The sequence below is a fragment of the Marinobacter sp. L-46 genome (assembly GCF_056859535.1).
The window spans coordinates 1-45,858 of record NZ_JBSXOP010000020.1 but is presented as its reverse complement, the minus strand read 5'-3'; the positions used below and the strand labels follow the sequence as shown (position 1 = coordinate 45,858).

Here is a 45,858-nt window from a genome sequence, read left to right as displayed (position 1 = left end):
GGTAACGTTCATCTGAACACCTCTTGTTGTTGACCTATTGATTTTGCACATCTAATAGTGGCGCTTTGACGCCGATCTCAACAAGAGGTGTTCATCCCATCATCCATGTGGCGCTTCTGCTCCGCCATCCATGGCTCCGCAAATTTTTGGAAAGGCGAACCCAACCCCGCCCACCAGCTTCTGAGTTAGTCCTTTAGCGCCTGAAACCTTGCTATGGCTTCTTTTCGGGATTCTTTCAGGTCCACTATGGGTCTGGGGTAGCCTTTCGGGATAACGCCCCCCTTGGATGGATCATGAATCCGCTTGTTATCCAGTTTGGCCAACTCCGGCACCCACTGCCGAATAAATTCCCCTTTCGGGTCAAAGCGCTCGCTCTGTGTTACCGGGTTAAACACCCGGAAATAGGGCGCTGCATCTGTACCGGTTGAGGCACTCCACTGCCAGCCGCCGTTATTGGATGCCAGAAAACCATCCACCAGATTCTGCATAAACCAGGCCTCACCCAACCGCCAGTCTATGAACAGGTTCTTGGTGAGGAACATGGCGGTGATCATCCGTAAACGGTTATGCATCCAGCCGGTGGCTTTTAGCTGGCGCATAGCGGCATCCACAATCGGGATGCCCGTCCGGCCTTCTTTCCAGGCCTCAAAATTCTCACCGGGTTTATTCCACACCAGCGCCTCGGTTTCCTCCTTGAACGCCCTGCCCATGCTCACCCTCGGGTAGTGGTAAAGGATGTTTATGTAAAAATCCCGCCAGGCGATTTCGTTTATCCAGGTTTCGATGTCATCACCAGAAACACCGGCCTGCCGGGCAGCAATCAGGCACTGTTTGCCGGACAGTACGCCGTTGGCCAGGTATGGCGATAGCTGGCTGGTGCCGTCCAGGGCCGGGAAGTCGCGATTGTCTTTGTAGTCTTTTGCTCTCTCGGCCAGGAATTCTTCCAGCTGGTCGTGAGCGGCGTCTTCTCCGGTGGGAACCAGGGGTTCCGGTGCATCGCTGAACGGTGCGGGTAGAGTGTCGGTCTGCTCAGCCTGTACTTCAGGGCCCTGGGCTGAGGGCGCCGGGTAAAGCGTGGGCTGGGTTTCTTCAATCCAGCTGCGCCAGCGCCGTGAAAACGGGGTAAACACCGAATAGGGTTCGTTCTGCTGGGTAAGGATCTGGCCCACCGGTGCCACGGTCTGGTCACGGTATTTGTTTACCTTTATAGACAGTTCGTCCAGGCGGTCGTGAACCTGCTTGTCGCGGCGGCGTTCGTTGAGGCCGTACTCTTCGTTGAAGTGCAGGGCGGTAATGCCATGCTCTTTGCAGAAAGATTCAAGCGTGCCGAGGCTGTCGGCAAAGGTGTCGGCGTTCAGGAATGACAAGCCTATGCCCAGCCTGGCGAGCTGCCGGGCCAGGCTGTTGGCGTGTTCCAGCACAAATTGTACCCGGGCCGCAGACCAGTCGTGTTCCTGCCACTGTTTCGGGGTAACAATAAAGCAGGCACGAACGGGGTTGCCGCTGCGGCAGGCCGCGGTCAGGGCGGGGTTGTCGGCAAGGCGCAGATCGTTGCGGAACCAGACCAGCTGTGTCATTGGAACATCCATTTTGGCCAGAGGGTGAATAAGGGTAATTACACTCTTAAATCATTGGCTTGTATATTCGCTGCCGGGGCGATACTGGATTATAGTTAAACATCACGGCCTGCAATGAAAAGGAGCATTTTCCGCAGCATGAGTGTTTACCCCGAAGGCCAGCGCGATGGTGTCTGGGCACACCCGTATCAACTGGCTTCCGGCCAGACCCAGCAACACCGGTTGGGGCATACGCATTTGTGGGTCACCCTGCTGGACCAGGAGTGGCAGGTGCGTTTTGTGGTGCAGCAGCCGGAAGATTCGGCAGACCCGCTTACCTGGTTCGAGACCATCGGCCACAGCCTGCCGTCGTCGGAAATCCCTGTTCAGCGCTTCGTGCGTTCCGGTGATAACGGCGAGGTGTGTTTTATTCCCGCAATGGCCAGCCTGCCCACAGTCATCCGCCCGTCCCAGCCTTTAACGGTGCCGGCCGGTGGCCGCTGCGTGCTCTATGTGGGGACCAATCTCTGGATGAAGGTATGCGTGGGCGAAGGCCGTAGTGAGCTCACAGAAGTGCCGCTGGCGGTGCCTTCACGTACCTGGCTTGGCCGGAACTCGATGGAAGGGGAAATCTGCTACGCATCTTCCACCTATGGCCGGCTGGCCCTGGAGGCAGTACCCAAGCGGCCGTGGCGGGCGGTTACGCCAGTTACCATCATCAACCGCCGGGAAAGGCCTTTGTTGCTTGAGCGGTTCAGCCTGCCCACACCGCTGCTGTCGGTGTACCGTAACGGCCAGGGACTGCTCTGGACGCCGGGGATAACCGTCGAATGCGAAACGGATATGAACTCCGCCAGCCTGCGAATTGATCAATCGGCACCGCAGGCTGCCGGTGAATGCGAGTTGCTGGCACCGGCCAGGGAAAAACTCGCCAAGGGCCGGAGACTGGTGCGTGCGTTTGATCATATATTCGGTTAATCACGGCACAGGGAGCCGAGAAGGTGCTTGAAACGTTACAGACAACCATCGCACAGGTGATCGGAAGTATTGCCTGGGGCAAGTGGCTTTCGGCGGGCTTTTTGCTGGTGCTGGGTATTGTGCTGGCCACCTTTGTTGCCCGCAGTGTCGGCCGCCTGGTAGAAACCAGGACAACCCGCCATCACCAGGTGATGATCCGGCGGGTGTTCTTTTACCTGGTGTTTCTACTGTTTGCCGTTGCCGCGCTCAGGGAAGCCGGCTTCTCCCTGGAAGTGGTGCTGGGCGCCGCCGGTATTCTCACGGTCGCTATCGGCTTTGCCTCCCAGACCTCCGCCTCCAACATCATCAGTGGCCTGTTCCTGGTGATGGAAAAGCCGTTCGAGATTGGTGACACCATCGAGGTGGATGCCACCATCGGGGAAGTGGTAGCAATCGACCTGCTCAGCGTAAAGCTCAGGACGGCCGACAACCTGTACGTGCGCATACCCAACGAAACCCTCATCAAAACCCGGGTGATCAACCGCTCCCGCTTTCCAATCCGCCGGATCGACCTGGTTCTGGGCATCGCCTACGCGGAGGACGTGGAAAAAGTGCGGGATTTGCTGCTGGAACTGGCGCAGCAGAACACTGTGTGCCTGGAAGAGCCGAAACCTTTTGTTCTGGTTACCGGGTTTGGGGCGTCTTCCGTCGATTTACAGTTCTCCTTCTGGGTGCCCAGAGGAGAATTCCTTGATGGCCGGGGCAGCATGATGATTGCCGTCAAAAAAGCCCTGGACGAGCACGGCATCGAAATACCTTTCCCCCATACCAGCGTGTATGCCGGTAGTCATTCCGAGCCCTTCCGGGTGCAATTGATGGCCCCGGAACAACAAAAAGATAAGGATTCCCCGGATGTCGACAGAAACGACTGAAGTGATCAAAACCACTCCGCCCACCGAAGCTGAAAACAAGGTGCCACTTGGCTGGCGCGAATGGGTGGGCCTGCCGGACCTCGGCATTGGCCGGATCAAGGCCAAGGTAGATACCGGCGCGCGCACCTCGTGCCTGCACACTTTCCGGACCGAACCCTACACTGAAAACGGCGAGCGCCGGGTGAAGTTCTGGGTGCACCCGATACAGAACGACCTGCACCATGTGGTGGAATGCGACGCCCGGGTGCTGGATGAACGCACCGTGTCGGATTCCGGTGGCCACAAAGAACAACGGCTGGTGATCGAAACCACCCTGGTACTGGGTGACGAGAGCTGGCCCATTGAAATGACCTTAACCAACCGGGACTCCATGCGGTTCCGGATGTTGCTGGGGCGCACTGCCATGGCGGGGCGAACCACCATTTATCCCGAAGCTTCTTACCTTGCCGGCAAGCCGGCACCAAGGAACTGATTATGAAAATTGCGGTACTGTCGCGAAACCGTCACCTGTATTCCACCCGTCGCCTGGTGGAGGAAGGCATCAATCGTGGCCACGAAGTGAAGGTGATAGACGCGCTGCATTGCTCCATGAACATCACGTCTGCCAACCCGCTGATCCATTACCACGAAGAAGTGCTGGAAGACTTCGATGTGGTGATTCCGCGAATCGGCGCCTCGGTCACCTTTTACGGCACCGCGGTACTGCGCCAGTTCGAGATGATGGGTGTATTTCCACTCAACGAATCGGTGGCCATTACCCGCTCCCGTGACAAGCTGCGTTCCCTGCAGCTGCTGGCCCGTAAGGGCGTGGGCATGCCGGTAACCGGGTTTGCCAACAAACCGGACAACGTGCCGGAGCTGCTGAAGATGGTGGGTGGCGCGCCGGTGGTCATCAAACTGCTGCAGGGTACCCAGGGCATTGGTGTGGTGCTGGCGGAAACCCGCAAAGCGGCGGAGTCTGTGATTGAAGCCTTTATGGGCCTGAAAGCCGACATCCTGGTGCAGGAATTTATCAAGGAAGCCGGCGGTGCCGACATCCGCTGCTTTGTCATCGGCGACAAGGTTATCGCCGCCATGAAGCGCCAGGGCGCGGAAGGCGAATTCCGCTCGAACCTGCACCGGGGCGGCACCGCATCTCTGGTACGGATTACCCCGGAAGAGCGCCGCACCGCCATTACCGCTGCCAAGGCCATGGGTCTGAACGTGGCCGGTGTGGATTTGCTGCGCTCCAGCCGGGGCCCGCTGGTGATGGAAGTGAACTCCTCGCCGGGCCTGGAAGGCATCGAGAATGCTACGGGCAAGAACGTGGCCGGCATGATCATCAACTGGACTGAAAAGAACTACAAACCCTGGAAAACCAAGACCCGGGGCAGAGGATAAGCGCGCATGGCAAGAGCACCGTTCGAGATTGCCGGAGTACAGGTAAAGCCGGGTACCCGTGTGACTGTGGAAGTTCCGGTAGCCAAACTCTACACCCACACCCCGCTGCATATTCCGGTGGAAGTGGTGCACGGCCGCCGTGACGGGCCTGTTCTGATGGTGTGTGGAGCCATTCATGGCGACGAGATCAACGGTGTGGAAATCATCCGCCGGGTACTGAAGAACGGCGCCTTGCGGCACCTTCGGGGCACCCTGGTGGCGGTGCCGATCGTCAATATTTTCGGCTTTGTGCAGCGCACCCGCTACCTGCCGGACCGGCGTGACCTGAACCGGTGTTTCCCCGGCAGCGAGAGCGGTTCGCTGGGTGGCCGTATTGCCTACCTGCTGCGTACCCAGATCATGGAAAACGTGACCCATATTATCGACCTGCACACCGGGGCCATTCACCGGTTCAACCTGCCGCAGATCCGCGCCGAGCTGAAAAACCCGGAAACTTCCCGCATGGCAGACGCCTTTGGTGCGCCGATCATTATCAATGCCGGTTTGCGGGAAGGCAGCCTGCGGGCCTACGCCGATTCGCTGGATATTCCGGTGATCACCTTTGAAGGTGGCGAAGCCCTGCGCTTTGATGATGTAGTGATTGCCAGCGGCGTAAAAGGCATCATCCGGGTGATGCGCGAGCTGGAAATGGTGCCCGCCAAGAAAGGCCCGAAAGCGCCGAAAAAACGCTCGGAAACCGCTGCGAACTCACAGTGGGTGCGGGCAGATATGGACGGCATCATGCGTCCGGTGGCCAGCCTTGGCCAGAAAGTGCGTAAAGGCCAGAAGCTGGCCATGGTGGCGGACCCCTTCGGCGAAACCGAAGTGGCCATTACCTCGCCCTGTTCCGGCATTGTTATCTGCGTGAATAACCTGCCGCTGGTGAACGAGGGCGAAGCCATCTACCACATCGCCCGTTTTGACGAGCTGGGTGAGGCAGAAAAAGCCATGGACTATTTCCGAAGCTCGTTCGAGAGTGAAGTATCGGAAGACGCAGTGGTGCCCGTACACCCGTGGGATGAACTGCAGAAATAGTTGTGATGGCCGCCAAAAGGAGTGCCAGATATGACATTACCGGTTCTTATCAATAACCAGTGGCAAAAAGGCAACGGGCCTTCGCTATCTTCCCTGAACCCGGCCACGGGAGAAGTGCTCTGGCAGGGTAATGCGGCCGATGAGGCCCAGGTGGCGAGTGCCGTAGAGGCCGCCCGGGCGGCCAGCACCGGATGGTCCCGGGCCGGGTTTGAGCATCGGGTGGCCATAGCCCGCCGTTTTGGCGAGCTGCTGGGCGACAATAAAGAAGCCATGGCCCGCTGTATCGCCTCGGAAACCGGAAAGCCCTTCTGGGAAGCCCTGACCGAAGTGGCGGCCATGATGGGCAAAATCGAAATCTCGGTGAAAGCCTACAATGAGCGTACCGGCCAGCGCAGCACCGATATGCCGGGCGCAAAGGCCGTACTTCGGCATAAGCCCCACGGCGTGGTTGCGGTATTTGGCCCCTATAACTTCCCCGGCCACCTGCCCAACGGGCATATTGTTCCGGCCCTGATTGCCGGCAACACGGTGGTGTTCAAGCCCAGCGAGCAGACGCCGGCCGTCGCCGGCAAAACAGCCGAGCTGTGGCTTGAAGCCGGGTTGCCTGCCGGAGTGCTGAACCTGGTGCAGGGCGCCAGGGAAACCGGCATCGCCCTGGCCAATCATCCGGATATTGATGGCCTGTTCTTTACCGGCAGCTCCCCGACCGGAGAAATTCTGCATCGGCAATTTGCCGGCAACCCGGGCAAAATCCTGGCCCTGGAAATGGGCGGCAACAACCCGCTGATTGTGGATGACACCGTAGACGTTACCGCCGCCGTGCACGAAACCATCCAGTCTGCCTACATTACCTCCGGCCAACGCTGCACCTGTGCCCGACGGCTGATGGTGCCGGCAGGAGAGTGGGGCGACAACTTTCTGAATGCCCTGGCCCGGGCCGTGGAAGCGGTCCAGGTGGGTGGCGCCTTTGACGAGCCGGCGCCGTTTATGGGCAGTGTCATTTCCGAAGCAGCCGCGCAGGGTGTGCTTGAGGCCCAGAGCCGGCTGCTGGAACTCGGTGGCCGTGCACTGGTAGCGAGCTGGCACCTGAAACCCGGCACAGGCCTGCTGTCACCGGGGCTGATTGATGTCACCGCTGCCGTGAATATGCCCGACGAAGAGATCTTCGGGCCGGTACTTCAGGTTTACCGCTACCGGGACTTTGACGAAGCGATTCGACAGGCCAACAACACTCGTTTCGGGCTGTCCGCCGGTTTATTCAGTGAAAGCCGGGAGCGCTTTGAAGATTTCTACGACCGGATTCGGGCCGGTATCGTTAACTGGAACAAACAGCTGACCGGTGCTTCCAGTGCCGCGCCCTTCGGTGGCATCGGCGCCAGCGGAAACCACCGTGCCAGTGCTTACTATGCGGCAGACTACTGCTCGTATCCGGTGGCGGGTATTGAGGCAGACAAACTGGCGTTGCCGGCCAGCCTGTCGCCCGGCCTTAAAATCATTTAAACAGGCTTTAGCGCCGGCTTCCGGTTGCGGTGAAGAAGGAGAGAAACTGTTTCTCCTCGATCTGCGCCTCGTGCAGCGTAACTGGCCGGAACCTGAGCGTTGTGCCCGGTGTTCGCTGGGCCAGGGCATCCAGGCTTCTGGGCGTAACGGCTCCGAGCTTTGGATATCCACCGATGGTCTGGCGGTCATTGAGCAGCACGATGGGCTGCCCGTCGGCCGGAATCTGGATGGCGCCCAGGCTGGTGCCTTCCGATATCAGGCGTTCTCCCAGCGGTTCCAGTGCCGGGCCTTTCAGGCGCGCGCCCATGCGGTCGGTTTGCCGGGTCAGGGTGTAGGGATTGTTGAAAAAGGTGTCGAGAACGGACGCAGGAAAATGGTCGACCTGGGCGCAAGGAATCACCGAAAGCACCAGCTCTTCCTTATAGTCCGGCCGCCAGCGCTCCGAGACTTTTCGGTTCAGAACCCTGGCGCTACCTGCGTGGCAGGGCAGGTGGTCGCCTTCCTGCAGTGGGCGACCATCCTGATTCAGGCCTCCGAGCCCCTCTCGCGTAAACGTGGCACAGCTGTTACCCAGCCCCGGTGCTACCTGAAACCCGCCAAGCACTGCCAGATAGCTTCTTATCCCAACCTTCGGTGCACTGAGGGCAATTCTGTCGCCGGCCTGAATATTGATAACGCTCCAGAGCGGCCGGGACTCGCCGTTAACCCGGCATTGTACTTCTGCTCCGGTAATCGCGATCTGGGTAGCAAGGTGACTGGTGAACTCAACCCCGCCGAAGGTGATTTCCAGCGCGGGCGTGCCGAAGGGATTATCCAGCAACCGGTTGGCCCAGGCCCAGGCGTTCCGGTCCATGGCGCCGCCAGTCGCCAGCCCCAGGTGCATCACACCCCGGCGCCCGCCATCCTGCAGCAAACTGAGAAAGCCGGGTTTAGTAAAAGTCAGGCCTGGCTGGGTGCTCATAGCTGGCCTCCGAGTGCCAGGTATTCCTCCCGGCCGATGGGCCGAAAGCGAACCCGCTGGCCGGCTTGCAGCAGGGAAGGCTGGCCCCGGCCAGGATCAAACAGCGTCAGAGGCGTTCGGCCGATCAGGTTCCAGCCACCGGGGGACTGCAGCGGATAGATGGCGGTTTGGGTATCGGCAATGCCCAGGGTTCCGGCTGGTACCCTGGCGCGCGGCGTTGCCAGGCGAGGTGTGGCCAACTCCGCCGGAACTTCACCCAGATAGGCAAACCCGGGCGCAAAGCCGATGGCAAACACGTAGTACTCTTCAGCAGAATGCTTCTGGATGACCTGTTCCCTTGATAACCCGGCCCTGGCGGCAACCGCGTCGAGGTCCGGCCCTGTGGAGGGATCATAGTAAACCGGAATCTCTACAACATCGCCTTTGGCCGCGTTTGTTTCAACCTCAGGAAGCCTTGCTAACGCGTTGGTGATGTCCGCCACCAGCGAGGCCAGGTCATCTTCCAGCACGTTGTAGCGCAGCAGCAGCGTGGTATAGGAAGGCACCACATCGATCAACCGGGGGCCCAGCCTGTGCGAAAGTGCCCGGGCGGCCCGCTGGATCCGCTCAGTCAGCGCAATATCAATAGCGTCACCGAAGTGAAGCGTAATGGTATCAACGCCGGTTACTTCATATCGCCAGAACATTGCGGCTGTTCTCCGGAAAAAAATCCCTAGACCTTCCCGCCCACGCCTTTGAACTTCTCTACAAATGCTGAAACTTTTTCGAAAACGCTTTGTTTCTTGGTGAGGTACTGCGGATTCAACGGACTCATTTTCGGCAGAATGTTATTGAGCTCCGTGCCATTGTCGCTGACATGCTCTCGTTTCAAAGACGTGGCGATGTAGCGCCTGGCCGCTTCCGCGTTGAGCTTCTCGGCCGTAATCAGTGCCTGTGCTTCACGCTGTTGTTCGGATCGTGCGTAAGTGAAGAATGCGTCAATGACACTCGCTTTGTCTGGAATCTCATCCAGATCTGCTTGGTTGATAAAATCGACCACCAAACTTTCCTTGGCTCTGTTGCCAAGGCTGGCCCGAATCAGGCGGCGCACTTCGTCAATCAGGTCTGACTTACTTTTGGTTTTCTTGGTGTGCTCAAAAATCAGCTCCAGAATGTAATCCAGATTGATTTCCTGTGACTTGAGCAAATCCACCTCGAAGACCACATCATCCCAGTCGATGCTGGACTGGTTGTTATCATTGCTTGCCTTCTCACGGCGCAGCCAGTCGCGTATGTCGTTGTAGGTGGAGCGGTAATCCTGAATCTTGCGCTCAGAGGGTAATCGGATGCTCTGTAAGGCGGCGATGTCGTCATCGCTCAGGTAGTGTTTTGCCTTGAATGCCTCTACTTCGGCAGGGTCATTGATATCAATCGTTTGCAGGGCTTTAAGACTGGCAAATTCATCGAAATTCTGCAGAATGTTTTCAACGCGCAGGTACTCGCCGAACAGCTTGGCAAACGCCTTCTTATCTTTTTCTTTGATAATCTCATCCGGGGCAGGGAAGCGCTGTTCCAGCTCCGCTACCACAGTCATGAAGCCCCGCCGTGCTTCGCCGGTGACGAGATCGGTGAAGCCTTCCATGTATTCCTTATAACTCTTCTCCAGCACCACGTTCTTGGTGTTTTTGTCGCCAAACAGTGTGATGGCGTCAATGGTCGCTTGCTCCAGATCACGGAAGGTCACGATATTGCCAAAGGTTTTGGTGGCGTCATAAATCCGGTTGGTGCGTGAAAAGGCCTGGATCAGGCCGTGGTAGCGCAGGTTCTTATCCACGAACAATGTGTTGAGCACTGGCGCATCAAAGCCGGTGAGGAACATGCCCACCACAATTAACAGGTCGATATCTCTGGATTTAACGCGCTTGGCCAGATCGCGGTAGTAGTTCTGGAAGCCGTTGCTGTCGACACTGAAGCTGGTTTTGAATAAAGCGTTGTAGTCGGCAATCGCGGCGTTTAAAAACTCCTTGGCGCTGCTGTTCATGGCTGAGACTTCAAAGCTCTCGTCGGCAATATCGCCAATGGCATCCTGCTCCTCGTTAGCGGCAAAGGAAAAAATGGTGGCAATTCTAAGTGGTTTATCACTCTCGGCTTGAAGTTTGTTCAGCGATTCATAATAGAGCTTTGCGGCTTCCACGCTGCTGACTGCAAACATGGCATTAAAGCCCGTGGCACCCGCTTGCAGGCGATGAGTCTTCTGTCGATAGTGATTCAGAATGTACTGCGATACTTCCCGGATACGTTCAGGGTGCAACAAGGCCTGCCGGTTTTCCGCTGCCGTCAGTTTTGTCTCGTCCTGCTCGGTTTCAATCGCTTTGAACTGCGGGCGCACATCGTTGTAGTCCACCTTGAACTTGAGCACCTTCTCATCGCGAATGGCGTCGGTGATCACATAGGAATGCAATTCACGGCCAAACACGCTGGCGGTGGTTTCTGCACCCAGAGCGTTCTGGGGGAAAATGGGGGTACCGGTAAAGCCGAACTGATAGAACCGCTTGAACTTCTTCTTAAGGTTTTTCTGGGCTTCACCAAACTGGCTGCGGTGGCACTCATCAAAAATAAACACGACTTGCCTGGTGTAAATTGGCAGGTCGTTTTCGCTCTTCATCAGGTTATTGAGCTTTTGAATGGTGGTGACGACGATCTTGTTATCTTCTTTGTCCAGATTGCGCTTCAGCCCTGCGGTGCTGTCCGAGCCGTTGACGCTATCGGGGGAGAACCGTTGGTACTCCTTCATGGTCTGGTAGTCCAGATCTTTCCGGTCCACCACAAAGAATACCTTGTCGATAACGTCCAGCTCGGTGGCCAGTCTTGCTGCTTTGAAGCTGGTCAACGTCTTGCCGGAGCCTGTGGTATGCCAGACATAGCCCCCGCTTTCTGGCTTGCTCCAGTTCTTGCTCGCATGGGAGCTTTTTATTTTCCACAGGATACGTTCGGTCGCGGCAATCTGGTACGGGCGCATTACCAGCAGGGTGTTGCTGACATCGAAAACCGAGTATTTCAACAGCACTTCCAGCAGAGTGTTCCTCTGAAAGAAAGTGGTGGTGAAGTCTTTCAAATCTTTGATCAGGCTGTTGTCGGCCTTTGCCCAATGCATGGTGAAGTCAAAGTTGTTCTTGTCCCGCTGGGTGGTGTTAGCAAAGTAGCGGGTATCAGTACCATTGGAAATCACAAACAGCTGCAGATACTTGAACAGGGAATGCTCGCTGTTGAAGCTCTCTTTGCTGTAGCGATGTACCTGGTTAAAGGCCTCGCGAATGGCTACACCGCGTCGTTTCAGTTCCACCTGCACCATGGGCAATCCATTGACCAGAATGGTGACATCGTAGCGATTGGCATGGCTCCCAGTTTGCTCAAATTGCTTGATGACCTGTAGCTTGTTGCGGGTAACGTTCTTTTTATCCAGTAGGTAAATGTTCTGGATTCGGCCATCATCGAATACAAAGTCGTGAATATAGTCGTTGTGAATTTTGCGGGTTTTATCGATGACGGTTTCACTGGGCCGATCCAGAAAAGTTTCTACAAAGCGCTGCCATTCGCTCTCGGAAAACTGCAGTTTGTTCAGGGTTTGCAGTTGCTGACGCACATTAGCCAGCAGTGCATCCGGGGTGTTGACGTCCGGCAGGTATTCATACCCCTGGTTTTCAAGGTCGGCTATAAATTCCCGTTCCAGGTCGTATTCACTTTGATAGGTTTCACTAAGCTGAACGCACTTGGTATATCTATCCAGAACGATAAATTGATTGGTTTCGGCAATGGCCTTGTAGTCAATCACGTATCCGCGTCCTTTTTTTGAAGCAGCTTTTTCACTTCGCGATCGAAGTCCGATTCGATGTGTTGCTGCTTGTTGAACTTGTCATACTCCGCAAAGGCCTTTTGCTCAGCCTGCTTTCTGCTAACGGTGCCGTAGCCTTCCAGTATGCGGTACTCATTGAAGGCAAGAAATTTGTTGACGCTCTCAGCAAAGCTTTCCATCGTGAAACTGTTTCGCCGCTCGATGATGCCTTCGATATAGTCGAAAAAAGCCGAGACTGCCCGCTCGAGTTTTTTGATCTCGGCTTCGCTCAAATAATTCTTCGCGACCACGGTATCTGACTTTAACACCCGGCCAGCCGGTGCATTTTTGTACGTGTTCATGCCCATCAAAGGCTTACCGGCATCAGCTTTGAGTGAAATGATTTCTGCGGCGGTGTGGCCAGTAATGGCGTAATGAAACTTGTCCTGAACGTGGGCATAGAACAACTGGGTGGTTTTCGATCTGGGGTCGTAATCAATGCTGCATTCAGCAAAAATATCGGTAATCTGCTGGTAGATGCGCCGCTCACTGCTCCGAATGGAGCGCACCCGCTCCAGCAATTCGCGGAAGTAATCTTTGCCGAAATAGCGGCCATTTTTCAGGCGCTCATCATCCATGGCAAAGCCCTTGATGATGTACTCCTTGATTAGCTGCGTTGCCCAGATGCGGAACTGGGTGGCCTGTGCCGAGTTGACCCGGTAGCCAACCGAAATCACGGCATCCAGGTTGTAGTATTTGACCCTGTTAGTCTGAGTTTTCCCGGCCACAGCACCGTGTTCAGTGGTATGTTCCAAAATGGAACATACCACTGATTCCTCTAACTCTCCGCTTTCAAAAATGTTCTTCAGGTGCTTGGTAATCGCCGGGCGCTGTACACCAAACAGCTCCGCCATGCGCTCTTGGGTCAGCCAGATGGTTTCATTGCTGAGCACCACCTCTACCTTTATCTTGCCGTTGGGCGCGGTGTAGAGCAGAAATTCTGTGGTTTGATCTTCCAGACTTAGATTGGGCACAGGGTTCCTTCCTTATGCTTTAATGTCAGTGAGTTCAGTCATTGGCTTCGACCTGTTTCCAAAAGCCATATTCATTCTTCAAGTGATTAAGCAGTAACTTAACAGTCTGCTTCTCGGGCTCTGTTGGCTCGGTGACCGTGTCATTTGATAAGGTTGAATGACTGGTGAACTGGATGATGCGGTTCAAATACGCCTGCTGGTCACCCGGTAAGAGCTCAGACCATCTCGGATAACCGAGGAAGCTTGCTGTTTTCTCATACAGGTTACGCAAGAGCGTAAAATGGTACCTTTGCACCTGGTTTTCCGCGACTGCCTGCTCAAGAACATGTTTTAAATACAGGTGATAGGAAAAGCTCTTGTTGGAGTCCCCATACTTGGTGTTCAGGCGGTAGTCGCCATTTTCAAGGCGCTCCAGCAAGTAGCAGCCTTCTTTTTTACCATTTTTGTTCAGACCAAGTTCATTGTGGAGAACGTTATAAAAAAGAGGGCTGTGAGTCGTGATAATAAACTTCAGCCCAGACTGACTGGATTTGATCAAGCCCGCCAAGTTGACGGCCAACTCAATCAGATGGTTTTCATCCAGTGAGCTGACTGGGTCATCAATAAAGACATATTCCAGCTGGTCAAACTGGTTTGTCTCACGCTCAGTGGGCTCAGCAACGTTGAGGATGGTAATAACCTGATCCAACAGGGTGTAAAAAATGCTCCATATAAAGTTGCTTTCTTCACCTTTGGAGATTTTCAGATTGCCGGAATGTTCGTTATCGCCACGCTCAAGTGAAAAAGTCACCTCTGTAAAATCTGCGCTGAAGTGCGGCGTGAGTTTCTGATTAGCATAGCGTTGGAAGTTTGTGACGATATTGAGATCCTGCCCCTGATCCTTCAAAACCCAGTCGGTAAAGGAGTTGGGTTGAATTTTTAGCTTAGGTTCAGCATCTGAGTCGAGATCGTTATCCCAATAGAACAAGTCCTCGGTGAACGCGTTGTAGTAGAGGATTTTGTTTCTTGAGAATGCAACTTCGCCTTCATTATTGGTGACATCTTCATCATCATTCTTTGGCGCAATCAGTTGTTTGAATGCCCGGGATAGGCGGGTTTTGCCCGAGCCATTAAAGGCATAAATCAACTGAACCCTTTTATTGGAGCCTCTGAGCTGTTGGGCTATTTCCGTTAGGGTCTTGCTCATATCAAGCCACGACCTCTTCCGGTTTTGGGAAGCTCAGCAGAAGATCCCGATAGTATTCATATTGCTTTTGCCGCAGCTCGATCTCTCGGGGTAAGCCTTCGGTGATCGAGTCGGTAAGGGCGTTGAATTTGTCCAGAATTGATACAATACGAGCCTGTTCGTCAAGTGACTTCTCGAGATCATCCGGATAGGGGATAGGGATCGAGACCTTTGAAAAGCCAGTCATTAATAGTGTATTGACCTTGGTTCTCGCCACATGCTTTGCCTTCTCGGCAATAAACGATGCGGTTTGCATGCAGTAAGAAACGTACTTCGGGTTCATTGTATGCCGGAAAGCATAGCAGTGGTCGTGAATAGCGACTTTCCCGTCGCCGAGCCATGCCATGGCTTTACCAACATCCTCTACAGTCTCTCCCACGTCCGTTATTACCACGTCACCAGGCTGCGCATAACGAAGTGACTTCGCCATATCACTCCGGACCTGAGAGTGTGCCTGAGTCGTGAATGCTCCGTACCGGGTGTAAATCTCACCGTAATGGATAGCGCTGATACCGTCATCTACATAATCAGCTTTGGTAAAGCGTTTGCCCCGAATAAATTCTCCAATCTCTCCGAGCGGCTTCCACGCTACTTCTCCATCTTCGAAACTCAACAACTTGTCGCGGTAATAGTTGTATTGCTTTTTTCTTGCGGTAAGCTCGGCGGTAAGCTCGGCGGTAAGGGAGGTAAATGCGTCCAAAATTCGGGCGATCTTGGCCTGGATTTCAAGGGATTTTTTCGTGTTTTCTGGGCATGGGATGGGGGCTTTTATTTTAGCCAATGCACCGCTAGAAACTCGGCGAACCTTTGCCCCCGTTATATATTTTCTCTTTTGTTCCTGAAAGGCTTCCGTTTGGATAAAGTAAGCCAGATACTTAACATTTTGCTGATGCCGAAATAGCATCATATCTCCAGATATCGCTACCTTCTCACCAAGCCACGCTAATGGTTTAACCACATCTTCATCATTTTCTGACGTTGTTGCCAATAGCAGGTCATTTTTATTCGCTGTTCTAAGCTTCTTAGCCAGTTGCTCCGGCACGAAAGTAAAGGTTGTGTCAGCAGCTAATCCATACCTGGTATAGATTTGGCCGTAATGTATTGCAGGAAAACCATTTTCAACAAAATCTTTCTTCTGCATTCCATTGCCACGAATAAACTCACCAACATCGCCAAGCGGCTTCCATTCGACATGAATCCCATCCAGCAGTTTCTCCATAAAACTCACGTCGCTCATACCTCGGGCTCCACACCTTCAATCTCCGCCACAATGGCATCAATCTCGGTGCGCAGTTGATCGATTCTTGCCACGGTGGTTTTCAGCTGAGCATTGAGCTGAGTAATGTCGATCTGCTCCCGTGTGTCTTTGGCTTCTACGTAGCTGGTGACCGACAAGTTGTAGTCATTGGCGGCGATCTCTTCAAACGGTACGGACCGGGCAAAGTGCTCAATGTTTTCCTTGCGGTCGAACGCCCGCATGATGTCTTCAACATGCTGATCGGTCAGGAGGTTGGTATTGGTTTCTTTTTTGAAATACGCCTCACCGCTGGCATCGATAAACTGGGTGGTCGTGTCAGTTTTGTGTTTGGACAACACCAGGATGGTGACCGCGATGGTGGTGCCATAAAACAGGTTGGGGGCGAGTGAGATGACCGATTCTACGTAGTTGTTGTCTACCAGATACTGGCGGATTTTCTTTTCGGCACCGCCCCGGTAGAAAATGCCAGGGAAGCAGACAATCGCTGCACGGCCTTTGGCCGATAGATAGCTGAGCGCGTGCAGAACAAAGGCAAAGTCGGCTTTGGATTTAGGGGCCAGCACCCCGGCCGGGGCAAAGCGGTCATCGTTAATTAGGGTAGGGTCGTCGCTGCCGATCCATTTCACCGAATAGGGCGGATTGGAGACGATGGCGTCAAAGGGTTTTTCATCGCCAAAATGCGGATCGGTCAGGGTGTTACCCAGCTGCACGTTGAACTTGTCATAGTTGATGTTATGCAAAAACATGTTCATGCGGGCCAGGTTATAGGTGGTGTGGTTAATCTCCTGGCCGAAGAAGCCCTCTTCAATAATATGGGCATCGAAATGCTTCTTTGCTTGCAGCAGCAGCGAGCCGGACCCGCACGCGGGGTCGTAAATCTTGTTCACGCTGGTTTGCTTATGCATGGCGAGCTGGGCAATCAGTTTTGACACATGCTGCGGGGTAAAAAACTCGCCACCGGACTTGCCTGCATTGGCTGCGTAGTTGGAAATCAGGAATTCGTAGGCATCGCCAAACAGATCGATATGGGCACTGTCAAAATTCCCAAAATCCAGGCCGGCTACACCTTTAAGCACAGCCGCCAAGCGGTAGTTCTTTTCCTTAACGGTGTTGCCGAGTCGGTTGCTGGTGGTGTCGAAATCGGCAAACAGACCCTTTATGTCGCCCTCCGATGGGTAGCCGTTAGCGGAGGCTTCGATGGCAGCAAAGATGGCTGCGAGGTCGGTATTCAGGCTTTCGTTGTTGTTGGCACCCTTGGCAATATTGACGAACAGCTGGCTGGGGTAAATGAAGTAGCCCTTGGTTTTGATGGCATCGTCTTTGATGTCCGGCGTGATGACGCTGTCGGGCAGCTCTGCGTAGTTGATGCTGTCGTCATCGGCCTCGATATAACTGGCAAAATTCTCGCTGATAAAGCGGTAAAACAGGGTGCCCAGCACATACTGCTTGAAGTCCCAGCCGTCGACAGAGCCACGTACGTCGTTAGCGATCGCCCATATCTGGCGTTGCAGGGCTGCGCGTTGTTGGGTGCTTGTCATTCGGTTTTCCTGTTTCAATCCGGTTTAAATCGCCGTCGGCTCAAATCTGAGGTGGGTAGTATACGAGATAAGGCGCACCAAACTCATCGTTCGTTGCTCGCTACAACACGGGAGGGCATTGATGTCGGGAGTTGAAAAGCAACTCTACAGACTAACTGTCTAGTGAAACAGTAGTTGGTAGCTCGCGCAATGGGTGGATATTCACCCATTGCCAGGTTCCTTGTGGGTGGTTAACCACCCAAGAATAGTTGGTTGTTTTTCTGTCGATATTTCAATTCTTTGTTTTATAAGTATTTTCCCTGACTGGCCCGCTACTTGCTCCCGTATTTTGCCAGCGAGGCCACCACGGCCTCACCAGCACCCAACCAACAAAATGAATCGGGAGCATTCTTTATGAAACTTCAAACCGTTCTGGCGGCTGCGCTCGCCACCTCCGTTGTTGCAGGCCCTGTGGTTGCCCAGGACCGTGACGGCTGGCCGGATAACTTCACTGTCGGTACTGCCAGTCAGGGCGGCACCTACTTTGCCTACGGCTCTGGCTGGGCGAACTTCGTGGCTGAGAACCTGGGCGTATCCGGCGGTGCCGAAATTACCGGCGGCCCGGTTCAGAACATGGCGCTGGTGCACACCGGTGACCTTAAGTTTGGCCTGACCACCATGGGCCCGGCCCGGGAATCCCGTGACGGCGAAAGCCCGCTGGCTCCGGGTATGAAGATGGATAACGTGTGCGCGATGTTCCCGATGTATGAAACGCCGTTCTCGATTACTGCTCTGTCCAGCTCCGGCATTGCGTCTATCTCTGATATTCCTGATGGCGCCACCATCGGCTTTGGCCCGGCCGGTTCCACTTCCGACACCTACTTCCCGCGGATGATGGAAACCCTGGGTGTGAAGTTCGAGCGTCGTAATGGTAGCTGGTCTGATCTGGGCGGCCAGCTGCAGGACGGCCTGATTGATGTGGTGGCCTTTGCCGCCGGTATTCCGATTCCGGCCGTCAGCCAGCTGGAAGTACAGACCGACGTCAACATCATCGGCATGAACGATGAAGAAGCGAAGAAAGTGATCGAGAACTTCCCGGTCTCCGAGTTCGTCATTCCAGCCAGCACTTACCAGTCCCTGGAAGAGCCGTCCCGCGTGGTGTCCATGTGGAACTTCGCCATGGTGAACTGCGACATGCCGGAAAGCTTCGTGTATGAAATCACCAAGCTGACCATGGAAAACAATGACAAGATGGTGTCTATCCACAAAGCCGCCCGTCATTCCATTCCGGAGAACTACACCAAGAACAACGTGCTGCCCTGGCATCCGGGTGCTGCCCGCTGGTTTAACGAAAACGGTTACACCATCGAAGCAAGCGCCATCAAGCAGTAAGGCCTGAGCCCGGGGTGCCTGCATGGCGCCCCGGGACTGGTTGTTCGAATTACCGCCTTACCTCCAGGCAGGACTTAACATGACCAAAGAACACACGCATTCCGAGGGTGAACAGCAACTGGCTGAGAACCTGACGATCAACGAAGACCACCTGCTTGCCCACAACGTGGATGAAGAGCCGGTTGAAGCCAACCGCCGGATGTTCACCGGGTTGCTGCTCAAGTTTGTGGTAATGCTGGCCATCGCTTACTCGGTGTTCCACCTGTACACCCTGAACATAGCGCCCATGGAAACCTGGTCGTTCCGGATTGTGCACGTTGCCGGCGCCCTGGTACTGGGCTTTATCCTGTTTGCCGGCGCCCGTTTTGTATCGGCCGAGGAAGGCCCGGCCCGGCACAAGTGGACCACCTGGATTGGCGGCGCAGCCATGATTCCTGCGTTGTACGCCCTGTACCAGACCTGGTCTTTCAACCAGATGGTCCAGAACGGCACCATGCGTATTCCTGCCGAGCTGGAAACCTGGCATTTTGGCTGGCCGTTGCTGGCGGCGTCTGCCATTGGCATTGTGATGAGCTGGTTCCACCAGCGTGACCGCGCCCGCTTCAGCGTGCCGGACCTGGTGCTGATAGTGTGCTCCGTGGCGGTTGCCGCGTACCTGCTGATTGTCTTTAACACCTCCATGCGGATGACCACCGGCACGGCGTTTGCCCCGGTTGGCATTTCCTTTGCCGCAGTGGCCGGCACCGCGCTGATTATGGAACTGACCCGCCGGGTGGCTGGCCTGGCCCTGGTGGTTATCGGGCTGGTGTTCCTGGTTTATGTGTTCGCCGGGCCGTACCTGCCGGGCTTCCTGGGTTATCCGGGGCTGTCTGCCCAGCGTTTCTTCAGCCAGGTGTACACCGATGCGGGCATTCTTGGGCCCACCACCGCGGTGTCATCTACCTACATCATTCTGTTCATCATCTTTGCGGCCTTTTTGCAGGCCTCCAAGGTGGGTGACTACTTTGTGAACTTTGCCTTTGCGGCAGCCGGTCGCTCCCGTGGGGGCCCTGCCAAGGTGGCGATTTTTGCCTCCGGCCTGATGGGTATGATCAACGGCACCAGTGCCGGTAACGTGGTGTCTACCGGTTCCCTGACCATTCCGCTGATGAAGCGGGTAGGTTACAGCAAGGAATCGGCTGGTGCGGTGGAAGCTGCAGCCTCTACCGGTGGCCAGATCATGCCGCCGATCATGGGTGCCGGCGCCTTCATCATGGCGGAGATTACCGGTATTCCCTATACCGAGATTGCCATTGCCGCGATTATTCCGGCCATCCTGTACTTCGCGTCTGTGTTCTTCATGGTGGACTTTGAAGCCAAGAAGCTGGGCATGCGTGGTATGCGCAGTGACGAACTGCCGAACCTGCGGCTGATGATGCGCCAGGTGTACCTGTTTGCGCCGATCATTATCCTGATTGTCGCGCTGTTCCAGGGCTACTCCGTGATCCGGGCCGGCACCCTGGCGACGGTATCTGCGGCGGTGGTGAGCTGGATTTCGCCCAACAAGATGGGTTTGAAGTCTATTCTTCGGGCCTTTGAAATTGCCGCCTACATGTCTATCCAGATCATCGTGGTTTGTGCCGCGGCGGGTATCATTGTGGGAGTTATCTCCCTGACCGGTGTGGGTGCGCGTTTCTCGGTGCTGCTGCTGGATGTGGCTGCCCACAGTCACCTGCTGGCACTGGTGTTTGCCATGTTCATCTCGATCTTGCTGGGTATGGGCATGCCAACCACGGCCGCCTATGCGGTGGCTGCCTCTGTGGTAGCGCCGGGCCTGGTGCAGCTGGGTATCGAGCCGCTGACCGCGCACTTCTTCGTGTTCTACTTTGCCGTGGTGTCTGCCATCACGCCGCCGGTTGCCCTGGCGTCTTACGCTGCGGCCGGTATTTCCGGTGCCAATGCCATGTCTACCTCGGTAGCGTCGTTCCGCATCGGTATTGCCGCGTTCATCGTGCCGTTCATGTTCTTCTATAACGGTGCGCTGTTGATGGAAGCCGGCTGGGTCGAGATCGCCCGGGCACTGGTTACCGCTACCTTCGGCGTGTACCTGTTGTCTGCCGGTGTGCTGGGCTGGTTTGCCCGCTCTGCCGCCCCGGTTCTGGTGCGCCTGTTGCTTGTCGCCGCTGCGCTGATGACCATCGAAGGCGGAGTGTGGACAGACCTGGCCGGTATCGGGCTTGCGGTGGTGGCGTTCCTGATCCAGCGCAAGCGGGCACCCGGGTTGGCTGCGGCCTGATATGGCAAGGCAAGGGCAGGGCAGCGGTCATGACGGCCTGTTGTCCTGCCCGGATTCCGGCGCTAGTCTAGAGGCTTTGCCGGAATCCGAACCCATGCTTAACCGGATCAGCATTACGGTTGTTCTGATTATTACCCTGCTGCTGTCCTGGCTGCTCGGGGGCTGGTCTGGTTACCGGCAACTGGAGCAGGACAGCCTGCAGGAAGCCTTTCGTTATCGCCAGCTGGTTGCCAACGAGCTTAACCGCTACCTGCCGGTGCCTGCCCTGATTGCCGAACACCCCCTGCTGGCGGACGCCCTGAAAGAACCGGATAACGCCGTTACCCTGCTCCGCGCCAACGAGCAGATGCAGCGGATGGCCACCATTGTGGGCGGCTCCGATATCTACCTGATGGACCTGACCGGGATGACCATTGCGGCCAACAATTTTGGCCAGCCAGATACCTTTGTGGGCAACAATTACGCCTTCCGTCCGTATTTTTCAGAAGCGGTTGCCACCGGCGGGTCGGTGGCCTACTTCGCACTGGGTAAGATCTCCTCGGAGCGGGGGTTGTACTTTACCAACCCGGTTCGTGACCAGCGCGGCAATATGCTGGGTGTTGTTGCTATCAAGGTTCTGGTGCACGAGCTGGAATCCCAGTGGCACCGGCCCGAAACCCGCCAGCAGGCGGAGATGGTGGTGCTGGATGGCGACGGCATCAGCTTTTTGTCCAGCCGGACGGACTGGCTCTACCGGGATTTCAGGCCGACGGATAATGCCGAAGAGAATGCCAGGGTTCGCCAGCGCTATCCCGAGCGGGAACTGAAGCCCGTTGATTTTGTGGAGCAGGGCAAGCCCTGGGGGCTGGCGGACAAGTCAGCCCGCATCCGGTTAAGGGAAAGTGACAAGCCCGGAACCTACCTGACGGTTGAAACCGGTTTGCCCCGGCTGGACTGGAGCCTGCTGGTGCTGACCGACACCCGGCCAATACTGTGGACCCGCATCGGGTTTATGGCCGGTGGCCTGGCCCTGTTCCTGGCCTGTTTCCTGACCTGGCTGTACCTGCGAGAGCGTTACCGCCGGGAGCGGGAGCTGGCGCTCAGGGGTGAACAGCTGGAGCGCCGGGTTGCCCAGCGCACCGCAGACCTCCGTGAAACCCAGCAGGAGCTGATCCAGGCCGCTAAGCTGGCGGTGCTGGGGCAGATGTCGGCTGGCCTGAACCATGAAATCAACCAGCCCCTGACGGCGATCCAGGCCTATGCCCGTAACAGCCGGAAATTCCTGGAGCGGGGTGCCACCGATATGGTGGATGCCAACCTGGGCGAGATTGTTGGCCTGTGCGACAAGATGGCGGAGCTGATCCGGCAGTTCAAGGTGTTCGCCCGCAAGTCTGAGGGGCCGCCGTCGGTGGTGGACCTGCGCCTGCCGATTGATGCAGCGCTGAAAATTATCCGCGCCCAGAACGCCAGCGAGGGCATCAACATTCGCTGGCAGCGACCGGACAACCCGGTGATGTGCCACGGTGACCTGATCCGGGTGGAGCAGGTGATGGTTAACCTGCTGGCCAATGCGGTCCAGGCGGTGGAAGGCTGCGAGCAACCGCAGATTGATATCCTGGTTGCCGATGAAGACGACGACTGGCGCTGCGTGGTGAAGGATAACGGCCATGGCTTGCCCGGTAATTCCGAGCAGGTGTTCGAGCCGTTCTTTACCACCCGATCGGTCAAGCAGGGGCTGGGGCTCGGCCTGTCGATTTCCCGGCAGATTGTCGAAGCACTTGGCGGCAGCCTGACCGGCCAGAACCGGGGCGACGGCCCCGGGGCGGAGTTTGTTTTGACACTGAAACAGCGTAAGGCAGAGGGATGACGATACCATCAGTGATTTTTGTGGATGATGACCCGGATATCCGGCCGGTGATGGAGCAAACCCTCACCCTGGAAGATATCCCGGTAGCCTGTTTTGCCGACGGAGCATCGGCGCTGAAGCTGGTGCAGCCAGAGTTCGAAGGCATCGTCTTGTGCGACTACAACATGCCGGGCATGGATGGCATGCAGCTGTTGCACGAGGTACGGAAGATTGATGAAGACATCCCGGTGATTCTGCTCACCGGCCAGGGCGACATCAGCACGGCGGTGTCGGCCATGCAGCAGGGGGCCTATGACTTCATTGAAAAGCCCTTTGACCACGATGAGCTGATCGAACTGCTGCGGCACGCCCTGGAAAAACGGCACCTGGCACTGGAAAACCGGCGCCTGAAGGCCCAGTTGCGGCAGCTGGCCAAGCCCGGGCCGCGGGTTTTGGGTGATTCGCCGGCGATGCAGGCGGTAATGTCGACAATCGGGCCGATCCTGGATATTTCCGCAAACGTGCTGCTGCATGGTGAAACCGGTTCCGGTAAGGATGCCCTGGCCCGGTACATTCACGAAAGCAGCCCCCGCAGTGCCCACAACTTTGTTGCCATCAACTGCGGCGCGGTGCCCGAAAACCTGATCGAGAGTGAACTGTTCGGCCACGAAGCCGGGGCCTTCACCGGTGCCGAGAAGCGGCGTATCGGCAAGATTGAGCATGCCCACCGGGGCACTTTGTTCCTGGATGAAGTGGAAAGCATGCCCATGGCGCTGCAGGTGAAACTGCTTCGGGTACTTGAGGAGCTGCGGGTGGAGCGGCTGGGCAGCAACCAGTCAATAGATGTGGATGTGCGCATTATTGCCGCGACCAAGGCCGACCTGAAACAGCTCAGCGATGAGGGAGCGTTCCGGTCTGATCTCTACTACCGGCTGAATGTGGTGAAGGTGGATATTCCGCCCCTGCGGGAGCGCAAGGAAGACATTCCCACGCTGTTTCACCACTTTGCCCTGATTGCCGCCGCCCGTTACGACCGGGAGAGCGTTCCGCTGGATGCCCGCCAGGCGGCCCGCCTGATGCAGCACTCCTGGCCGGGCAACGTGCGGGAACTGCGGAACCTGGCGGAGCGTTACGTGCTGCTGGGGCCGGCAGCCCTGGATGGTGGTGACAGTTCCGAACAGGGCAACCTGTCCGGGCGTCAGACACTGTCCGAGATGATGGACGGGTTTGAACGCACGGCCATCGTCAGCGCGCTCAACGCCAGCCATGGCAGTATCAAAGACACCATGCTTCAGCTCGGAATTGCCCGCAAAACCCTGTACGACAAGATGAAGAAGCACGGCCTGGACAAGGCCCAGTTCAAGGACTAGCGCCCCTCAATCAGGGCGCAATCTTCTTCTTTAGTGCCTTGGTCAGCGGCCGTGGCAAACTCGGCAGCGACTTCAGCAGCCAGGGCAGTACCTTCCGTTTAACGCCATTCAGCGATTCCGGCACCACCGCTTCAATCAGGTGCGGCCCGGGGTGCGCCTGGGCGTACTCCATGGCTTTGATCAACTCTTCCGCCGTGCGCACTCGCACACCGTGCACACCCATGCTTTGGGCCAACTGGGCGTAGTGGGTGACCGGCCCGCTGATGTCCAGCTGGGACTTTGCCTTGGCGCCGGCTTCTTCTGCACCGACCCGTTCCAGCTCCACGTTCAGGATGGAGTAGGAGGCGTTGTTGAAGATGATGCTGGTGACGTTCAGGTTTTCCCTCGCCATGGTCCACAGGGCCTGGATGGTGTACATGGCGGTGCCGTCGCCGATCAGGGCGAACACCGGGCGGTCCGGGCAGGCGATGGCGGCGCCCACGGCATTAGGCAGACCCTGGCCGATGGCGCCCCCGGTGAGGGTGATCATGTCGTGGCGCGGAGCGCCTGCGGTCATGGCGTTGAGCATCAACCCGGAGGTGATGGATTCATCCACGATGATGCTGTTCTCCGGCATCAGCTCGCCCATGGCCCGACACACTTTTTCAGCGGTCAGCTTGCCCTTGGGCAGTCCCGGCCGGCCTTCGGCCTGCAGCCTGGGCTCGGCACCGGCCGCGCCCAGGGCTTCAGCCAGCTTATTCAGGCTGGCGGCGGCGTCTTGCTCCGGAGTACTGAGCGTGTGGGCGGTGCAGTTGTCGGGCACCAGGTAACTCGGCTTGCCCGGGTAGCCAAAGAACGACACCGGCGCCTTGGCGTCTACCAGTACCAAGTGGTCGAATTCAGACAGCTGCAGGGTGGCCAGTTCAGCCAGGTAGGCAATCCGCTCTATCGGCGGCAAGCCGGCTCCCCGTTCAATTCGGGTCGGGAAGGTTTCGGCAAACAGGGTAACGCCACTGTGGGCGGCAATGCGGGCTGCGGCCATCAATGCCGGCTCGCGCAGGGCGCGGCCACCGAGTAACAGGGCGGTTTTCTGGCCACTGGCGATGGCGTCTTTTACCGCCTGAACGGCGGCATCGTCCGCCGCCCGGGCTTCCGGCTGTGGCAATGGCGCACAGGGTTGGCCGCCTTCGCCCCAGGATACATCGGCGGGCAGGATCAGGGTGGCTACCTGCCCGGGCAGGCCCCTGGCCACTGCGATGGCTTCGGCGGCGTCCTTGCACAGGACTTCAGTGCTTTGAGATGTGCGCACAAAGCCCGGAGATACGTTGCGGGCCACGGTTTCGATGTCGGATTGCAGCTGGGCGTCGTACTTCACGTGGTAGGTGGCGTGGTCGCCGACAATGTTCACCACCGGCACCTTGCCTTTGCGGGCATTGTGCAGGTTGGCCAGGCCATTGCCCAGGCCGCAGCCCAGGTGCAGCAGCGTAGCTGCCGGCTTGTCGGCCATGCGGGCGTAGCCGTCGGCGGCACCGGTGGCTACGCCTTCAAACAGGGCCAGCACGGCGCGCATTTTGGGTTCGCTGTCCAGCGCGGCCACAAAGTGCATCTCGCTGGTGCCGGGGTTGGTAAAGCAGACTTCAATGCCGGCATCGACCAGAGTTTTCATCAAGGCTTGGGCGCCGTTTGGCATGTTCTCTCTCCTGATCCTGTCGGATTCTTGTTTTCGTTTGATAGTCGGTTACTTAACGGCCGCTGACGATGGACCTTGCCGCCGCCCGGGCGGTCATGATGCAGCCGGGCAGGAAGGTGCCTTCCAGTGATCGTTTACCATTGGCGCCACCACCACCAAAGCCTGCGGCTTCGCCTACACAGTAAAGCCCGCTGACCGGCTGGCCGCTGGCGTCCAGCACCCGGCTTTGCAGGTCGGTACGAAGGCCGCCCAGGCTTTTTCGGGTGGTCAGCTGCATGTGGATGGCAATAAACGGCCCCGCGCCGGGTTTCTGCAACGGCGCCGGTTTGCAGGTGCGCAGCTTGTCGGGCCCCCACTGGCGGGCATGCAGGATTTTGCGGATTTGCGGGTCGTTATTCAGCTGGCTGCCCTTGCTGAAATTGGCGTCGAAGGCATCAGCAGTGGCTTTCAGTGTGGCCGGGTTGATGTCCAGCGAGCAGGTGAGTGCGTTCATTTTCTCTGCCAGTCCTTCCAGGGTATCGTCCACCAGGAAGTGCGGGCTTTCGTGGGCCATCTGGTTGGCCAGCGGTTTGTTGCCCAACAGCAGTTCTTTCAGGAACAGCGGGAACTGCTTGTCGCGTATGCGGGCGTTGTGCTCGGCGCCGGAGATGGCAAATTCCTTCAGGGCAATGCGCCGGTTCAGCAGGTGCCAGGTCCAGGGCTTTTCCTGCTCGGCTACGCGCTGGCACAGCCAGTGGGTGTCGAAACCGGTTACCAGGGGCTCCGGCCCGATGCGCTCACCACGGTGGTTCAGCCACAGGGCGGATTTGCACGGAATGGTCGACAGGCCATGGCCGGGAAAGTGCGGGTAGGGGTGTGGAAAGCCTGCCGCGTAGTTCCACATTTCGCCGGCGTGGGTAATTTTTGCGCCCAGGTGATCTTCGGCCCAGTGGTGCAGCTTGCCGTCGGCAAAGGGATGGGCACCATTGAGCAGGGTGGCCGGTTGTGGTCGGTTTTCGGGCCAGTTGGCCCGGCATTCGGCATGGCTGCCGTTGATGCCACCCATGGCCAGTACCACGGTGGGTGCGCTCAGCCGGACTTCCTCGCCAGTGGATTCCTTGATGGCGACGGCGCCGCTGATGTTGCCCGCCTGTTGCTCCAGGGCCGTTACCTTGTGGCCGTGCAGGATGGTCAGGCCATGTTGGGTGTCGGCGTTGTGCAGGGCATTGATCATGCGGCGGGTCAGTTCCCGGGACGTGCCCCAGACTATGTGGTAGCGGGGTACGGAGTTGCCGTCACCAAACCGGCCGCGTTCTACCCAGTTGACCGCCGGCATGAATTTCAGGCCTTCGTCGATCAGCCAGTCGTGCACGTCGGTGAGGGAGTTTTCCACGTAATAGCGGGCCCACTGCATGGGCCACTCGTCGGCCGGGTCCAGCTCGCCGAAGCTTATCCAGTCTTGCAGGGCCCGTTCCGGGGAATCGGCAATTTTCATGCGCCGCTGCAGGGGGGTGTCGATCAGCGCCATGCCGCCAAAGGCCCAGAGTGCCAGCCCGCCAAGGCGTTCCGGAGTGTCCCGGTCGACAATGGTCACGGTTTTGCCGGCCCGCAGGGCTTCCAGGGCGGTGACGATGCCAGCCAGGCCGCCTCCGGCAACCACGATGTCTGAGGCTATGTGTCTGGCCATTAACGCTATCCCCTTTGTTTTTTGGTGTTTTTATAGCAGAGACAATATACCGCAAGACAGGATTCTGAATTGACCTTCGAGGCCAACATGGTTGGCCTCAAATGCCATGATCAGAGGTTGGCTTCGGCGAACTCGGCCAGTACCGAGCGCGGTACGCCCTGAAGGTGGATGTGGCCGCCATGGCGGAAGCCCTTGAAGCGTTCGGTCATGTAGGTCAGGCCGGAGCTCAGGGGGCTCAGGTACGGGGTGTCGATCTGCGCCAGGTTACCCAGGCAGATCACCTTGGAGCCGTTACCGGCCCGGGTGATGATGGTCTTGATCTGGTGCGGGGTCAGGTTCTGGGATTCATCAATGATGATCAGGCTGTGCTGGAAGCTGCGGCCCCGGATGTAGTTCATGGATTTGAAGTGCAGGGGCACCTTGCTGAGGATGTAATCCACGCTGGCGGTCATGTTCTCGTCGTCTTCATGCAGGGCTTCAAGGTTGTCCACGATGGCGCCCAGCCAGGGCTCCATTTTTTCCGCCTCGGTGCCCGGCAAAAAGCCGATATCTTCGTCCAGTCCCTGGGTAGATCGGGTGGCGATGATGCGCTTGTAGAGCTTGCTGGCCACAGTCATTTCAATGCAGGCTGCCAGGGCCAGGATGGTTTTACCGGAGCCGGCAGAACCGGTCAGGTTCACCAGGTGGATATCCGGGTCCAGCAGCAGGTGCAGGGCCATGGCCTGGTAGATGTCCCTGGGTACCAGGCCCCAGACTTCTTCGTTCATCAGGTCGTGCTGGTGCAGGTCTTTAATCACCAGCTGATCATCGGAGATGTCTACCACCTGGCCGATAAAGCCCCGCTCATCGATCACGAATTCGTTGATGTTCAGCCTGGCCAGTTCGCCTTCCCGTTTAAGCAGGTGTTCGGTTACCCCTTCCCGCTGTACGGTTTCCACCTTGGCGATGTTGTCCCAGAAGGAATTCGGAAATTCCTTGTAGCCCCTGGGCAGCAGGTCGATGTCGTCCAGCAGCTGGTCATTGTGGTAGTCCTGGGCTTCTACGCCAAAGCCCCGGGCTTTCAGCCGCATGTTGATGTCTTTGCTGACCAGGATAATGTCGCGGGATTTGTGCCGGGCCTGCAGGGCCGCCAGGGTGTTGATGATCTTGTTGTCGTTCAGGTGTTCGGGCAGGGAATGGGTGCCGGCACCCTCGGTACTCATGATGATCGACAGGCTACCCAGTGGATCCGCCTTTTTGCCGCGCAGAATGGGTACGCCTTTTTCAATGTCCTTCGGGCTGGCATCGCCCAGCAGTTTGTCGATGTTGCGAATTGCCTGGCGGCAGTCGGCGGCAACGGTCTGTTTGCCGGACTTCAGGCTGTCGAGTTCTTCGAGGACGGTCATCGGAATGATGACATCGTGTTCTTCAAAGTTCAGGAGGGCATTCGGATCGTGGATCAGGACATTGGTGTCGAGGACGTACATCTTCTTGCGAGCTTGCGGTGCTCTGGGCATAGGGTGAGTTACCTCTCTGGTGGCTCAGTCGTTCTCGGCGCAGCGCCGGCTCAGTTCCTGGTCGGAAACCAGCTTCAGCATGTCGTAGGTAGTAATGATGCCGGTGATTTTTGAATCCCGGGTGACAAAGATCCGGTGCAGGTGCTCGCGCATCATGATGTTGGCAATGTCTCGCACCGGGGTGTCCTCGTCAACCGAGAGCACGATGGGGGTCATGATATCCCGCACTTCTACCGGTACTTTGCCCATTTCTTCGAAAATTACCATGCGCAGCCGCCGGGCTTCTTCCTGCTCTTCCTCGGTGAGCTTGGGCTGATCTCCGGAGCGGGCAGCATTCCAGCGGAATTCGGTGATGTCTTTGAGGGTGGCAATGCCGATGATATCGCCGTTGTCATCGGTTACCGGGCTGCCGGTAATTTCGTTATCGGTGAGGAATCGGGCCAGCCTGTCCATGGTCCAGTGGTGGGGGACGGCTTTGATGGTGGGGGTCATGATCTCATGGGCGAGAACAGTCATTGGCAGGCGTCTTCCATTTGCGGTGCTTTTGCTGAAAGCTTAGCCGTTCCGTGGCCTGCCGTCACCCTTGTTTGTGCGCCGGTCAGCGGTTGTCAGGCACAACGCCTTGCAGGTTGCCGTCTTCGGCCCACTCCAGCCGGTAGCCCTGATACTTGTCAGACTGAGCCACTGCTTCCAGCGCCTGCATGGACTCGACCGGGATATCCACCAGGAGGTTGTTCACCAGCCAGCCGGGCAGGGAGCCGTTGGGCTCGGTGTGCTGTACCCACACCATGTGGGTGCGGTCGCCCCGGGGCGTGAACTGGTAGAGGGTATTGGATACGTCAACCCGCACCCGGCTGCTGTACTCGGCCCGCATGCCCGGAGTGGCGTTCAGGTCCATGATGACCTGGCCGGTGTCGGCATCGCCCCGGGTGCGGATGCGCAGAACATAGTCCCGGTCGGTTACCGGCCAGGGCATGTCGTTTACCGAGTAGGCGTAGCGGTCGTGGAAATCTCCCTGGCCGAAGGCATAGGATTCCGAGCAGTTGAGCACCCATTCCTCGCAGGATTCCGGGTTGATCATGACCGCCATCAGGTTTTCGACGGGGGCGTCCAGTTCGGCTACGGCTTTGAAGGCCTGGAAGCCGGAACCGGGCTGGTCCATTGTGTAGATGCGGATGTTGTCGACTTCTTTCTGCAGGGCCCATTGTTCGGCGTCGATGGCCGGCAGGCTGCCTGGTTCGGCGCCAGTGGCGGAGGCAGACAGGACAATACCGGTAACAAGGCCGGCCAGACTGATCAAGGAGGCCCTGAAGCCAAGGGCTCTGGTAAACAGCATAAGCTACACTTTGATGAGGAAGTTGGCGGCAGTCTAGCACGGAGCCCTGGTGGCCTTTGGTGCCGGAACAAGGGTTTGTGAACCAGGTAACTTACTGAATCGCCCGAGGGCGCAATTGGCCTGATCTGACGGAAAATATGACAAAACAAACACTGATCGATGCAAAGGGGCGGTTTACCCCCGGGGTCCTGGACCAGCCGGTGGAAACCATCAATTACCTGGATTACGACCTGCGTACGGTGATGGACAAGCCGCGGTCCCGGCTGGCGAAGCGCTGGCGGTTCAACCAGTTCCAGTTTGTCAGTGCCATGGCGCCGGGCTGGGTGTTCGGCATGGCGATTGTGGACCTGAAGCTGCTGGGCAGCGGTTTTTTCTACCTGTTCGATTTCGAGAGCGGGCAGATGTTCGAACAATCATTCGTGCAGCCGTTGGCCCGGCACACGGTGATCGAGCCATTCCCGGAACACGGCGCGTCCCGCTTTCGCAAGGGCGAGGTGAGCCTGTCCATCGAGCCGACGGAGGGTGGTCGCAAGGTACAGGTGACAGCACCGGGAACAATCCGGGTAGACCTGACGTTGCAGGATACCGACCAGCCCCTGCGGCTGGTGTGCCCGGCGGGTTACAACGGCTGGGTGTTTACCCGGAAATCCGCCGGGCTGGCAGTGGAAGGGGAGGTGCGCTGGGGCGGGCAGGCGTGGCGCTGTGACGAGCAAACCCGGGCGTCCATCGACTGGAGTTGTGGCTTTATGCGCCGGGAAACTTCCTGGAACTGGGCCTGCCTGGCCGGTGTGGCCGAAGATGGCACATCCATCGGCCTGAACCTGGCTGCCGGGGTAAACGAAACTGGTATGACAGAAAACGCCCTGTGGCTGGATGGCCAGTGTATCAAGCTGGGGGCGGCCCGCTTTGTGTTCGACCGGTATCGGGCCGGTAGTGAATGGCGGGTAACCACCGGGGACGGCCGGGTAGACCTGGCCTTTGAGCCGGCTGGCGTGCGCAAGGAGCGGCTGAATGCCTGGGTGCTGGCGTCCAACTTCCGGCAGTTTGCCGGCACCTTTAGCGGTACGGTGACAGATGAAGCGGGCAAAAAAATCCCCGTAGCCGGGCTACGGGGATTGGTGGAAGATCACTTCGCCCGCTGGTAACGCGGGCGCTGCCGTTATTTTTCCGGCAGGGTGACGTTCAGTTCCAGTACCGAGCAGCTTTCGTTACGGTCTACATCTACCTGGACCATGTCGTCGCTGATCTGCACGTATTTGCGAATCACATCCAGCAGTTCCTGCTGCAGCTGTGGCAGGTAATCCGGCATGTCGCGCTGGCCCCGTTCGTGGGCCACGATGATCTGCAGGCGTTCCTTGGCCACGCTCGCGGTGTTGTTCTTCTTGCTTCTGAAGTAATCCAGAAAACTCATCCCTTAGCCCCCCTTGAACATCCGTGAGAAGAAACCCTTTTTCTGGGCCGTCATGAAGCGGTGCTCCCGGTCTTCACCCAGCAGCCGCGCTACCGCGTCGTCATAGGCCTGGCCGGCATCGCTATTCTCTTCCAGGATCACCGGAAGGCCCTGGTTGGAGGCGTTCAGTACCACCTGGCTTTCCGGGATAACGCCCAGCAGGGGGATGGCCAGGATTTCTTCAACGTCTTTTACCGACAGCATTTCGCCACGGTCTACCCGGTCCGGGTTGTAGCGGGTCAGCAGCAGGTGTTCTTTCACTGGGTCCTGGCCCATTTCGGCGCGGCGGGACTTGCTCTGCAGAATGCCCAGAATGCGGTCAGAATCTCGTACCGAGGACACTTCCGGGTTGGTAACCACAATGGCTTCGTCGGCATAGTACAGGGCCATCTGGGCGCCGTGCTCGATGCCGGCCGGGGAGTCGCACACGATGTAATCGAAGGTCTGCGACAGCTCGTTGATGACTTTCTCTACGCCTTCCCGGGTGAGGGCTTCTTTTTCACGGGTCTGGGAAGCCGGCAGGATGTACAGGGTTTCCACCCGCTTATCCTTGATCAGCGCCTGGTTCAGGGAGGCTTCGCCCTGGATCACGTTTACGAAGTCGTAAACCACCCGGCGTTCGCAATTCATGATCAGGTCGAGGTTACGCAGGCCCACATCGAAGTCGATTACGACGGTCTTGTGGCCGCGCTTGGCAAGGCCGGTGCTGATTGAAGCGCTGGTGGTGGTTTTACCAACGCCGCCTTTTCCTGAGGTAACGACAATGATTCTAGCCAAGGTTCAATTCCTGTTTCGCAGTGGATTCGTCATGTCTTCATATGTTGTTTTTGGCTGTCACAACATCAGGCCTTGTCCAGTGGCGTTACCACCAGCAGGTCGTCCCTGAGCTGGATCTGCACAGCGCTTTTCCAGCCATTGTCCTGAAGATCTTCGGAGATTTTATAGTGTCCGGCGATGGACACAAGCTCCGCTTCAAGTGACTGGCAGAATACCCGGGCGCTCTCGGCACCGTGGATACCGGCCAGTGCCCGCCCGCGCAGGGGGCCATACACGTGAATATTGCCTGCGGCCAGTACTTCGGCACCTGCCTGCACCGGCGCCAGGATAATCAGGTCTCCCTCCGGGGCATACACCTGCTGGCCGGAACGCACCGGCTGGCTGATGATGCGGGCCGGGGCCGGTTCTGCGGTTGACGCCGCAGCGGCCGGCACTTCAGCCACCGGGGCCTCTTCGGCCGCGGCTTCCGGTTCCGGGGCTGCCGTTTGTGGCTTTTCGCGTACCGTACCGCCTGGCAGCAGGGCCAGGGAAGCGCCCCGGGCCAGTCGGCGCTGGTCTTCATTGCCGGCACGAACGCCAATCACGTGGATGTTGTGGCGGCGACAGGTGCCGATGATCTTGAAGAAATCCAGTTCGCTGTCCAGGCCTTCGTATTTCTCCAGGCTGATGATCAGCGGGATGTCTTTGAAGAAACCCGGTGCCTGGCTGATCTTGTCCCGCAGGTTGGCTTCGAACTCATCGTTGTCGAAGTAGTAAAGCTCCAGGGCCGTCAGTGAGACGTTTGCGCTTTTCAGCTGGAAACTCTGTTTTACCCCGGAGGTGGCGGTATCGCTCATGAATAGCAGTCTTCCCTGGTGTTTTACGAGTTGGTTTCGTTTCTCGGGCGCAATGGCTGGCCGTCGAAGCGGATTCCGGACCAGCCGGTACTGATGAACTGGCGGATGTTACCGTGGCTGTCGCCGGCCGGGTCGCCCAGTACCTGCTGGTAGTGCTGGGCAAACAGCTGGAGGGTATCGGCTTCGTTCAGGTTGCAGTACTGGCCCAGGGCAAACACCCGGCAGGAACCGGCGTTCTCGCCGGCCTCGTTACGCAGCGGACCGTTGTTGAAACCGGTGGGCTGGAACTCGAAGTGCTGGTCGATCAGCGCCAGGGTGTCGTCAAAACTGGCGTGGCGGCCCTGCAGAGACGCCAGGTGAATGCGAACGGCTTCAGCTGCGTTCATTATTTGTGGTCCTGTTTCGGGCCGGTCTGGTACTTCGCTTTCCAGTCTTCGTAAGGCATGCCGTAGATTTCTTCACGGGCGGCCGGGTCTGTGATCTCGAACCCGCGTTCGGCGGCTTCGGCGCGGTACCACTTGGACAGACAGTTGCGGCAGAAGCCGGACAGGTTCATCAGGTCGATGTTCTGTACGTCGGTGCGCTCGCGCAGGTGCGCAACCAGGCGGCGGAAGGCGGCCGCTTCGATTTCAGTGCGATCGTTCTCGGGGATGGGATTAGTCATGGAGCCTCACAGTGATGTACCGGGTTATGTTCTGGGTTTCCTGACATTCTCGGCATGTTACCGTAAGATACAAGGCTGTATAAACGTACAGATTGTTAACGTGAGCCTGCCTGTATGGCCCAGCGCAAGATCATCCATGTAGATTGCGACTGTTTTTACGCCGCAGTCGAGATGCGTGACGACCCGTCTTTGCGGGACGTTCCGCTGGCCGTGGGTGGTGCTGGCGGCCGTGGTGTGGTGACTACCTGCAATTATAAGGCGCGGGCTTTTGGCGTGCGCTCGGCCATGCCGGGCAGCGAAGCCCGGCGCCTGTGCCCCGGGCTGGTGATGGTGCCACCGGACCTGGGCAAGTACCGGGCAGTTTCCCAGCAGGTGATGGCCATTCTTCGTGATATGACCGACCTGGTGGAGCCGCTGTCGCTGGATGAAGCCTTCCTGGATGTCTCCGACATTAGCGACCATAAAGGCAGTGCCACCCTGATGGCCCGGCACCTGCGGGAGCGGGTGAAGCGGGAGGTGGGCATCACCATTTCCGCCGGTGTGGCACCAAACAAGTTCCTGGCCAAAGTTGCCAGCGACTGGCGCAAGCCCGACGGCCTGTTTGTGATCACACCGGAGGAGGTGCAGGCGTTTGTAGAGGCGCTGCCGGTGGAAAAACTGTTTGGTGTGGGCCAGGTGACGGCGGGCAAGTTGCACGCGCTGGGGGTCGAAACCTGTGGTGATATGCAGGCTTTAGGCGCCGATGTGCTGATCGAGAAATTCGGCAAACAGGGCTACCGGCTGTTCGAAATGGCCCATGGCCGGGATGAGCGCCCGGTGGTGGTGTCGCGGGTGGCGAAATCGGTCAGCGTAGAGCGAACCTTCTCCCAGGATTTGCCGGGCAAGGAGGCGTGTGAATCGGTGATGCCGGCGCTGGTGGCCGATCTCAACCTGCGCCTGGCCCGCAAGGGCCGGGACAAGCCCATTCACAAACTGTTCGTGAAAATCCGTTACAGCGATTTTTCGACTCACACCCTGGAGCGGGTGCGGGACACGGTGGCGGAACCCGCTCCGGAGGATTACCAGCCGTTACTGGATGAGCTGGTCAGCAACCGGGATCGGCCGGTGCGGTTAATGGGGGTAGGGGTGCGTTTTCGGAACGATGAAGCGCCGGTTACCCAGCTGCGACTGTTTGACTGAGCTGCAGCAGATCGCCGAACAGCTGTACTGAAGCCCGGCCCATCAGGCCGCCAATCAGGGCGCCGGCCGCCACGTCACTCGGATAGTGCAGCCCCAGTACCACCCGGGAGGCGGCTACAGACAGGGTAAATGGCAGGATGGCCCAGGCCAGCGCCGGCAGGGTGGCAAACAGCATGGCCTGGAAACACACCGCGTGCAGGGTGTGGCCCGACGGGAAGCTGTAGCGATCCAGTGGCGGTGTAGCGCAGTTGATGGCCGGGAAAGAAATAAATGGCCGCTCGCGGATCAGCCAGTGCTTGAGGCCTTTATAGCTAATGGTGCAGGTCAGCCCGGTAAACGCCATCAGTACAGCGATGTTCTGGCCGTGGGCCGGTGCCATAAAGGGAATAGAGAGAATCAGTGCGTACCAGAACCAGCCATCACCCAGCCGGCTGACCAGCTGGAAGTAGCCTTTTACCGGCCGGAAACGAATGGTGCGGTTGATAGACTGGCACAGGGCGTATTCACGCTGGTCTGCCAGTTCAAAGAGTCTGGATGCTTTGCTTGTTGACGCCATGGTATCGGGCCTGTGCAGGTTGGTTGAGTACCAGTTGTTCGAATTGTTCTATCTGGCTGTGCCAGCTCAGCTCCAGTGCGTCCAGCCGGGCCTGGGCCCGGATCCGTTGCAGCAGGCTGGGTTGGTCTGCCAGTCGCAGGGCGTTGTTGATAAAGCTTTCGTCTTCGGTGAGCGGCGCTTTCAGGCCGTTCTCCTCGTGCCGGATGTGTTCCGCCGCAGCGGCATCGTCAAACGCCACTACCGCCAGGCCGCTGGCCATGGCTTCCAGCACCACGTTGCCGAAGGTGTCGGTTTTGCTGGGGAACAGGAACAGGTCGCCGGAGGCATAGTGCCGGGCCAGGTCGTCGCCTTGCCGGGTACCACAGAAAATGTAGTCCGGGTGTCGCTCTTCCAGCTGACGCCGCAGTGGCCCATCGCCCACCAGGATAAACCGGGCGCTGGCATGCAGGCCTTTGATGCGCTCGAAGCAGGCCACGGCTTTGCGGATGTTTTTTTCCAGTGCCAGGCGCCCCACATAGAGCACGGCCTTGTCGTTTTCGCCCAAGCCCCAGCCCTTGCGCAGGCCTGCATCACGCTTGTGGGGAGTAAAGCGCTGACAATCCACACCCCGGGCCCACAGGCCGGCGTTGGTGATGCCCATGCTGCGGGTAACCGCCTGCATTTTCCGGGTTGGCACCAGGGTCAGGGCCGTGCGGTTATGGAACCAGCGGCCGTAGGCGCACAGCAGGCGCTCCAGTGCGCCCACGCCGTAGTAGCGGGAGTAGCTGTGAAAGTTGGTGTGGAAGCCGGAGATGACCGGGATCTGCAGTTTTCGTGCAGCAGACACAGCGGCAATCCCGAGGGGCCCCTGGGTTGCTACGTAAACGGCATCCGGCCGGTGGTTCTGCCACAAATTCTTCAGGGTGGCGGGGCGGGACAGGCCGAACTGCAGGTCTTTGTAGCCGGGCAGGGGCAGGCCGGAAACAATCAGCTCCCGGGAACACAGGCCGTCGCCGTTACAGTCGAACAGGCCTTTGCCTTCCCGGCGCTGGCCAGGGCGAACCACCGTAACCACATGCCCACGCTGCACCAGCCCCTGGCACAGGTGCTTCATGGTGTTGGCCACGCCATTGATTTCCGGCGGAAACGTCTCGGAAACAATGGTAATGTGGTGCGCGCGCCGGTCAGTTGGCGGGAGTTCTGTCACGGCTTGTCCTGAAGGTTTTTCTGTCATGCCTCCACTATGGAAACCGGCCATGACAGTAATGCGACAGCCCTGTGACAATCCCTTTACGTATTGTGGTTACTGATCTCTCATTAAAACGAGGAGAATTCATGCAAACGCGAAAACTTGGAAACACCGACATTGATGTCAGTCTGATTTGCCTGGGCACCATGACCTGGGGCGAACAGAATACCGAGCAGGAAGCGTTTGAACAGCTGGACTACGCCACCGGCGCCGGCATCAACTTTATCGACGCCGCCGAGATGTACCCGGTGCCGCCCCGGGCTGAAACCCAGGGCCTGACCGAAACCTACCTGGGCAACTGGCTGGCCAGCCGGGGCAAGCGGGATGACCTGGTGATTGCCAGCAAGGTGGCAGGCCCCGGCAATGGCCTGGGTTACCTGCGTGGCGGCCCCAGGCTGACCCGGGATCACATCCGTGAAGCCTGTGAAAGCAGCCTGAAGCGCCTGCAAACGGATTATATCGACCTGTACCAGGTGCACTGGCCGGACCGCAGCGCCAATTTCTTCGGCAAGCTGGGTTATGTGCGCAACCCCAGTGAAACCATGACGCCGATCGAGGAAACCCTGGGTGCCCTGGACGAGCTGGTCAAAGAGGGCAAAATACGCCACGTGGGCCTGTCGAACGAGACGCCCTGGGGCACCATGGAATACCTGCGGCTGTCACGCGAGAATGGCTGGCCCCGGGTGGTGTCTATCCAGAACCCGTACAGCCTGCTGAACCGTTCGTTCGAATCCGGACTGGCGGAGTTTGCCCACCGTGAAGGCACCGGGCTGCTGGCGTATTCGCCGCTGGCCTTCGGCATGCTTACCGGCAAGTACCTGGGTGGCAAGTGGCCGGAAAAGGCGCGGCTGACCCTGTATGAGCGTTTCAGCCGGTACACCGGAGAGCATGCTGCCGACGCCACCCGGGCCTATTGCGAACTGGCGCACCAGAATGGCCTGTCGCCGGCCCAGATGGCGCTGGCCTGGGTAAACAGCCGGGAGTTTGTTACCAGTAATATCATCGGCGCCACCAGCATGGAGCAGCTGAAGGAGAACATTGGTTCTGCCGAGATTAACCTGAGCCAGGACCTGGTCGCTGCGATTGAGGCGATCCACGCCGAGTTCACCTACCCCTGCCCGTGATGGGTGGTGCCCGGGTAACCGGGAAAATGTTACAGAATGCAAAATAACTGATCATTTCTTGACAAAAAAGTGCCGTAAATGCGCCAGATTGCTGGCGCATTTGTGTGCAAATTCACATCAATTTCATGGATAATCACTAGACTTTCGTACAGTAGCCTTTCGGCCAATTTAACGAACCCAGGTCTGTTGTGTTGTCATGATTATCCGTCTGTTTCTGATTCTTCTGGTGCTCAACCTGGTTGCCTTCGCGGTACGCGCAGAGGCGGCAGAACCGGTTTTATCCGAGCCCATGCTGTCGGAACGCATGATGGCCGAGCGTGATGGTGCCATGTCGCCCGAAGATATCTACGAATTCCAGGAATGGATGTCTGGGGATGTTGAAGAAGACCGCAGTGATGCCTTTGCAGCCATTGGCTCCAGGCTTCTGAGCCTCGGCCTTGTGCGCTCCCGCAATTCCGGTAAATCCTACGCATCTGACGGTGCCCAGGCTGACCACGGTATCGCCCTGCTCAATGAAGGTGCCTGCCTGAACCTGCGCTGGAATTTCTGATCCCCTTTTTTACCTCCGCTTTCTGCCGTTTCTCCTGACCTGACGCATTGTCAGCCTCGTTTGCTCGTGTGATCATCACGACTGTTGAGATTCTCATCGAACGAGGAGCCGGAAATGGCCGAGCAGAACGGAATCTATTCCGATAACGCAAATAACTGTGTAGACCGCGTGATCGAGCGGGTAGGCAAGCGGATTACCCTCGGGTTGCCGCTCGGGCTGGGCAAGCCGGTGCGCTTTGTGAACGCCCTCTACCAGCGCGCCAAGGACGACCCGGAAATCCAGCTGCACATTGTCACCGCTTTGTCCCTGCTTGCCCCGGAAGGCAGCTCCTCCCTTGAAAAACGCTTTATGGGCCCGTTTGCACGGCGGCTTTACGGCAACATTCCCGAGCTGGCCTACGCCCGGGATGTGACCAACAACCGGTTGCCGGCAAACGTGACCGTGTCTGAATTCTTCTTCAAGGCCGGCAGTTACCTGAATAACCGGGACCAGCAGCGCAATTACGTATGCACCAACTACACCCATGCGGTGCGTGACCTGATGGCCCAGGGCATCAATGTGATCGGCCAGTTGATGTCGCCGGGCGCCGAACACGACCGGCCCGGCGAGTTGAGCTTCAGCTGCAACCCGGACCTGACGCTGGATATCCTGCCTTTGATGCGGGAGCGGGAAGCCCGGGGCACCTCGGTGGCCATCGTGGGCGAAGTAAACAGCAACCTGCCCTGGTTCGGCCACCACGCGGCGGTGGCCGAGAATCAGTTCGATGTGGTGCTGGCAGACTCCAGAACCGATTATCCCCTGTTTTCAGCACCCCAGATGGCGGTCAGCCCCGCCGACCATATGATCGGCTTTTACGCCAGCACATTGCTTAAAGATGGTGGCACGCTTCAGGTGGGCATCGGTTCCCTGGGGGCCGCGCTGGTGCACAATGCCATTCTGCGCCACCACAGCAATGACGCCTGGCAGGCGGTGTACAAACACCTGAACGTGGCGGAAGAGTTCCCGGTGACCATCGAGTTTGGCGGTACCGGCCGCTTCGAGGAGGGACTGTACGGCTGCAGCGAAATGATGGTGGACGGCTTTCTGTACCTGATGCAGGAAGGCATCCTGGAGCGGGAGGTGTTCGACGACGCCCGCCTGCAGGAGCTGATCAATCAGGGTGATATCAGCGGTCAGCCTTCGCTGGATACGCTGGATGTGCTGCTCAAGGAAGGGCTGATCGAGTCACCCCTTCGGGCCCGGGACCTGCAGTGGCTGATCCGCTACGGGGTGATCCGAGCCGGTGTTGAGTTACGCGGCGGGCGACTGGTTCTGGATGAACAGCTATCGGTTCAGGCCGACCTGGCCGATGCGGAAACCCGTCAGGCACTGGCAGAGCATGCCCTTGGGGACAAACTGGCGGGCGGCATTGTCATGCACGGCGGTTTCTATGTGGGCCCCGAGAAGTTCTACCAGGCCCTGAGGGAATTGCCCCCGGAGCAGCGGGACCGCGTATGCATGACCAGCGTGAACTATATCAACCACCTGTATGACCACCGCTTCGGTAACCAGCGGCTGAAGGCCGCCCAGCGGGTTCACAGCCGGTTTATCAATTCCGCGATGATGTACACACTGAACGGCGCGGCGGTGTCTGACGGCCTGGCCGATGGCCGCGTGGTCAGCGGTGTGGGTGGCCAGTACAACTTTGTCTCCATGGCCCATGAGCTGCCGGGTGCCCGGTCTATCCTGGCCCTGCGGGCAACCCGTGTATCCCGCGGCGAAACCGTTTCCAACATCGTCTATAACTACGCCCACTGCACCATTCCCCGGCACCTCCGGGACATTGTGATCACCGAATACGGCATTGCTGACCTGAGGGGCCAGAGCGACGAGCAGGTGATGCTGCGGCTGATCCGCATTGCAGATGCCCGTTTCCAGGAAGGGCTGCTGAAACAGGCCAAGCAGGCCGGCAAGGTGCGGGCTGACTTCAAGATACCGGCACACTGGAAAGACAACACGCCGGCGGCCGTGCGTAACGCCATGAATGCGGCGGGTGAGGGCGACTGGTTCCCGGCCTTCCCGTTCGGCCGGGATTTCACCGACGAAGAACTGACACTGGGGAAAGCCCTTAAGGGGCTGAAGGCCGCAACCGGCTCCCGTCGTGGTAAACTCGCCACCCTCTGGCAGGCCCTGCGGGCCGAGGATGAGGAAGGTCGCTACCAGGCGCTGCTTGAGCGCATGGGGCTGCAGCGGCCCTCCGGGTTGCGGGAAAAGCTGGACCGCAAGCTGGTCATCCACGGCCTTGAACGCCTGGAAACTCCGACACCGACAGGAAAGCCGAAAAACTGATGCAAGCACAAACCCCGCAAGAAAAGCCGGAAGTCTTTACCGTCCACTACGTGCTGAAAAACCGCATTGGCGAACTGGTGGATACCTCGGAAGGCAGCGAGCCGCTGCACTTTCTTTATGGTTCGCCAGAGATTATCGAAGGTATCCAGGAAGCGGTGAAAGACCGCAAGGTGGGAGACTGCCTGGAAGTGACGATTCCGCCGGAGATGGCCTACGGTGAATACCGGGACGAACTGGTACGCAAGGTGCCCCGCTCGCTGTTCGAAGGGGTGGAAAACCTGGATGTGGGTATGCGCTTCCAGACCAATTCCGGTGACGAAGCCCAGGTGGTCCAGGTGGTCGCGATTGACGGCAACCTGGTGAAGGTTGACGCCAACCACCCGCTGGCAGGATTCACCCTGTATTTTGACCTGGAAATCGTCGGTCGCCGCGAGGCTACGGAAGACGAGATAGCCCAGGGTCGGCCGCTGTATTGACCGGCAGCGGTTCGCAAGTATCGAATTCGCCGGAATGAATCCGCTTCAGGCCGGCGCTGATCTCCTGGTGGATATGACGGCTAAGTTCGTTCACCGGCTGGTCTGCCGTGACCGGCGGGTGAAACACGATCTCGATGCAGGTTGGCGGCAGGCTGAGCAAGCGCACCAGGTGCCGCTGGAAGCTGTCGTCACCCACGAAGGGCGCAACCGGGTCTGGCCGCTGGTTACGCCGGTAACCGATGGTGACCGGCTGAACAGGAACCCCGGCGTCCCGCGCCGCAGTCAGCAGTAACCCGTGCATCGGCAATACCGCAAGCCCGGAACTGGTGGTGCCTTCCGGGAACACCAGGACCGATTCCCCCGCCTGCAGGTGCTCCACCATTGTTTTCTTTATTCTCCGTGCCTGGCCGCCACCGCGCCTGATAAACAGGGTACCGGCCTGCCGAGCCAGCCAGCCGATCACCGGCCAGCTGCCAACTTCAGCCTTGGACAGAAACCGCAACGGGGTGAGGCTGCCGAGTGCCGGAATGTCTGACCAGCTGATGTGATTGGCTACGTACAGGGCATTGCCGGAGGTTGGCTGGCCGTGCACCTGTACCTGCCAGCCCAGGCACCGGCAAGCCTGCCGGAAACAGAAGGTGGCCCAGGCGTTCTTGTCTGTGGGCTGTTTCCTGACCCGGTCGGCTACTAACAAAGCCAGGGTCAGTACACAGGTGCCACACAGGAACAGGGCGAAGGCCAGCAACCGGGTGACCAGTCGAATCCCGCTCATCGCGGCTCAGGCCGGTTTGCGCAGGAAGTGCCGGCTGTAGCGGCCGGCCAGGTTGCTGACTTCCAGCAGTAACAGTACATCCGCACAACGGAACTCCGGGTCCCAGCAAGGCTCGCCGCAGACCTTGGCGCCCAGGCGCATATAGGCCCGGATGAGCGCGGGGATGTCTTCGGTTTTGTGGGTTTCCGGATGGGTCAGGTGGGGTAGGGGGCGCAGCGGAGTAACCCGGCACTCAGGCGCAGATAAATACTGCTGCTGCAGGTGTTGGGCAATGCGCCAGGCCCGGCCGCCACCGTCCGCCATGCTGATGCTGGCACAGCCGATCAGGTAGTCGACCTGTCTTTCGGTGAGGTACTCGGCAACGGCCGCCCACAACAAGGTTATGGTGCCGCCGTTGCGGTAGTCCGGGTGCACACAGGTACGGCCCAGCTCGGCCATGGTGCCGGGCAACTGGCCCAGTGCGGCCAGGTCAAACTCTCCGGCCGAGTAGAATCCGCCGATGGCAGCGGCGTTCTGCTGGTGCAGGATTCGCGTGGTGGCAACGGGTTCGCCGGTGTCTTCGTCTGTGACGATCAGGTGGTCGCATACGGTGTCGTAGGCATCGGCATCCAGCCCCGGAACCGTGGCGCCCAGGTCGCTGCCGTATTCCTCGGAAAACACCCGGTAACGCAGGCGCTGGGCGGCCTCTATCTGGTCCGGGCTGCGGGTCAGGCTGATTTTCAGGTTACGGCCGCGGCGTGGTTGCGTGCGTGCAGTTTGTGCGGTCATGGCGTTGCCTCGTTGTTTCTTGTTCAGGTCAAGGCTATGAACCGCGTATGACAGGCCGGTGACTTACCGGTGACGTGTCTGTGACAGCCGCAGGGGTGAGGCAAAAAGAGGAACTGTGTCACAAGCTGTAACCCCTTGCCGGTTCCATGTATATTTCTGAATAGCATGTATAATTGCTGTAACTGAACGTTGCCTGTATTGTCAGGGGCTGTAACCCCGAACAACGGTCACATAACAACAGAGATGGATGGCGTGGAGCAGACAAACGAGAGTTGGCGAATCCTGATCGTAGAGGATGACGAGCGGCTGGCGGATCTTACCCGCGAGTACCTTGAGAGCAATGGCCTGACGGTCTCTCTGGAAACCCACGGTGGCGCCGCCGTTGAACGTATCCGCAATGAGCAGCCGCATCTTGTGGTTCTGGACCTGATGCTGCCCGGAGAAGATGGCCTGTCGATCTGCCGGCGGGTTCGGCCTTACTATTCCGGCCCGATCATCATGCTGACTGCCCGCACTGACGACCTCGACCAGGTTCTGGGCCTTGAAATGGGCGCTGATGACTACATCGGCAAGCCCGTTCAGCCCCGGGTTCTGCTGGCCCGGATCCGCGCCATGCTGCGCCGGGTAGAGAACACCCCGATGGCGGCTGAGGAAAACTCCGGCGAAGAACCTGTGCGTTTGCAGTTCAATGACCTGGTGGTGGACCGCTCCATGCGCGAAGCCTGGCTGAACGAACAGAGCATTGACCTGACCAGTGCCGAGTTCGACCTGCTGTGGCTGCTGGCCAGCAATGCCGGCCGGGTACTGAGCCGGGAAGAGATTTTCACCGCATTGCGCGGCATTGAATACGACGGCCAGGACCGCTCCATTGACGTTCGCGTGTCCCGCATTCGCCCGAAGATCGGTGATGACCCGATACACCCGCGCCGTATCAAGACTGTGCGCAGCAAAGGCTATCTGTTCGTTAAAGAAGCCTGATCGCCCCAGGCGCCGCCCGTTCGGGGCGGTGCCGGTTACCAGGGTTTGTTTCCATGTCCCTGAAGTTCTTCCTGAAAATCTACGCCCGACTGCTGGCCATTACCGCTGCCGTGCTGGTGCTGTGTGTGCTGTTGTTCAACGGCATCAATTCCGTGCGGGGCCAGTACTGGCATGAACAGGCCGCCGAGCCGCTGATGCGCTGGCTGGCGGCGGTTCCTGACCCGGCCCGGCAATACCACTGGATGCCTTCGCTGTTCGGCTTGCACACGCTGCTGCCAGAGCAGTTGCAAGACGCGCCGGTGCTGGCTGAGCGCCTGGCCTATGGCCAGGTGGTCGCGGAGCCGGCGGGCACCGGCTACCGGTTTTTTGTGCGTGCCGGCGACGGCAGCATTCTCAGCCTGTCGCTTGAGCAAACCTACCCTGAACTTACCCGTGCGCTGGCCCTGCTGGTGCGCTGGCACCTGGATACGGCTAATCCGCAGCAGCTGAACCATGTATCCGAAGAACTGGGGCAATCGCTGAATGTGTCTATCGGGCCGTTGCAGTCAGCGGATCAGTTACCGGACCAGGCGGTGTTGCAGGACCTGGGCGACCGCGGCTTTTCGGTGTTCCATGAGGGGCGCCGTGCCAGTGTGCTGCTCCGGTTGTCGGAGGGCGACCTGGTGCGAATGACCATGCCGGCGCCGTTCAATCCCTGGGGCTGGCCAATGCTGGTGCTGCTGGCTGCGGTGATTGGTGGTGTGCTGGCTCTGGGCCTGTATCTGGGATTACGTTTTGTGGATGGTCGCCTGCGCAAGGTCGAGGCGGTGGCCGTGCGTATTGCCCGGGGGGAGATGGGCGCCCGGGTGGAATCCGAGGCCGGTACGCTGGTGTCCCGCCTGGCCTCTTCGTTCAACGGCATGGCCGAGCATATCCAGCGCCTGGTGCAGGTGCAGCGGGAAATGATCCACGCGGTGTCCCACGAGCTGAGAACGCCGGTAGCACGCATCCGTTTTGGTGTGCAGATGATCGAATCGGCAAGTTCCCCCGAGACCATGACAAAGCAGTTGTCCGGTATCGACGGTGATATTCAGGAGCTGGATGAGCTGATTGACGAGATTCTAACCTATGCCCGGCTGGAGCAGGGTGGGCCGGTGTTCAGCCTGCGGGAAGGCTCGGTTACCGATATTGCCCGGCAGGTGGTGGAGGAACAACGGCAGATCCGCGAAGGCATCAACATTGAGTGCCGTATTGATAAGGCTTCTGAACGCTGGGCGCTGGCCGACATGGAACCCCGCTATATCCACCGGGCCATCCAGAACCTGGTTGGCAATGCTGCCCGCTACGCCGACAGCCGCGTGGTGGTGAACTGCCAGCTGGATGAAAATACCTGCCGCATCGATGTAGAAGACGATGGCCCCGGCATTCCCGAACAGGATTGGGAGAAAGTCTTCACCGCCTTTGCCCGCCTGGATGACAGCCGTACCCGAACCTCCGGTGGTTATGGTCTGGGCTTGTCGATTGTTCGCCGCATACTTTACTGGCATGGCGGGCAGGCGTTTCTGGGTCGTAGCGACGAGCTGGGCGGAGCCCGGTTCAGCCTGGTCTGGCCCCGCCGTAAGCCGGCCGACTCAATTTTGTGAACCAGTGCTCGCGGCCTCACCAGATGTAACAAACCTCTACAGAACCGCTACTGAACCCTTGGGGCGGCTGGTCAATAATCGAAAACGTAAGGGATGACTTTTGAGGTTGTAGTTCTTACGAACTTTCCTTGTTTCATTCGTCATTTGAGGGCCGGTCTTTTCCGGCCCTTTGTTTTTTTGTGCGCCAGGCATGGCGCGTAGCGCCTTGACGGGCGCTGTTCCGGTACAGGTGGTGCTGGCCGGATGACTTGGGGGTGTAAGTCCCCTGTGGGCCCGGTAAGGGGAACCACTAGCCGGACGGCAAGGGTGTCCACCG

40 protein-coding genes are annotated in these 45,858 nt (G+C 58.3%); 18 read left to right on the top strand and 22 right to left on the bottom strand.

The window, feature by feature from the left end; genetic code table 11:
• Positions 1 to 185: 185 nt before the first annotated feature.
• On the bottom strand, positions 186 to 1,577 hold the full coding sequence (gene phrB / locus AC13DJ_RS01290; RefSeq protein WP_474543807.1) for a deoxyribodipyrimidine photo-lyase: 1,392 nt from the start codon (positions 1,575 to 1,577) through the stop codon (positions 186 to 188).
• 138 nt (positions 1,578 to 1,715) lie between these two features.
• Between phrB and AC13DJ_RS01285 the strand changes: the two genes are divergently transcribed.
• Genes AC13DJ_RS01285 through astD form a run of 6 tightly spaced genes read left to right on the top strand, consistent with a single transcriptional unit; the run spans position 1,716 to position 7,399 of the window.
• Positions 1,716 to 2,534 carry a hypothetical protein gene (locus tag AC13DJ_RS01285; RefSeq protein ID WP_094624631.1) on the top strand — a complete coding sequence of 273 codons (819 nt, stop codon included), beginning with the start codon at positions 1,716 to 1,718 and terminating at the stop codon, positions 2,532 to 2,534.
• 23 nt (positions 2,535 to 2,557) lie between these two features.
• Positions 2,558 to 3,445, top strand: a complete 888-nt coding sequence (locus AC13DJ_RS01280; RefSeq protein WP_474539820.1) for a mechanosensitive ion channel family protein — start codon at positions 2,558 to 2,560, stop codon at positions 3,443 to 3,445.
• A complete protein-coding gene (locus tag AC13DJ_RS01275; RefSeq protein WP_474539821.1) occupies positions 3,426 to 3,917 on the top strand; it encodes an ATP-dependent zinc protease family protein in 492 nt (163 codons plus the stop codon). The genes AC13DJ_RS01280 and AC13DJ_RS01275 overlap by 20 nt, the downstream gene beginning before the upstream one ends.
• A gap of 2 nt (positions 3,918 to 3,919) precedes the next feature.
• The gene (gene rimK, locus AC13DJ_RS01270; protein WP_058091875.1) at positions 3,920 to 4,825 is read left to right on the top strand and encodes a 30S ribosomal protein S6--L-glutamate ligase; all 906 of its coding nucleotides are present in this window, start codon (positions 3,920 to 3,922) and stop codon (positions 4,823 to 4,825) included.
• A gap of 6 nt (positions 4,826 to 4,831) precedes the next feature.
• Positions 4,832 to 5,899 (top strand): succinylglutamate desuccinylase/aspartoacylase family protein, encoded by a 1,068-nt coding sequence (locus AC13DJ_RS01265; protein ID WP_058340343.1) that lies wholly within the window; start codon positions 4,832 to 4,834, stop codon positions 5,897 to 5,899.
• Between the two features lie 30 nt (positions 5,900 to 5,929).
• Positions 5,930 to 7,399, top strand: coding sequence for a succinylglutamate-semialdehyde dehydrogenase (gene astD / locus AC13DJ_RS01260; RefSeq protein ID WP_474539822.1), 1,470 nt, complete (start codon positions 5,930 to 5,932; stop codon positions 7,397 to 7,399).
• A 7-nt stretch (positions 7,400 to 7,406) separates the two neighbouring features.
• On the opposite strand, the gene AC13DJ_RS01255 is transcribed toward astD, so the two are convergent.
• The 7 genes from AC13DJ_RS01255 to AC13DJ_RS01225 are packed head-to-tail and all read right to left on the bottom strand — an operon-like array spanning position 7,407 to position 17,226.
• On the bottom strand, positions 7,407 to 8,360 hold the full coding sequence (locus AC13DJ_RS01255; protein WP_474539823.1) for a 5-oxoprolinase subunit C family protein: 954 nt from the start codon (positions 8,358 to 8,360) through the stop codon (positions 7,407 to 7,409).
• Positions 8,357 to 9,046 carry a 5-oxoprolinase subunit PxpB gene (gene pxpB, locus AC13DJ_RS01250; protein ID WP_474543809.1) on the bottom strand — a complete coding sequence of 230 codons (690 nt, stop codon included), beginning with the start codon at positions 9,044 to 9,046 and terminating at the stop codon, positions 8,357 to 8,359. Before pxpB ends, AC13DJ_RS01255 begins: the two co-directional genes overlap by 4 nt.
• Before the next feature lie 26 nt (positions 9,047 to 9,072).
• Positions 9,073 to 12,171, bottom strand: coding sequence for a type I restriction endonuclease subunit R (locus AC13DJ_RS01245; protein WP_482932895.1), 3,099 nt, complete (start codon positions 12,169 to 12,171; stop codon positions 9,073 to 9,075).
• On the bottom strand, positions 12,168 to 13,205 hold the full coding sequence (locus AC13DJ_RS01240; protein ID WP_474543811.1) for a virulence RhuM family protein: 1,038 nt from the start codon (positions 13,203 to 13,205) through the stop codon (positions 12,168 to 12,170). The genes AC13DJ_RS01245 and AC13DJ_RS01240 overlap by 4 nt, the downstream gene beginning before the upstream one ends.
• A gap of 34 nt (positions 13,206 to 13,239) precedes the next feature.
• On the bottom strand, positions 13,240 to 14,391 hold the full coding sequence (locus tag AC13DJ_RS01235) for an AAA family ATPase (RefSeq protein ID WP_474539827.1): 1,152 nt from the start codon (positions 14,389 to 14,391) through the stop codon (positions 13,240 to 13,242).
• Between the two features lies 1 nt (position 14,392).
• The gene (locus AC13DJ_RS01230) at positions 14,393 to 15,667 is read right to left on the bottom strand and encodes a restriction endonuclease subunit S (RefSeq protein ID WP_474539828.1); all 1,275 of its coding nucleotides are present in this window, start codon (positions 15,665 to 15,667) and stop codon (positions 14,393 to 14,395) included.
• Positions 15,664 to 17,226 carry a type I restriction-modification system subunit M gene (locus AC13DJ_RS01225; RefSeq protein WP_474539829.1) on the bottom strand — a complete coding sequence of 521 codons (1,563 nt, stop codon included), beginning with the start codon at positions 17,224 to 17,226 and terminating at the stop codon, positions 15,664 to 15,666. The genes AC13DJ_RS01230 and AC13DJ_RS01225 overlap by 4 nt, the downstream gene beginning before the upstream one ends.
• 393 nt (positions 17,227 to 17,619) lie before the next feature.
• Between AC13DJ_RS01225 and AC13DJ_RS01220 the strand changes: the two genes are divergently transcribed.
• The 4 genes from AC13DJ_RS01220 (at position 17,620) to AC13DJ_RS01205 (ending at position 24,067) form a co-directional block, all read left to right on the top strand.
• Entirely contained in the window at positions 17,620 to 18,597 is a 978-nt protein-coding gene (locus AC13DJ_RS01220; RefSeq protein ID WP_474539830.1) for a TAXI family TRAP transporter solute-binding subunit, read from the top strand.
• A gap of 79 nt (positions 18,598 to 18,676) precedes the next feature.
• The gene (locus tag AC13DJ_RS01215; RefSeq protein ID WP_474539831.1) at positions 18,677 to 20,872 is read left to right on the top strand and encodes a TRAP transporter permease; all 2,196 of its coding nucleotides are present in this window, start codon (positions 18,677 to 18,679) and stop codon (positions 20,870 to 20,872) included.
• Positions 20,873 to 20,966: 94 nt separating this feature from the next.
• Entirely contained in the window at positions 20,967 to 22,718 is a 1,752-nt protein-coding gene (locus tag AC13DJ_RS01210) for an ATP-binding protein (RefSeq protein ID WP_476129548.1), read from the top strand.
• Positions 22,715 to 24,067 (top strand): sigma-54-dependent transcriptional regulator, encoded by a 1,353-nt coding sequence (locus tag AC13DJ_RS01205; RefSeq protein WP_199456254.1) that lies wholly within the window; start codon positions 22,715 to 22,717, stop codon positions 24,065 to 24,067. Before AC13DJ_RS01210 ends, AC13DJ_RS01205 begins: the two co-directional genes overlap by 4 nt.
• A 10-nt stretch (positions 24,068 to 24,077) precedes the next feature.
• Here AC13DJ_RS01205 and AC13DJ_RS01200 read toward each other — a convergent pair whose 3' ends face one another.
• The 5 genes from AC13DJ_RS01200 to AC13DJ_RS01180 all read right to left on the bottom strand — a co-directional run bounded on the left by AC13DJ_RS01200 (position 24,078) and on the right by AC13DJ_RS01180 (position 30,234).
• Positions 24,078 to 25,736 (bottom strand): acetolactate synthase large subunit, encoded by a 1,659-nt coding sequence (locus tag AC13DJ_RS01200; RefSeq protein ID WP_474539833.1) that lies wholly within the window; start codon positions 25,734 to 25,736, stop codon positions 24,078 to 24,080.
• Positions 25,737 to 25,788: 52 nt separating this feature from the next.
• Positions 25,789 to 27,402 carry an FAD-dependent oxidoreductase gene (locus AC13DJ_RS01195; RefSeq protein WP_273134180.1) on the bottom strand — a complete coding sequence of 538 codons (1,614 nt, stop codon included), beginning with the start codon at positions 27,400 to 27,402 and terminating at the stop codon, positions 25,789 to 25,791.
• Between the two features lie 110 nt (positions 27,403 to 27,512).
• Positions 27,513 to 28,898, bottom strand: coding sequence for a PhoH family protein (locus AC13DJ_RS01190; protein WP_206768803.1), 1,386 nt, complete (start codon positions 28,896 to 28,898; stop codon positions 27,513 to 27,515).
• A 24-nt stretch (positions 28,899 to 28,922) separates the two neighbouring features.
• On the bottom strand, positions 28,923 to 29,414 hold the full coding sequence (locus AC13DJ_RS01185; protein WP_058340332.1) for a CBS domain-containing protein: 492 nt from the start codon (positions 29,412 to 29,414) through the stop codon (positions 28,923 to 28,925).
• A gap of 82 nt (positions 29,415 to 29,496) precedes the next feature.
• A complete protein-coding gene (locus AC13DJ_RS01180; RefSeq protein WP_474539834.1) occupies positions 29,497 to 30,234 on the bottom strand; it encodes an START domain-containing protein in 738 nt (245 codons plus the stop codon).
• A 137-nt stretch (positions 30,235 to 30,371) separates the two neighbouring features.
• Between AC13DJ_RS01180 and AC13DJ_RS01175 the strand changes: the two genes are divergently transcribed.
• Positions 30,372 to 31,379, top strand: coding sequence for a DUF2804 domain-containing protein (locus tag AC13DJ_RS01175; RefSeq protein WP_474539835.1), 1,008 nt, complete (start codon positions 30,372 to 30,374; stop codon positions 31,377 to 31,379).
• A 14-nt stretch (positions 31,380 to 31,393) separates the two neighbouring features.
• On the opposite strand, the gene minE is transcribed toward AC13DJ_RS01175, so the two are convergent.
• From minE to AC13DJ_RS01150, 5 genes are all read right to left on the bottom strand, one after another.
• Entirely contained in the window at positions 31,394 to 31,645 is a 252-nt protein-coding gene (minE, locus tag AC13DJ_RS01170) for a cell division topological specificity factor MinE (protein ID WP_094624645.1), read from the bottom strand.
• A gap of 3 nt (positions 31,646 to 31,648) precedes the next feature.
• Positions 31,649 to 32,461 (bottom strand): septum site-determining protein MinD, encoded by an 813-nt coding sequence (minD, locus tag AC13DJ_RS01165; protein ID WP_094624646.1) that lies wholly within the window; start codon positions 32,459 to 32,461, stop codon positions 31,649 to 31,651.
• A gap of 65 nt (positions 32,462 to 32,526) precedes the next feature.
• Positions 32,527 to 33,297 (bottom strand): septum site-determining protein MinC, encoded by a 771-nt coding sequence (gene minC, locus AC13DJ_RS01160; protein WP_232900793.1) that lies wholly within the window; start codon positions 33,295 to 33,297, stop codon positions 32,527 to 32,529.
• A 23-nt stretch (positions 33,298 to 33,320) separates the two neighbouring features.
• A complete protein-coding gene (locus AC13DJ_RS01155) occupies positions 33,321 to 33,683 on the bottom strand; it encodes a HopJ type III effector protein (RefSeq protein ID WP_474539836.1) in 363 nt (120 codons plus the stop codon).
• Entirely contained in the window at positions 33,683 to 33,961 is a 279-nt protein-coding gene (locus AC13DJ_RS01150) for a DUF1244 domain-containing protein (protein WP_232900791.1), read from the bottom strand. Before AC13DJ_RS01150 ends, AC13DJ_RS01155 begins: the two co-directional genes overlap by 1 nt.
• Positions 33,962 to 34,075: 114 nt before the next feature.
• Between AC13DJ_RS01150 and dinB the strand changes: the two genes are divergently transcribed.
• Positions 34,076 to 35,140, top strand: coding sequence for a DNA polymerase IV (gene dinB, locus AC13DJ_RS01145; RefSeq protein ID WP_474539837.1), 1,065 nt, complete (start codon positions 34,076 to 34,078; stop codon positions 35,138 to 35,140).
• On the opposite strand, the gene AC13DJ_RS01140 is transcribed toward dinB, so the two are convergent.
• Both AC13DJ_RS01140 and AC13DJ_RS01135 read right to left on the bottom strand, forming a co-directional pair.
• Positions 35,115 to 35,696 (bottom strand): phosphatase PAP2 family protein, encoded by a 582-nt coding sequence (locus AC13DJ_RS01140; protein WP_474543813.1) that lies wholly within the window; start codon positions 35,694 to 35,696, stop codon positions 35,115 to 35,117. The genes dinB and AC13DJ_RS01140 overlap by 26 nt on opposite strands.
• Entirely contained in the window at positions 35,662 to 36,909 is a 1,248-nt protein-coding gene (locus tag AC13DJ_RS01135; protein ID WP_474539839.1) for a glycosyltransferase family 4 protein, read from the bottom strand. The genes AC13DJ_RS01140 and AC13DJ_RS01135 overlap by 35 nt, the downstream gene beginning before the upstream one ends.
• A gap of 101 nt (positions 36,910 to 37,010) precedes the next feature.
• Here AC13DJ_RS01135 and AC13DJ_RS01130 point away from each other — a divergent pair, with 101 nt between their 5' ends.
• From AC13DJ_RS01130 to AC13DJ_RS01115, 4 genes are all read left to right on the top strand, one after another.
• On the top strand, positions 37,011 to 38,048 hold the full coding sequence (locus tag AC13DJ_RS01130; protein ID WP_058340322.1) for an NADP(H)-dependent aldo-keto reductase: 1,038 nt from the start codon (positions 37,011 to 37,013) through the stop codon (positions 38,046 to 38,048).
• Between the two features lie 196 nt (positions 38,049 to 38,244).
• Entirely contained in the window at positions 38,245 to 38,598 is a 354-nt protein-coding gene (locus tag AC13DJ_RS01125; RefSeq protein ID WP_058340321.1) for a hypothetical protein, read from the top strand.
• Positions 38,599 to 38,712: 114 nt separating this feature from the next.
• Positions 38,713 to 40,926: an acetyl-CoA hydrolase/transferase C-terminal domain-containing protein gene (locus AC13DJ_RS01120; RefSeq protein WP_482932896.1), complete on the top strand. Its 2,214-nt coding sequence runs from the start codon at positions 38,713 to 38,715 to the stop codon at positions 40,924 to 40,926.
• Positions 40,926 to 41,402 (top strand): FKBP-type peptidyl-prolyl cis-trans isomerase, encoded by a 477-nt coding sequence (locus AC13DJ_RS01115; protein WP_473801682.1) that lies wholly within the window; start codon positions 40,926 to 40,928, stop codon positions 41,400 to 41,402. Before AC13DJ_RS01120 ends, AC13DJ_RS01115 begins: the two co-directional genes overlap by 1 nt.
• Here AC13DJ_RS01115 and AC13DJ_RS01110 read toward each other — a convergent pair.
• Complete coding sequence (locus AC13DJ_RS01110; RefSeq protein WP_474539841.1) at positions 41,362 to 42,174, bottom strand: lysophospholipid acyltransferase family protein; 813 nt, start codon at positions 42,172 to 42,174, stop codon at positions 41,362 to 41,364. The two genes, AC13DJ_RS01115 and AC13DJ_RS01110, sit on opposite strands and share 41 nt — an antisense overlap.
• A 6-nt stretch (positions 42,175 to 42,180) precedes the next feature.
• Positions 42,181 to 42,942, bottom strand: coding sequence for a GNAT family N-acetyltransferase (locus AC13DJ_RS01105; protein WP_474539842.1), 762 nt, complete (start codon positions 42,940 to 42,942; stop codon positions 42,181 to 42,183).
• Positions 42,943 to 43,185: 243 nt separating this feature from the next.
• On the opposite strand from AC13DJ_RS01105, the gene AC13DJ_RS01100 reads away from it, so the two are divergent.
• Together AC13DJ_RS01100 and AC13DJ_RS01095 are read left to right on the top strand one after the other, a co-directional pair.
• The gene (locus tag AC13DJ_RS01100; RefSeq protein ID WP_474539845.1) at positions 43,186 to 43,920 is read left to right on the top strand and encodes a response regulator; all 735 of its coding nucleotides are present in this window, start codon (positions 43,186 to 43,188) and stop codon (positions 43,918 to 43,920) included.
• A gap of 53 nt (positions 43,921 to 43,973) precedes the next feature.
• Positions 43,974 to 45,542 (top strand): ATP-binding protein, encoded by a 1,569-nt coding sequence (locus AC13DJ_RS01095; RefSeq protein ID WP_474539843.1) that lies wholly within the window; start codon positions 43,974 to 43,976, stop codon positions 45,540 to 45,542.
• Positions 45,543 to 45,858: the final 316 nt, after the last annotated feature.

Bases quoted from the DNA above. Each gene is read 5' to 3' on its own strand.
- AC13DJ_RS01130 (WP_058340322.1), top strand. From the start codon at position 37,011: ATGCAAACGCGAAAACTTGGAAACACCGACATTGATGTCAGTCTGATT.
- AC13DJ_RS01105 (WP_474539842.1), bottom strand. From the start codon at position 42,942: ATGACCGCACAAACTGCACGCACGCAACCACGCCGCGGCCGTAACCTG.
- AC13DJ_RS01175 (WP_474539835.1), top strand. From the start codon at position 30,372: ATGACAAAACAAACACTGATCGATGCAAAGGGGCGGTTTACCCCCGGG.
- AC13DJ_RS01115 (WP_473801682.1), top strand. From the start codon at position 40,926: ATGCAAGCACAAACCCCGCAAGAAAAGCCGGAAGTCTTTACCGTCCAC.
- AC13DJ_RS01180 (WP_474539834.1), bottom strand. From the start codon at position 30,234: ATGCTGTTTACCAGAGCCCTTGGCTTCAGGGCCTCCTTGATCAGTCTG.
- AC13DJ_RS01215 (WP_474539831.1), top strand. From the start codon at position 18,677: ATGACCAAAGAACACACGCATTCCGAGGGTGAACAGCAACTGGCTGAG.
- AC13DJ_RS01200 (WP_474539833.1), bottom strand. From the start codon at position 25,736: ATGCCAAACGGCGCCCAAGCCTTGATGAAAACTCTGGTCGATGCCGGC.
- AC13DJ_RS01190 (WP_206768803.1), bottom strand. From the start codon at position 28,898: ATGCCCAGAGCACCGCAAGCTCGCAAGAAGATGTACGTCCTCGACACC.
- AC13DJ_RS01230 (WP_474539828.1), bottom strand. From the start codon at position 15,667: ATGAGCGACGTGAGTTTTATGGAGAAACTGCTGGATGGGATTCATGTC.
- AC13DJ_RS01155 (WP_474539836.1), bottom strand. From the start codon at position 33,683: ATGAACGCAGCTGAAGCCGTTCGCATTCACCTGGCGTCTCTGCAGGGC.
- AC13DJ_RS01125 (WP_058340321.1), top strand. From the start codon at position 38,245: ATGATTATCCGTCTGTTTCTGATTCTTCTGGTGCTCAACCTGGTTGCC.
- AC13DJ_RS01150 (WP_232900791.1), bottom strand. From the start codon at position 33,961: ATGACTAATCCCATCCCCGAGAACGATCGCACTGAAATCGAAGCGGCC.
- AC13DJ_RS01100 (WP_474539845.1), top strand. From the start codon at position 43,186: ATGGATGGCGTGGAGCAGACAAACGAGAGTTGGCGAATCCTGATCGTA.
- AC13DJ_RS01285 (WP_094624631.1), top strand. From the start codon at position 1,716: ATGAGTGTTTACCCCGAAGGCCAGCGCGATGGTGTCTGGGCACACCCG.
- AC13DJ_RS01140 (WP_474543813.1), bottom strand. From the start codon at position 35,696: ATGGCGTCAACAAGCAAAGCATCCAGACTCTTTGAACTGGCAGACCAG.
- AC13DJ_RS01195 (WP_273134180.1), bottom strand. From the start codon at position 27,402: ATGGCCAGACACATAGCCTCAGACATCGTGGTTGCCGGAGGCGGCCTG.
- AC13DJ_RS01210 (WP_476129548.1), top strand. From the start codon at position 20,967: ATGCTTAACCGGATCAGCATTACGGTTGTTCTGATTATTACCCTGCTG.
- AC13DJ_RS01220 (WP_474539830.1), top strand. From the start codon at position 17,620: ATGAAACTTCAAACCGTTCTGGCGGCTGCGCTCGCCACCTCCGTTGTT.
- rimK (WP_058091875.1), top strand. From the start codon at position 3,920: ATGAAAATTGCGGTACTGTCGCGAAACCGTCACCTGTATTCCACCCGT.
- pxpB (WP_474543809.1), bottom strand. From the start codon at position 9,046: ATGTTCTGGCGATATGAAGTAACCGGCGTTGATACCATTACGCTTCAC.
- AC13DJ_RS01110 (WP_474539841.1), bottom strand. From the start codon at position 42,174: ATGAGCGGGATTCGACTGGTCACCCGGTTGCTGGCCTTCGCCCTGTTC.
- AC13DJ_RS01235 (WP_474539827.1), bottom strand. From the start codon at position 14,391: ATGAGCAAGACCCTAACGGAAATAGCCCAACAGCTCAGAGGCTCCAAT.
- phrB (WP_474543807.1), bottom strand. From the start codon at position 1,577: ATGACACAGCTGGTCTGGTTCCGCAACGATCTGCGCCTTGCCGACAAC.
- AC13DJ_RS01185 (WP_058340332.1), bottom strand. From the start codon at position 29,414: ATGACTGTTCTCGCCCATGAGATCATGACCCCCACCATCAAAGCCGTC.
- AC13DJ_RS01255 (WP_474539823.1), bottom strand. From the start codon at position 8,360: ATGAGCACCCAGCCAGGCCTGACTTTTACTAAACCCGGCTTTCTCAGT.
- minC (WP_232900793.1), bottom strand. From the start codon at position 33,297: ATGAGCGATACCGCCACCTCCGGGGTAAAACAGAGTTTCCAGCTGAAA.
- dinB (WP_474539837.1), top strand. From the start codon at position 34,076: ATGGCCCAGCGCAAGATCATCCATGTAGATTGCGACTGTTTTTACGCC.
- AC13DJ_RS01265 (WP_058340343.1), top strand. From the start codon at position 4,832: ATGGCAAGAGCACCGTTCGAGATTGCCGGAGTACAGGTAAAGCCGGGT.
- AC13DJ_RS01135 (WP_474539839.1), bottom strand. From the start codon at position 36,909: ATGACAGAAAAACCTTCAGGACAAGCCGTGACAGAACTCCCGCCAACT.
- astD (WP_474539822.1), top strand. From the start codon at position 5,930: ATGACATTACCGGTTCTTATCAATAACCAGTGGCAAAAAGGCAACGGG.
- AC13DJ_RS01205 (WP_199456254.1), top strand. From the start codon at position 22,715: ATGACGATACCATCAGTGATTTTTGTGGATGATGACCCGGATATCCGG.
- AC13DJ_RS01095 (WP_474539843.1), top strand. From the start codon at position 43,974: ATGTCCCTGAAGTTCTTCCTGAAAATCTACGCCCGACTGCTGGCCATT.
- AC13DJ_RS01275 (WP_474539821.1), top strand. From the start codon at position 3,426: ATGTCGACAGAAACGACTGAAGTGATCAAAACCACTCCGCCCACCGAA.
- minE (WP_094624645.1), bottom strand. From the start codon at position 31,645: ATGAGTTTTCTGGATTACTTCAGAAGCAAGAAGAACAACACCGCGAGC.
- AC13DJ_RS01225 (WP_474539829.1), bottom strand. From the start codon at position 17,226: ATGACAAGCACCCAACAACGCGCAGCCCTGCAACGCCAGATATGGGCG.
- AC13DJ_RS01120 (WP_482932896.1), top strand. From the start codon at position 38,713: ATGGCCGAGCAGAACGGAATCTATTCCGATAACGCAAATAACTGTGTA.